This is a genomic window from Winogradskyella undariae (genome assembly GCF_013285155.1).
Lineage (GTDB): Bacteria > Bacteroidota > Bacteroidia > Flavobacteriales > Flavobacteriaceae > Winogradskyella > Winogradskyella undariae.
In genome coordinates this window covers 346,028-403,698 of the sequence record NZ_JABTEL010000001.1, presented here as the reverse complement: position 1 = coordinate 403,698, position 57,671 = coordinate 346,028, and the positions used below count along the sequence as shown (strand labels likewise).

General features: G+C 32.2%; 40 protein-coding genes, 1 tRNA gene and 1 pseudogene (2 of these 42 running past the window's edge). 19 read left to right on the top strand and 23 right to left on the bottom strand.

From position 1 onward, the window contains the following. Both HSX10_RS01610 and HSX10_RS01605 read right to left on the bottom strand, forming a co-directional pair. On the bottom strand, window positions 1-659 hold the 5' portion of the coding sequence (locus HSX10_RS01610; protein ID WP_173586450.1) for an ABC transporter permease. It extends 436 nt beyond the left edge of the window; only the first 659 of its 1,095 coding nucleotides appear in the window; it begins with the start codon at window positions 657-659; its stop codon lies beyond the left edge, outside the window. Window positions 660-738: 79 nt separating this feature from the next. After that, window positions 739-2,898: a carboxy terminal-processing peptidase gene (locus HSX10_RS01605; protein WP_173586449.1), complete on the bottom strand. Its 2,160-nt coding sequence runs from the start codon at window positions 2,896-2,898 to the stop codon at window positions 739-741. A 315-nt stretch (window positions 2,899-3,213) separates the two neighbouring features. Between HSX10_RS01605 and surE the strand changes: the two genes are divergently transcribed. The 4 genes from surE (at window position 3,214) to HSX10_RS01585 (ending at window position 7,846) form a co-directional block, all read left to right on the top strand. Beyond that, on the top strand, window positions 3,214-3,981 hold the full coding sequence (gene surE / locus HSX10_RS01600; RefSeq protein WP_173586448.1) for a 5'/3'-nucleotidase SurE: 768 nt from the start codon (window positions 3,214-3,216) through the stop codon (window positions 3,979-3,981). Between the two features lie 24 nt (window positions 3,982-4,005). Continuing rightward, on the top strand, window positions 4,006-5,127 hold the full coding sequence (gene lpxB, locus HSX10_RS01595; RefSeq protein WP_173586447.1) for a lipid-A-disaccharide synthase: 1,122 nt from the start codon (window positions 4,006-4,008) through the stop codon (window positions 5,125-5,127). A gap of 38 nt (window positions 5,128-5,165) precedes the next feature. Continuing rightward, window positions 5,166-5,675, top strand: coding sequence for a C40 family peptidase (locus HSX10_RS01590; RefSeq protein ID WP_173586446.1), 510 nt, complete (start codon window positions 5,166-5,168; stop codon window positions 5,673-5,675). A gap of 140 nt (window positions 5,676-5,815) precedes the next feature. Continuing rightward, complete coding sequence (locus HSX10_RS01585; protein WP_173586445.1) at window positions 5,816-7,846, top strand: ComEC/Rec2 family competence protein; 2,031 nt, start codon at window positions 5,816-5,818, stop codon at window positions 7,844-7,846. Between the two features lie 7 nt (window positions 7,847-7,853). Here HSX10_RS01585 and HSX10_RS01580 read toward each other — a convergent pair whose 3' ends face one another. From HSX10_RS01580 to HSX10_RS01565, 4 genes are all read right to left on the bottom strand, one after another. Further along, complete coding sequence (locus HSX10_RS01580) at window positions 7,854-8,405, bottom strand: thioredoxin family protein (RefSeq protein WP_173586444.1); 552 nt, start codon at window positions 8,403-8,405, stop codon at window positions 7,854-7,856. Window positions 8,406-8,489: 84 nt separating this feature from the next. Beyond that, window positions 8,490-10,610, bottom strand: a complete 2,121-nt coding sequence (locus tag HSX10_RS01575; protein WP_173586443.1) for a peptide MFS transporter — start codon at window positions 10,608-10,610, stop codon at window positions 8,490-8,492. 68 nt (window positions 10,611-10,678) lie between these two features. Further along, the gene (locus tag HSX10_RS01570; protein WP_173586442.1) at window positions 10,679-12,508 is read right to left on the bottom strand and encodes a peptide MFS transporter; all 1,830 of its coding nucleotides are present in this window, start codon (window positions 12,506-12,508) and stop codon (window positions 10,679-10,681) included. Between the two features lie 47 nt (window positions 12,509-12,555). Next, entirely contained in the window at window positions 12,556-14,757 is a 2,202-nt protein-coding gene (locus HSX10_RS01565; protein WP_173586441.1) for a S9 family peptidase, read from the bottom strand. A 240-nt stretch (window positions 14,758-14,997) separates the two neighbouring features. Between HSX10_RS01565 and HSX10_RS01560 the strand changes: the two genes are divergently transcribed. Together HSX10_RS01560 and HSX10_RS01555 are read left to right on the top strand one after the other, a co-directional pair. Beyond that, the gene (locus tag HSX10_RS01560; RefSeq protein ID WP_173586440.1) at window positions 14,998-16,314 is read left to right on the top strand and encodes a hydroxymethylglutaryl-CoA reductase, degradative; all 1,317 of its coding nucleotides are present in this window, start codon (window positions 14,998-15,000) and stop codon (window positions 16,312-16,314) included. Between the two features lie 70 nt (window positions 16,315-16,384). Continuing rightward, complete coding sequence (locus HSX10_RS01555; protein WP_173586439.1) at window positions 16,385-17,317, top strand: GYDIA family GHMP kinase; 933 nt, start codon at window positions 16,385-16,387, stop codon at window positions 17,315-17,317. A 118-nt stretch (window positions 17,318-17,435) separates the two neighbouring features. Here the strand turns inward: HSX10_RS01555 and HSX10_RS01550 are convergent, their stop codons facing one another. From HSX10_RS01550 to HSX10_RS01520, 7 genes and pseudogenes are all read right to left on the bottom strand, one after another. Next, window positions 17,436-19,583, bottom strand: a complete 2,148-nt coding sequence (locus HSX10_RS01550; RefSeq protein WP_173586438.1) for a peptidylprolyl isomerase — start codon at window positions 19,581-19,583, stop codon at window positions 17,436-17,438. 174 nt (window positions 19,584-19,757) lie between these two features. Next, window positions 19,758-21,047, bottom strand: a complete 1,290-nt coding sequence (locus tag HSX10_RS01545; RefSeq protein WP_173586437.1) for a hemolysin family protein — start codon at window positions 21,045-21,047, stop codon at window positions 19,758-19,760. A 3-nt stretch (window positions 21,048-21,050) separates the two neighbouring features. Beyond that, on the bottom strand, window positions 21,051-21,242 hold the full coding sequence (locus HSX10_RS01540; protein WP_173586436.1) for a hypothetical protein: 192 nt from the start codon (window positions 21,240-21,242) through the stop codon (window positions 21,051-21,053). Between the two features lie 33 nt (window positions 21,243-21,275). Next, entirely contained in the window at window positions 21,276-21,842 is a 567-nt protein-coding gene (lptC, locus tag HSX10_RS01535; protein ID WP_173586435.1) for an LPS export ABC transporter periplasmic protein LptC, read from the bottom strand. Beyond that, a complete protein-coding gene (locus HSX10_RS01530) occupies window positions 21,843-23,216 on the bottom strand; it encodes a hypothetical protein (protein WP_173586434.1) in 1,374 nt (457 codons plus the stop codon). It abuts the gene before it with no gap. 17 nt (window positions 23,217-23,233) lie between these two features. Beyond that, window positions 23,234-23,749: pseudogene (locus HSX10_RS01525) on the bottom strand (BamG-related protein). Further along, window positions 23,749-24,477, bottom strand: a complete 729-nt coding sequence (locus tag HSX10_RS01520) for a type III pantothenate kinase (RefSeq protein WP_173586432.1) — start codon at window positions 24,475-24,477, stop codon at window positions 23,749-23,751. The pseudogene HSX10_RS01525 and the gene HSX10_RS01520 overlap by 1 nt, the downstream one beginning before the upstream one ends. 103 nt (window positions 24,478-24,580) lie before the next feature. Here HSX10_RS01520 and HSX10_RS01515 point away from each other — a divergent pair. Next, window positions 24,581-24,656, top strand: a tRNA-Phe gene (locus tag HSX10_RS01515). 280 nt (window positions 24,657-24,936) lie between these two features. On the opposite strand, the gene HSX10_RS01510 is transcribed toward HSX10_RS01515, so the two are convergent. From HSX10_RS01510 to HSX10_RS01465, 10 genes are all read right to left on the bottom strand, one after another. After that, window positions 24,937-26,313, bottom strand: coding sequence for a sugar porter family MFS transporter (locus HSX10_RS01510; protein ID WP_173586431.1), 1,377 nt, complete (start codon window positions 26,311-26,313; stop codon window positions 24,937-24,939). 308 nt (window positions 26,314-26,621) lie between these two features. Beyond that, window positions 26,622-28,472, bottom strand: coding sequence for a family 43 glycosylhydrolase (locus tag HSX10_RS01505; protein WP_254453184.1), 1,851 nt, complete (start codon window positions 28,470-28,472; stop codon window positions 26,622-26,624). 2 nt (window positions 28,473-28,474) lie between these two features. Next, window positions 28,475-29,425, bottom strand: a complete 951-nt coding sequence (locus HSX10_RS01500) for an alpha/beta hydrolase (protein ID WP_254453183.1) — start codon at window positions 29,423-29,425, stop codon at window positions 28,475-28,477. 132 nt (window positions 29,426-29,557) lie between these two features. Continuing rightward, on the bottom strand, window positions 29,558-31,900 hold the full coding sequence (gene bglX, locus HSX10_RS01495) for a beta-glucosidase BglX (RefSeq protein ID WP_173586430.1): 2,343 nt from the start codon (window positions 31,898-31,900) through the stop codon (window positions 29,558-29,560). Window positions 31,901-31,902: 2 nt separating this feature from the next. Next, on the bottom strand, window positions 31,903-32,706 hold the full coding sequence (locus tag HSX10_RS01490; RefSeq protein WP_173586429.1) for a carboxylesterase family protein: 804 nt from the start codon (window positions 32,704-32,706) through the stop codon (window positions 31,903-31,905). 18 nt (window positions 32,707-32,724) lie between these two features. After that, window positions 32,725-34,092 carry a glucoamylase family protein gene (locus tag HSX10_RS01485; protein ID WP_173586428.1) on the bottom strand — a complete coding sequence of 456 codons (1,368 nt, stop codon included), beginning with the start codon at window positions 34,090-34,092 and terminating at the stop codon, window positions 32,725-32,727. A 178-nt stretch (window positions 34,093-34,270) separates the two neighbouring features. Beyond that, window positions 34,271-35,338: a LamG domain-containing protein gene (locus HSX10_RS01480; RefSeq protein ID WP_173586427.1), complete on the bottom strand. Its 1,068-nt coding sequence runs from the start codon at window positions 35,336-35,338 to the stop codon at window positions 34,271-34,273. Window positions 35,339-35,344: 6 nt separating this feature from the next. Next, on the bottom strand, window positions 35,345-36,880 hold the full coding sequence (locus HSX10_RS01475) for a RagB/SusD family nutrient uptake outer membrane protein (protein WP_173586426.1): 1,536 nt from the start codon (window positions 36,878-36,880) through the stop codon (window positions 35,345-35,347). Between the two features lie 11 nt (window positions 36,881-36,891). After that, on the bottom strand, window positions 36,892-39,918 hold the full coding sequence (locus HSX10_RS01470; protein WP_173586425.1) for a SusC/RagA family TonB-linked outer membrane protein: 3,027 nt from the start codon (window positions 39,916-39,918) through the stop codon (window positions 36,892-36,894). 248 nt (window positions 39,919-40,166) lie between these two features. After that, window positions 40,167-42,959 carry a helix-turn-helix and ligand-binding sensor domain-containing protein gene (locus tag HSX10_RS01465; RefSeq protein ID WP_173586424.1) on the bottom strand — a complete coding sequence of 931 codons (2,793 nt, stop codon included), beginning with the start codon at window positions 42,957-42,959 and terminating at the stop codon, window positions 40,167-40,169. A 518-nt stretch (window positions 42,960-43,477) separates the two neighbouring features. On the opposite strand from HSX10_RS01465, the gene ilvD reads away from it, so the two are divergent. The 12 genes from ilvD to HSX10_RS01405 all read left to right on the top strand — a co-directional run. Next, complete coding sequence (gene ilvD / locus HSX10_RS01460) at window positions 43,478-45,157, top strand: dihydroxy-acid dehydratase (protein ID WP_173586423.1); 1,680 nt, start codon at window positions 43,478-43,480, stop codon at window positions 45,155-45,157. Window positions 45,158-45,230: 73 nt separating this feature from the next. Continuing rightward, entirely contained in the window at window positions 45,231-46,964 is a 1,734-nt protein-coding gene (ilvB, locus tag HSX10_RS01455; RefSeq protein ID WP_173586422.1) for a biosynthetic-type acetolactate synthase large subunit, read from the top strand. Window positions 46,965-46,966: 2 nt separating this feature from the next. Next, window positions 46,967-47,497, top strand: a complete 531-nt coding sequence (ilvN, locus tag HSX10_RS01450) for an acetolactate synthase small subunit (protein ID WP_173586421.1) — start codon at window positions 46,967-46,969, stop codon at window positions 47,495-47,497. 69 nt (window positions 47,498-47,566) lie between these two features. After that, a complete protein-coding gene (ilvC, locus tag HSX10_RS01445; RefSeq protein ID WP_173586420.1) occupies window positions 47,567-49,072 on the top strand; it encodes a ketol-acid reductoisomerase in 1,506 nt (501 codons plus the stop codon). An 81-nt stretch (window positions 49,073-49,153) separates the two neighbouring features. Next, window positions 49,154-50,425 carry a threonine ammonia-lyase IlvA gene (gene ilvA, locus HSX10_RS01440; RefSeq protein ID WP_173586419.1) on the top strand — a complete coding sequence of 424 codons (1,272 nt, stop codon included), beginning with the start codon at window positions 49,154-49,156 and terminating at the stop codon, window positions 50,423-50,425. An 80-nt stretch (window positions 50,426-50,505) separates the two neighbouring features. Beyond that, window positions 50,506-52,098 carry an NADP-dependent glyceraldehyde-3-phosphate dehydrogenase gene (locus tag HSX10_RS01435; protein WP_173586418.1) on the top strand — a complete coding sequence of 531 codons (1,593 nt, stop codon included), beginning with the start codon at window positions 50,506-50,508 and terminating at the stop codon, window positions 52,096-52,098. Window positions 52,099-52,526: 428 nt separating this feature from the next. Further along, window positions 52,527-53,156, top strand: coding sequence for a GNAT family N-acetyltransferase (locus tag HSX10_RS01430; protein WP_173586417.1), 630 nt, complete (start codon window positions 52,527-52,529; stop codon window positions 53,154-53,156). A 4-nt stretch (window positions 53,157-53,160) separates the two neighbouring features. Continuing rightward, window positions 53,161-54,339 (top strand): argininosuccinate synthase, encoded by a 1,179-nt coding sequence (locus HSX10_RS01425; protein WP_173586416.1) that lies wholly within the window; start codon window positions 53,161-53,163, stop codon window positions 54,337-54,339. 83 nt (window positions 54,340-54,422) lie between these two features. After that, on the top strand, window positions 54,423-55,406 hold the full coding sequence (gene argC / locus HSX10_RS01420; protein WP_173586415.1) for an N-acetyl-gamma-glutamyl-phosphate reductase: 984 nt from the start codon (window positions 54,423-54,425) through the stop codon (window positions 55,404-55,406). A gap of 210 nt (window positions 55,407-55,616) precedes the next feature. Beyond that, window positions 55,617-56,417 carry a pyrroline-5-carboxylate reductase gene (proC, locus tag HSX10_RS01415; RefSeq protein ID WP_173586414.1) on the top strand — a complete coding sequence of 267 codons (801 nt, stop codon included), beginning with the start codon at window positions 55,617-55,619 and terminating at the stop codon, window positions 56,415-56,417. After that, window positions 56,414-57,544, top strand: a complete 1,131-nt coding sequence (locus HSX10_RS01410) for an aspartate aminotransferase family protein (RefSeq protein ID WP_173586413.1) — start codon at window positions 56,414-56,416, stop codon at window positions 57,542-57,544. Before proC ends, HSX10_RS01410 begins: the two co-directional genes overlap by 4 nt. A gap of 39 nt (window positions 57,545-57,583) precedes the next feature. Beyond that, on the top strand, window positions 57,584-57,671 hold the beginning of the coding sequence (locus tag HSX10_RS01405) for a Rossmann-fold NAD(P)-binding domain-containing protein (protein ID WP_173586412.1). The gene runs 848 nt beyond the window's last position; 88 of the gene's 936 nt are visible here — the first part of the coding sequence; it begins with the start codon at window positions 57,584-57,586; its stop codon lies beyond the right edge, outside the window.

Sequence of the window (57,671 nt, the reverse complement as noted above, 5' to 3'; positions counted from 1 at the left end):
AAGGTTATTGCTATCACTAATAATAAGGTAGGAATAGACCACGTAATATTAATAATCCACATTATAAAAGCATCAATTTTACCTCCATAGTAACCCGCTAAGCTCCCCATTAAAAGACCTACAATTAGTGAAATAAAAACAGCTACAAAACCGATAAAGAATGAAATACGCGAGCCTATTAAAATTCTACTTAAATAATCTCTACCATATTTATCTGTACCAAAAATAAAACTTCGCGTATCTATATAATCTTTATAGTTTGAGTTAGAAAAACGTGATAGCTCAAGTTGCTTTTCTTGCCCTTGCAATCCATCTGAAGCATACTCTATATAATGCAATACATCACCTTTTACTTTATATGATGAAATTGGAATTTCGGTATCCGTATTATTTTCTCCAAAAGATAGTTTTGAAAAAATATTTTGTCCCGACTCAATACCAGAAGGAATCGTTAGCATTTCAACTTTAAAACCAGGAGATTTAGAATGAATGGACAAATGCATCTGATTCGCATTTATTGAAGCATCTGGCGCAAAAACATAAGCAAACACAGAAAGCAAGCCAATACAGGCAATTATACTCAAACTAAAAACGCCCCAAAAGTTTTTTTTAAACTTTTGAAGCGCCAGTTTTGATAATGAATTATTTTTATTAGACATCCATCTCTTAATTAGAAATCTCTAAATAAAACGTTTAAAACACGTTTCATTATATAAAATTTCTTTTAATTAAATAGTATTAGTTCTTTACTGAATTAGCTACACCACCTTTAATGGTATAAGACATTTTCATGTCGTTAAGCACATTAATAGCTTCTTCAACATATACATCTTTAGATAAACTTTTATGCCATCTATCTCGTTTCTCCATCAATATAGAATCAGCATCCATTAACTTCACCTCATATGGTAGAGACGTAAATGTTAAGTTTGTTTCATACTCTGAAAGTTTAGAAAAACGCTTAGCCTCTTCTTCATTAACTTCCATTTCCTTTTTATAGGTCTCATAGTTTAATGAATAAGATTCGCGATCTCTAATTTTCTTTACCCATTGCGCGTTAGCATCAATAAGTTTTAATTGTTGATTATCTGCCATACGAGCTTTACTTTTATTTACAGTATTATCGTAATCAAAGTAATTAGTCCAAACATCATAATCAGCAGCATCAATTTTATCCCATGGTAAAGGATTTTCTTGATCTTTTTCTCCTATATCAATATAACTGTAACGGTCCGGAACAACAACATCACTCTTTACACCTTCTAATTGTGTTGACCCTCCATTAATTCTATAAAATTTCTGTGTCGTAAATTTTAAAGCTCCAAGATCTCCATTGGTATTATTTTTCACCATACCATTTAAATCCATAACTGATTGCACAGTACCTTTTCCGTAAGTTTGTTTACTTCCTATAACAATACCTCTTTTATAATCTTGCATAGCAGCTGCTAGAATCTCTGACGCAGATGCCGAAAGTTCATTAACTAATATAACCAAAGGACCATCCCAAACAATAGCTTTATCTCTATCTTTTAGAACCTCTTTTGCTTCTCCAGTAGTTTTCACTTGCACCACAGGACCTTCTTCTATAAATAAACCTGCAATATCTACTACGGTCTGTAGAGATCCACCTCCATTATTTCTTAAATCCATTACTAAACCTTCAACACCTTCTTTTTTTAATCTGATGATTTCTTGTTTAATATCTGAAGCAGCATTTCGTTCGTTATAATCTTCAAAACTGATATAAAATTTAGGTAAATTAATAACCCCGAAAGTTTTACCATCTTTTTTTACTATTGAAGATTTAGCATAAGTTTCTTCTAACTCAACGATATCTCTTTTAATAGAAATATCTTGAATAGTACCATCTACTTTTTTTAAGGTTAAGATTACAACAGTTCCTTTAGGTCCTTTTATAAATTTAATAGCATCATCTAAACGCATACCAACAATATTAACCGCTTCTTTTTCATCTCCTTGTCTCACCTTAAGAATTTGATCACCAACTTCTAATTCATCTGCTCTCCAAGCTGGACCACCACTAATAATTTCGTTAACAACAATTCCGTCTACTTTTTTCTGTAAACGTGCACCAATGCCTTCAAATTTACCAGAGATATCTGTATCAAAACGCTCTTTGTCTTCTGGTGCAAAATAAAAAGTATGTGGATCAAATTCCTCTACAATAGCGTTGATATAAACAGCAAACCAATCGTTACGTACTCTATCATCAATATAATCATAAAGTTCATCAAGCGATTTTTTAGTTGATAATCTTGCTTCAGACTCTAGTTCCTTTTCAGATTTCTTAGACTCAACTTTCTTTGGTTTTGTTTCTTCATTAGATTCAGAATCGTTATCTACATCTTTACTAGAAATAACCTCGTCATAATTTGCAATGGTAGAAAACTTTAATTGTTTTCTCCAACGCTCTTTCATTTCACGTTTGCTAGAAACATAAGTAAGGCTTTTATAATCTGAATTATATGATTCTTCTTTAGAAAAATCAAAAGGCTTATCTAAAAGTGATTTATAAATCTCCTTAGATTCAGCAATACGCTTTAATAATCTTTCGTGTGTTAGATTAAAGAAAGATACATCGTAAGCTCTAATTTGATCATCGATTTTCTCTTTGTAAGCTTCAAATTCTTTGATATCAGATTCATAAAAATAACGTTTAAACGGATCTAAATTATTCAAATAATTTTCAAAAACATGTGCTGAAAAATCATCATTAATATCTTTTGGTTCAAAATGACCTTGATCTAGAAGATAAGTAATAAGTTGAATTAACAATTTATCTTTATCTGGATCTTCAAATTTCTTAGTTGTAAAACTGCAAGAGGCAAATGCTATTAACAGTGCCAATAATAAAAATTTATATTTCCCTTTCATTCTCTTTTTTTTGTTTTTACAAAAAAAGTCTTCATCAGCATTTAAGTCTTTTTTTCTAAAAACTTAAAATATGATTGTACTTATTTTTCTTTTTTAATTAAAGTAGGCTCTCAATTTTTCACTAAAATAGATGAAAAAACCATGCCATAAAAAATAGATACCCTATTTTTTTGTTAAAGCCAATATTACACCATTTCTAATTCAACATTAATAATTATAATTCTCACTACAGTTAAGCTAAAACAACACGTATCAATTACTATTAAACCGAAGCCTTTTTTATTACTTTTACAATTCATTAAATTTTAATACAAAATGTCTACACGTCCTTTAATTTTAGTCACAAATGATGATGGTATAACTGCTCCAGGAATAAGAACTTTGATTTCTGTAATGAATCAAATTGGAGATGTCGTAGTCGTAGCACCAGACAGTCCGCAAAGTGCCACAGGACATTCCATCACAATCAATTCTACCTTACACATAGAAAAAGTTAATATCGATGGAAAACAACCTGAATATAGTTGTTCTGGAACACCTGTAGATTGTGTAAAACTTGCGGTTAACGAAATATTAGAAAGACGACCAGATATTTGTGTTTCTGGAATAAACCACGGCTCAAACTCTTCTATAAATGTTATTTATTCAGGAACAATGAGTGCTGCTGTTGAAGCTGGTATTGAAGGAATCCCTGCCATAGGATTTTCACTTTTAGATTATAATTGGAGTGCTAATTTTGAACACTGTAAAACCTTTGTAGAAACTATTACAAGACAAGTTTTAGAACATGGTTTACCTGAAGGTGTTGTATTAAATGTGAATTTACCAAATCTAAAAAAAGAAGAAATAAAAGGCATCAAAATTTGCAGACAGGCAAAAGCTAACTGGAAAGAAGAATTTGATAAACGTACCAACCCAATGGGTCGCGATTATTATTGGTTAACTGGTAAATTTGTAAATATGGATGAAGGTGAAGATACTGATGAATGGGCTTTAGAAAACGGATATGTATCTGTTGTACCAGTTCATTTTGACTTAACTGCACACCATGCGATACAAAGTTTGAATACTTGGGAATTATAATCAACTTTTGAATAAAAAATTAAAATGAAATACTACATCATTTCTGGAGAAGCTTCAGGCGATTTGCATGGTTCTAACCTAATGAAAGCATTGTTTAAACAAGACAAAGAAGCTAACATAAGATTTTGGGGAGGAGACCTTATGCAAAATGTTGGCGGAGAATTGGTGATGCATTATAAGGAACGCCAATTTATGGGGTTTGCTGAAGTGATTTTTAATCTTAGAAAAATTTTAGGCCTTATTAAATTTTGTAAATCTGATATTGAAAAATTTCAACCTGATGTCATTATTTTTATTGATAATTCTGGGTTTAACCTAAGAATTGCAAAGTGGGCAAAAGAGCTTAATTACAAAACTCATTATTATATCTCTCCACAAGTTTGGGCCTCTAGAGCAAGCCGAGTAGAAAAGATAAAACAGAATGTAGATGCCATGTACTGCATACTACCTTTTGAAAAAGCATTCTACAAAAAGTATGATTATGATGTGAATTTTGTTGGTCACCCACTCATTGATGCCATAGCAGATAGACCTCAAGTTAATGATAGTGTTTTTAGAAAAGAAAACAATTTAAGCGATCTTCCTATTATTGCTTTATTGCCAGGAAGTAGAAAACAAGAAATCACTAAAATGCTTAGCGTAATGTTAAGCTTGGTTGATGATTTTAAAGACTATCAGTTTGTTATTGCAGGAGCACCTAGCCAAGATTATGAATTTTATAAACCTTTTATAAAACATGATAACATCAATTTTATTTCGAATAAAACTTATGATTTGCTAAGTATTTCTACAGCTGCATTAGTTACATCTGGTACAGCAACATTAGAAACGGCTTTATTTAAAGTTCCGCAAGTCGTTTGCTACAAGGCAAATGCTATTTCTTATCAAATTGCAAAACGCATTATTACTTTAAAATACATTTCTCTTGTTAATCTTATTATGGATCGCGAAGTGGTTACAGAATTAATTCAAGGTGATTTAAATAAAAAGCGACTTAAAAAAGAATTAATTGCTATTTTAGATTCTAAAAAACGAGAACAACTCTTTTTAGATTATTATGAATTAGAAAAAATATTAGGAGGAACAGGAGCTAGTGAGAATACTGCTAAATTGATTGTTTCACAAATTCAGAATCACGATAACTAAATTTCTAATCACGAAAAAGAAATTCCCAAAAACTACATATGAAAAAATTATTCCCAATCCTTTTCCTACTCATATTTGCAAGTAGCTGTAAGTCTAAAAAAACAGCTTCGAGCTCATCAAGACAAAGTCATACGATTGATGTAAACACAAACTCAAAAGCGACTTCTGAGGCAAAAACCATTGTAAAATATGCACAAACTTTTGATGGTACACGTTATAAATATGGTGGTACAACAAAAAAAGGAATGGATTGCTCTGGTTTAATTTATACAAGCTTTAAAAAATATGATGTTAGTTTACCAAGAAGTACTTCTGGACTTAAAAGTACCGGAGATTGGGTAGATGTAAAAGAAGTTAATGTTGGTGATTTATTATTCTTTGCTACGAGTAAGAATAGCAGAAAAGTAAACCATGTTGGTATAGTTACTAATGTTAGAACTGGAAATGTTGAATTTATTCACGCATCAACAAGTAGAGGTGTAATGACCTCTTCTCTAGCAGAAAAATATTGGTATTTTGCTTTTGTGCAGGCTAGACGTGTTCTTTAAATTTCAAATCTTTTATTACTAGATAATAGTATTGAAAACACCCTATGATTTCAGTATTAACTCATCTAAAGCTCTAGTTATCTTCACACTACAAACCACAACAAATAACATAAGTTGAAGATTTTTAGTAACTTACATTAATGAAGTTACTGAATTTCACTATAATACAATTAACTATTTGTCTAGTTGCAGGAATTCTTGCAGCACATTATTTTGTGCTAAATTTCTATGTTTTCTTATATCTTTCTATTGGATTAACTGTATGTATTGGCTTTTATGCTTTTCTAATAAGACATAAAATTAATCACTCTGCGCTTTTTACTATTCTCACTTATCTATGTATAATTTGTATCGGAATCACTACCTATAACTTACAAAATGATAAGCTAAGACCAAGACATTATACACATCACAATTTTAACAATAGTGTATCTAATATTACCTTTCAAATTAAAGAGCGTTTAAAACCGGACCTTTATAACGACAAGTATATTGTATCAATAAAAACAGTTAATGACAAGAAAACCATAGGTCTTTTACTGATAAATATAAAACGAGACAGTATTATAAAACCATATAATGTTGATGATCTTTTCTATACTTCAACAACATTAAAGACTATTCAGAAACCTTTAAATCCATATCAATTTGATTACAACAAATATTTAGAATTTCAACAAGTATATCATCAACTCTATCTAAATTCAACTAATATTTTACAACTTTCAAATTCTAAACATACTATTTATGGATATGCAGATTTATTACGAACTAAAATAAACTCGAAACTCATAGAGGCTGGTTTTAAAGATGATGCATTAAGTATTATGAATGCTCTTTTACTCGGGCAGCGGCAAACAATTGACAAAACGATTTACAGCAATTATGTTAACTCTGGTACAGTTCATATTTTAGCTGTTTCTGGATTGCATATTGGGATTATCTTAATAATCCTTAATTACTTATTTAAACCTTTGCTCTACCTTAAATATGGTTATTATATAAGACCTTTTATCTTGATTATCATTATGTGTAGTTTTGCTATCATAGCTGGATTAAAACCTTCTGTAACACGAGCCGTATTAATGTTTAGTATTATCACTATTGCAAGACACTTCGAACGTGGCACAAACATTTATAATACTTTAGTAATTTCTGCTTTTCTAATCCTTTTATTTAAACCTAATTTTTTGTTTTCAGTTGGTTTTCAAATGAGTTATTTGGCCGTTTTAGGTATTGTTAGCATTCAACCAAAAATCTACAACTTATGGAGACCCAAATATAAATTAACAAATAAAATATGGCAGATTTTCACTGTAACATTAGCTGCCCAAGCTGGAGTTGTGCCCATAAGCTTATTTTACTTTCACCAATTCCCTGGTTTATTTTTTATTTCGAATTTGGTCGTTATTCCATTTTTAGGCTTTATTCTAGGCTTAGGCATGATAATTATCGCCTTAGCCTTACTAAATATTACACATCATTATATTGTTGTTATTTATAGCTTTATAATAGATTGCTTAAATAACTTTATTGCTTGGGTGGCTCAGTTTGAAAGCTTTCTTTTAAGAGACATCTCTTTTACTATATCTCAAGTTATTGTAAGTTATCTGATCATTACAGCTTTAGTACAAGTATATAAATATCGAAATTTTAAATGGACAACAATTAGTCTTATTCTAATCATTGGGCTTCAAAGTATTTGTTTCTTCAACCATTATAAAACTCAAAATAATGCATTCATAATTTTTAATAAAAGCAGATACACAATTCTAGGCCAAAAACAGAATAGAACATTAAATATAAATCATAATTTAGATTCAATTCAGTACAATAATAATCAAGCTATAACCTACTATAAGGTTGGCGAATCTATAACTATTATTAACAATGATAGCTTACAAAACCTTTATCAATATAATAAGAAAACTATATTGGTGATAGATAGTCTCGCCGTGTATAAAGGCATTACATTTCAACCTGATTATATATTATTACGAAATTCTCCAAGGCTAAATTTGAACCGTGCATCAGACAGTTTAAAGCCAAAATACATCATTGCTGACGCTAGTAATTATAAATCGTATGTAAAACGATGGAAAGAAACATGTAGGCATAAAAAAATCCCTTTCCATCAAACAAATGAAAAGGGAGCTTTTATATTAAAATAATTATTTATTACTCTTTAAAAGTTGGAGTAAAAGCACTAGCATACTCATTAAACTGTTCTTGAGAAGTCATATCCTTATATTTATCACTTTCAAAAAGTTTTAAATACAACTCTAACTGTTGCGGTTTTAAGTATCCTGTAATTGGAGAAATAACACCACCTTCTTCATCAAAAAACATCATTGTTGGGTAGGCTCTAACTCGTAAAAAACTAGCAAACTCATGAGCACTATTACGTCTATTCGCTTTTGAAGGATCGTAATTAGGATTACTAAAAGTTTCGCCTTTATAAGTTACATCCTCATTTCCTTCTCCATTAAATTTAACAGCATAATAATGTTCATTAATATAAGCAGCCACATCCTCAGTTTGAAATGTATTTTTATCTAACATTTTACAAGGACCACACCAACTGGTATAAACGTCCATGAATATTTTTTTAGGTGCTTTCTCCTGAAGCTCTAACGCCTCATCCATTGTTACCCAATTAATCTCTTGGGCTATTGCTGAAAATGAAAAAGCAAAAACAGCAATCAGTCCTATAGTTATCTTTTTTATCATATTATCTTTTGTTGCAAACATTAAGCCGAACTTACAAAAAATGCTCCTAAACAGGAGCATTTTAGATATTTTTAACGGTTTTACTTATCGTACACCATGCATTAATTTCTTTAACACAGGATTTAAAAAGAAAATTAATAATCCTGCAAGAACTGGTACAATAGTAAATATTAAGAAGAATGTTGACAAGCTATATTCTTTCGTAATATTTTCAATTTGCCCTCCTAATACCGCTGCTAATTTATTACCTATAGCAATGGCCAAATACCACATACCAAACATTAGTGCAATCATTCGTCCTGGTACTAATTTACTAACATAAGATAAACCAACAGGAGATAAACAAAGTTCACCAAGTGTATGGAATAAGTAAGCTAATATCAACCAAATCATACTCACTTTTACGCCATCGACTATTCCTGCTGCACCAAAAGCAAGTAAACCGAATCCTAGTCCCATAATACTTAAACCAAGCGCATATTTAGTAGCTGCACTAGGGTTATATTTACTTTCCCACCATTTAGAGAAGAAAGATGCAAATACTATAATAAAGAATGAATTTAGAATACTAAACCATGATACTGTAATTTCAACTTCGTTTTCTCTTACTTTAGTAACCGTTGCTGCTACAATACCATTATCCCTACTTAATTCGTCTGCTTTTTTCTTGGTAGCCTCTAAACGCTCTCCATCTAAGAAACCAAACTCAGTAGCTTCATTATTTTTAGGTGCAATATTTAATTTGTCACCTACATTAAATGTTAGTGGTTCTGCTATAGAAGTAGTACGTTTTACAACTTTATGGGTAGCATCTGACTTTGTGTTTTCTGATACTGGAACATATAAAAATTGCATTTTACCATCCTTATCTACTTTTTGTATTCCATTATCATCTAAGTCTGGTTTTTCTAGAGCAGAATAAGTAACATCATAAGCAATAGTATTGTAATCTCTATTTAACATCCAACCTACAATCCCCCACATGAATAAGAAACAAATCACTAATACAATATTAGAACCTGGTATCTTACTGAATGTTTTCTTCCATAAAATGAAAAGTACATATGAAATTATAATTAATGGGATAACAGTAAGTAATGTGTTAATGACATTAAACATTGTTGCCGCTCCACCACTTAACATTCTATCTACGTTATCTCTTGCAAAAATCACTAAAGAAGATGCACCTTGCTCAAAAGACATCCAGAAGAATACCGTAAAGAATGCAAAAATGATAAATGCAATCATTCTATCTCTAACCACAGAAGTATAACGTAAAATACGTCCGATAACTAAAATTAAAAATAGCGCTAATGCAAAAAGAACTGCTGTATATTGACCTTCAAAATCTCCTATCTGTAAGAAAGAAAACATATCTACACCCGCAATTTTAGACATTGGATCATTAATAGCATAAGCAAGACCAATAATAGAAGATATTACAATTAATGCTTTATCTAAAGTTGTAAAAGGATTTGGACGTTCTTCAACTTCCGTATCATCTTCACCAACTTCTACACTTTCTTCATTTATATTCTGAGGTAATTCTACTTCATGCTCTTTAGATGGCTTAGCTCCTATTTTCCCAAATAAAGGACCAGATAACCAAAATTGAATTGTTCCAAGAAGCATAAAGACACCAGCTAATCCAAAACCATAAGACCAACCTACTTTCTCAGCTAAATACCCACAAAGCATCATTCCGAAAAAAGCTCCTGCATTTACACCCATATAATATATAGTGTATGCACCATCTTTTTTCTCCGGGTTTTTCTTGTACATATCCGAAATAATAGACGTCATAGTTGGTTTAAAGAAACCTGTACCAACTACTAATAAAAATAACCCAAAGTATAAAGAAAACTCTGTTTCTATAGCCATCGAAGCATGACCCGCTGTCATAATTAATGAACCAATAATAACAGCTGTACGATAACCTGTGTATTTATCCGCAAGCCAACCACCAATAATTGGTGTGATATAAAGTAACATAGCATAAGTACCAAAAAGTGCACCTGCATTTTCTACTGTCCATTCCCAACCTGGATTATAACCAATGGCTGCCATGGTAAGAAAATTAACCAGCAATACACGCATTCCGTAGAACGAAAAACGCTCCCACATTTCAGTAAAAAATAATACAAAAAGCCCAGCAGGATGCCCAAGGACTTTGTCTTTAAACAGATTCTCTATATCAGTATTCATAAAATAATTAATTTAGTTAGGTAAACCAAAACCCTTATGTTAGAAAAGTTACATAAGGGCAGTAGTATTTAGTCGTTTAGTTCCGGGTTAGCAAGTTCATATTGCTCTTGCTCTAAGATTTCGTGTTCATTATCTTCAGCTCCATGAGTTAATTTTTTCAATTTCTTCAAGAATAAAAGTAATAATAAACCAAATGCAACAGTAAATATTGTTAACCACATAAAGGTTGCATATTCTTGTTCACTTTGCTCTTCTTCTAAAACAAAAGAAACACCGTAATCTTTACCATCTCCTTTGTTTTCAATAATCTGAGCTTTATCCTTATCTTTTTCAAACACTATTCTTGCATGATATGGATTAGATTCTGAAACGTTATTTTCTTTTAGTGCTTCTAAAAGTTGATGTGTATTTGAATCTTCACCTTTAGATAATTCAAATAAACTATTTAAGTTCTTACCTGTTTCAAAATCCTTAAATACAACCTGACCATTTTCTGGATATACAGTAGATTTTATAATGAAATTTTTATCCTCATTAATTGGATAATCATTTGTATCTACAACCTTATTATTATCATCCTTAATTTTAAATGTTTCTTTTGAAATAAACGGTAAAACGCCCTGTTTACTCACGACCATTGTTCCACTAAACGATTCTAATTGAGAAGACTCTCCAATAGTACCAGCTAATTTGTTTCCAAAACCAGTAGCTGCAAAATAAACTCCCATCATTATAGAAGCATATTTTAAAGGTGCTAATTTTGTAATGAAAGATAAAGAAACTGGTGATGTACATAACTCACCAATAGTATGAAATAAATACGCTAAGAAAATCCACATCATAGCTGCTTTACCAAAAGTTTCAGAACTTGCTTCTTGAGAAGCAAACATCATAAATACATATCCTAGACCCATAATAATGGTACCGATTGCCATTTTAAATAATGAAGAAGATTCTCTTCCACTTTTCTTCCACCAAATCCAGAATCCACCAATAATAGTTCCGAAGATTATAATGTAACCTGCATTTAAAGATTGAAATACTGCTGCAGGAATTTCTTGCAACCAGCTTAATCCTATATTTCTATCTACTTTAGCATCTGTATAAAGATTCATTAATCCTCCAGCTTGCTCAAAAGCTCCCCAAAACACTACTACGATTAAGAAAGAGATCAATAAGACAATAACTCTATCTTTTTCAATTTTACTTAAAGGACGTTTTGAAGCTAAACGTTCTGCTTCTGTAGCTTCACTTCCACCTGTAAATTCACCAACTCCTTTTAAGAATTTTTGACCCCAAATAAATACAACTTGACCAAATAACATTCCGATACCAGCTAAACCAAACCCATAATGCCACCCGTAATAATAAGCAACTAAACCAACTGTAATACTCGCTAAAAAGGCACCTACATTAATACCGATATAAAAAATAGTAAACCCACTATCTCGTCTAATATCTCCTTCTTTATATAGACCACCAACCATTGTAGAAATATTTGGCTTAAGTCCACCAACTCCTAAAATAATTAATGCTAAACCTGTAAAAAAGGCCCAACTTTGGGGAATTGCCAAAACACCATGACCAACACAAAGTAGTAAACCACCAAACATTACGGTTTTCTTTTGTCCTAGAAATTTATCTGCAATCCATCCTCCTGGAATTGAAGCTACATATACTAACATCGTATACCAACCGTATAACCAAATAGCATCTTTATTAGACCACCCTAAACCTGGATCTATTGCTGTTGCTGAAGTTGCCATGTACAACACTAAAATTCCACGCATTCCGTAGTAAGAAAAGCGCTCCCACATTTCTGTAAAAAACAGGATAAATAAACCTATTGGGTGCCCTAATAATTCATTGTGATGCACTTCTTTAGTTGCTCTTGACATAATATTAATCTTAGTTAGTTATTTTGTTTAGTTACAAAAAGTGGTTTCTATTTTTTTGACACTTCAAGTTTATCACCTAAAGTCTCATGAATAAAGTTAGTCATCTTTTTGTATAAATGTAATCTTGTATTTCCTCCGTAAATGCCGTGATTTTTATCAGGGTAGATCATCCATTCAAACTGTTTGTCTGCCTGAACTAAAGCTTCTACCATACGCATGGTGTTTTGCACATGCACATTATCATCGCCAGAACCATGAATTAATAGAAAATCACCTTTTAATTTATCGACGTGATTAATTGGTGAATTCTCATCATAACCACTTGGGTTTTCTTGAGGCGTAGTCATATAACGCTCTGTATAAATAGTATCATAAAATCTCCAACTAGTAACAGGTGCTACAGCAATTGCCATTTTAAAAACATCATTACCTTTAAAAAGTGCGTTACTACTCATAAAACCACCGTAACTCCAACCCCATATTCCTATCCTAGAAGCATCAATATAATCTAATTGCCCTAATTGTTTAGCTGCTGCTATTTGGTCTTCAACTTCGTATTTACCTAATTCGTTTTGCGTCACCTTTTTAAAATCTGCGCCTTTAAACCCCGTTCCTCTACCATCAATACAAACCACAATGTAACCTTCTTGCGCTAGCATTTGGTACCAATAATCATTAGAACCATTCCAATGGTTAGCCACTTGCTGAGAACCTGGACCAGAATATTGATACATAAATAATGGATATTCTTTATTAGCATCAAAATCCTTTGGTTTTATAGTCCACATATTTAAATCGTTCCCATTGATAGAAATAGTACTAAATTCTTTTTCAGACATTACATAACCCTCTAATTGTTCTGTAAGATTCTTATTATCCTTAATATTCTTAATTAGCTTACCCGATTTAGATTGGTGTAAAGTGTACTCATAAGGTGTTGTTGCACTTGAAAACGTATTGATAAAATAAGTGAAATCCGCACTAAAAGACGCACTATTTGTTCCTGTTTTCTCAGTAAGACGCTTTTTACTTTTACCATTTAATTTTATAGAATACACATCTCTATTTATAGAACCGTTCTCCGTAGATTGGAAATAGATTGTATTTTCCTTCTCATTAAAACCATAATAATCGGTGACTTCCCAATCGCCTTTAGTAACTTGATTGATTAACTTTCCGTCTTTAGCATAATGATAAATATGATTAAAACCATCTAATTCGCTTGTCCAGATAAAACTATTATCCTTTAGGAATGTTAAGTTGAAAGTCACATCAATATAAGCCTTGTCTTTTTCTGCTAATACATTATTTGAAGACATTGTATTAGTATCAATCATCCAAAGGTCTAATTCATTTTGATGACGATTCATAAATTGAACGCTTAAAACATTAGCTTCATTGGTCCATTCTAATCTTGGGATATAAAAATCCTTATAAACCTTATCTACTTTAAGTTCTTTTACATTTTTAGAGTTTAAATCATATAAATGTAAAGACACTTTAGAATTCGCTTCACCTGCTTTTGGATATTTAAAAACATGTTGTGTTTGGTATAAATCAGAACCATAAAAATCCATTGAAAACTCAGGCACATCAGACTCATCAAAACGGATAAATGCAATTTGATTACTATCTGCGTTCCAATCAAAAGCTCTTACAAAAGCAAATTCTTCTTCGTAAACCCAATCCGTAATACCATTTATAATTTTATTCTTTTCTCCATCGGTAGTAATCACTTCAATCGCACCTGACTTTAAATCTTTCACGAATAAATCATTATTAAATCCATAAGCTACTTTATTACCATCGGGAGATAATGTTGGCTCTTGCACTAAGTTATCAGAAACTTTAGTTACTTTTTTTGAAGCGATATCATAAATATAATACTCACCTAAAGTCGAATGTCTAAAAACAGGCTCTGATTTTGTGGTCAGAATTATTTTAGATTCATCCGCATTAAATTTATAATCAAAAAAACCTTGAATCTCGGCTATATCAGTAGAAGAGATTAAGGTTTTAACTTTTTTTAAAGTAACGTAATCGTAAATATCTATAGTAGACGTTCGGCTTTGTCTATCAAAATTCAAAACAGAATATTGATTTCCATTCGACATTGAATGCAAAGCTTGCATCCCTTCTGTTCTAAATTCACCTGTCCAAATATCTTGAAGTGTAATTTGTTTTTCTTGAGCAAAAACTAGAGAAGTTATTAAAAGGGCAAAAATAGCAGGAAGGTGTTTCAATCTCATGTGTTAATCGTTATTATTATCCAAAGATCACACGCTTTTTACTATTAACAAACCTCATATTTAAAAGGATTTTTAGCATGCTCTTTTTCTAAAATTTAAATTTTAATAAAGCAATGCCAAGTTTACTAAAAATTATGGAAAAAACCACTATTATTAACAGTAAATCGGCTTTTGTAATTGATTATTAAAGCATTTTACACCAATCCTAGTATCTTTGTTTTTTTTAAACACAAAACCAATATGCACAACATCATTTCAGGCTTTTCAAAGCTTTCTAAATCCGAAAAAATCGATTGGCTTTTAGACACCTATTTCACAGATCAAGATAGCGCTAAGACACTTGTGCAACAGTATTGGAATTCAGACGATAAATTACAAAAGTTACACGATGAGTTTATAGAAAATACCATTACCAACTATTATTTACCATTAGGTGTTGCGCCCAACTTTCTAATAAATGATACGCTTTATGCTATTCCTATGGCAATTGAAGAAAGTTCTGTGGTAGCTGCTGCTAGTAAAGCTGCTAAATTTTGGTTAGAACGCGGTGGTTTTAAAGCTGAAGTCATTTCGACTGAAAAAATTGGTCAAGTTCATTTTATATACGAAGGTGATACCGCTAAACTTGAAGCATTTTTTAAAGCCGTTAAACCTAAATTAATTGAAGATACTGCTTCCATCACAAAAAATATGGAACGTAGAGGTGGTGGAATTTTAGATATTGAATTACGTAATAAAACTAAAGATTTGCCCAACTATTATCAACTTCATGCTACGTTTGAAACCTTAGATGCGATGGGGGCAAATTTCATCAACTCATGTTTAGAGCAATTTGCTACAAGTTTTAAAACAGAAGCGTTACAATTTAAAGATTTTACAGAAGACGAAAAGGATATTACTATTGTAATGAGTATTCTTTCTAATTACGTACCAGAATGTTTAGTGCGTGCAGAAGTCTCTTGTAATATTGAAGATTTAAAAAGTAAAGACATTCCGAATCCGCAACAATTTGCTCAAAAATTTAAACAAGCGGTTAGCATAGCAGAAATAGAACCTTACCGAGCTGTTACGCATAATAAAGGAATAATGAATGGGATTGATGCCGTTGTTTTAGCAACAGGTAATGATTTTAGAGCCGTTGAAGCAGGTGTGCATGCCTATGCTGCAAAAGACGGTAAATATTCAAGTTTAACACATTGCTCTATCGATAATGGTGTCTTTAAATTCTGGATTGAAATTCCATTAGCTTTAGGAACCGTTGGTGGTTTAACAAGTTTACATCCTTTAGTGAAATTTGCAATGGAAATGCTTCAAAAACCCAATGCGAAAGATTTAATGCAGATTGTTGCTATTGCAGGATTAGCTCAGAATTTTGGTGCTGTAAAATCATTGACAACCACAGGAATTCAAGAAGGGCATATGAAAATGCATTTAATGAATATTCTAAATCAGTTTGAAGCTACTGAAGTAGAAAAAGTAAAATTAGTGGAGCATTTTAAAACACATACAGTAACGCATAGTGCCGTTGTAGATGCTATTGAAGCTTTGCGGAAATAGTTTTTTAAAGTAACAAAGGCTAGAAGCTACATAGTTTCATAGTAAAATAAAATCATATATCTCATTCATTTTGAACTCTCACTCTCACACCTACCGAAGTAACGGAAAATTACTACTCACAGCAGAATATGCTGTTTTAGATGGCGCTAAAGCTTTAGCAATACCTACAAAATACGGTCAGAGTTTAACGGTTGAAAACAACACTACAAACATCATCTATTGGAAAAGTTATAATGAGCTTAATGAGGTTTGGTTTGAAGATGAGTTTTTAATCGAAAATGATTCAGACATACTTTGCATAATAGCTAAAGTTAATAACGATGTAAGTGAGCGTTTAATTCAAATACTGAAAGCTATCAGAGATATGAATCCTGATTTTTTAGCTTCAGGAGAAGGTTATAATATTACAACACATCAAGATTTTAACAGGGCTTGGGGTTTAGGTACTTCCTCAACCTTAATTAATAATATGGCAGATTGGGCCAATGTAAATGCTTACCAATTATTACAAAAAACATTTGGCGGGAGTGGTTATGATATTGCCTGTGCACAAAACGATACACCTATAACTTTTAAATTAAAATCTAAAACAAACCCGGTAGTTGATGTTGTGAAATTTCAACCGAAATTTATAGATCAACTCTATTTTGTATACCTCAATCAAAAGCAAAATAGTAGAGATGGTATTTCGACCTATAAGAAACTTGGAAAAGTTAATACTGATATCATAAATGATATTAACGCTATAACCGAAACAATGATTTCTTGTACTTCCCTTACAGAATTTGAAAGCTTAATTGAAAATCATGAAACTATAATTTCAAAATTAATTCAACACGAATCTATTAAATCACGCTTGTTTTCTGACTTTAAAGGCGCCGTAAAGAGTTTAGGGGCTTGGGGTGGAGATTTTGTTATGGTAACATCAGAAGAAAACCCTACATCGTACTTTAATGATCGTGGTTATGATACTGTAATTTCATACAAAGAGATGGTATTATAAAGCGTTTTAGCTCTTAATAGAAGTAATTCAACACACACACTTTAGACAAAACTATTGACATAAAAAAAAGGCTTTACAGAAATGTAAAGCCTTTTTTAATACTATTAATTCTATACGGTTAGTATACCGTTTTTGCTCTATTATCTTCAATTTCAGCAGCATTTTCTAAAGCTTTAAATACTTCAGTCTGTACTGTATTTCTACGTTCAGAGTTTAATCTGTTCATAATAGCAGTATAGTTTTCTAATTTTGTTGCTTCAGTAACTTTAGTAACTTCAATTACATAAACACCTTTTTCACCATCAATAGGTTTAGAAGTAGCACCTTGAGCTAAACCAAATGCAGCTCCAATAACTTTAGGCTCAACACCTGCTCCTGATAAAGTTGTATTATTAATAGTAAGCGCAGCAGCTGTTCTTGGACTCTGTCCTTGATTTTTTGCTATATCAACAACAGTAGTTGCACTTAATTTTTCACGAATTAACTTCGCTTTCTTTTCTTTTCTAATTTCAGGTAAAGCAGTTATAGAAGCATCTTCTGTACTCATTAAACCAGCCTCTCTTTTTTCTACTACTTTAGCTACAATAAATCCAAAGTTAGAGATTGGGAAATTTTTATAATCACCAGCTTCTGTATCATCTTCAAAAGACCAACGTACCACTTCTCTTTGACTTCCTAATCCAGGAATATTTTCATCCAATGCATTAAAAGTAATAGGCTTCACAGTTAAGTTACCTTCTTTAGCAAGAGCATTAAAATCACCATCTTTTATAGCTATTTCAAATTTAGACATTGTATTAAACACATTTTGTAGTGTTTCATCTGAAGGCTCAATCTTACTAGCTATAGTTGCTACTTTAATCGCTTTATTAAAACTTTTTTGTTCTAATATCTCTATAATATGGTATCCAAAAGATGTTTGAACAACAGCTATATCTCCTTCTTTATTATCAAAAGCATAAGCTTTAAATTCTGGTGCCATTCCTGCTAAATAATCAAACTCAATTTCACCATCTTGCTCATTACTTACTTTATCAGAAGATAGATCTAATAAATCCATAAATTTAGTTCCTCCTTTAATTGCAGCATAAATACTATCTGCTGTAGCTTTAGCTTGCTCTGGAGTCTTAGTAACAGAAGCATCTGCTCTTTGTCCTCCAACATGTGGAATTAAAATATGACGAACATTAACTGAATCTGGTAATTGTTTAACATCAACAATTTTAGATAATTTATAGAATTCACCGTCTTTATAAGGTCCGTAATATTGACCAATAGCTAAATTCATTAAAGTATCTTTAGCTACGGTTGGTAATTGTGCTGCTCTTAAAAAGGCATCATTATATTTTACTTCAGAATAAGAATTTACAAATTCTTCAATATCTGTAGCTGAATCAAAACCAGGAATAGTTTCACTATTCTTACTATTCTCATTATATTCTGTTCTATCAGATTTTAAAGCTAACAAATCAGCTTTTATTTTATCTTCATCAGCTTTAGAAGCTTCTTCTTTAAACTCTACATAAACAACTTCAGTAGTTGCATCAGTTTTGTAAGTTGCTTCATGATTTTTCATGTAAGCAGTAATATCGCTTTTAGAAACTTCAACCGTACTATCATCTATAGTAGTGTAAGGTATTTGTACATATTTAATATCTACAGTTTTTGCATCTCCAAAATATTCTTCTTCAGCTTCAGAGATCGTAGCACTAAGACCTGCTTTCACTAAATTATAATATGTTTGTTGTTTAGCACTAACTGCAATAGTTTGCTCATTATTTGTCCAACTATCATAGTTTACTAAAAAGTTACCTAAAGGAGCAGTTTCTCCATTTAAATCTTTCAAGTTTGCAATAAATGCATTTAAACGATTAACATCAAAGTTACCGTTTGCATCTTGAAATTCTGGATATGAAGAAAAACTAAGCTTCAACAAATCTCTCATTTCGTCTTTTTCAACAGACAATCCTAATTCTTCAAACTCAGACTCTAGAACAATTCTACGAAGTTCTTGACTGTAAATAGCATTCATAGACTGTGTAGAAGTTTGTCTTCCTCCAGATCTATCTTGATAGTTTTTTACTTTTTGTTGAAATTCTACTCTATTGATGTCTGTTCCATTAATTGTAGCAACAACATCTTGCGAACCACCTGTTAAGGCATCAGAATTCTTGAATAAATCTCCAATTACGAATGAAAATAACGCTAATGCGATTACTAATATTAATATCAGTGAGCGCTGTCTAATTTTATTTAAAACTGCCATAGTCTTTTTGTATCCTCTTTAATTTGGTATAAATAAGTGTGCGAAAATAACATATTCTAGCAAATAATAAAAGGAGAAGTTTAGTTTTTATAGACCTTTAAAAAATTACTGAAATAGATTGAAATTTCTAGCGGTTATAGAGCGCTAATAATTTAAAAAATAATGACATAATCACTAATCGACATCGAAGACTTTTAAGATGACTTCGTCAATTTTCGTAGAGGAAACTTCAGTTACTGTAAACTTAAAATTTTCTATTTGTACATCATCATTTTCTTCCGGAATGCCTTCGGTCTCATGTACAATTAATCCTCCTAAAGTTTCATAATTTTCATTTTTGGGAAGATTCAACTTATAGGTTTCATTAACGTAGTCAACTTCTAATCTCGCAGAAAACTTATACGTATTTTCACTTAATTGCTCTTCTACCATTTCTACAGTATCATGCTCATCTTCAATCTCACCAACTAACTCTTCAATAATATCTTCAACAGTCATTATTCCAGAAGTCCCACCATACTCATCAATAACTACGGCCATACTACGACGTTTCTTAATTAAAATGCTCAAGACATCTTTAACAAGAATTGTTTCTGGTACAAAACCGACAGGCATAATTACAGAACTGATTGTTTTAGGTTTTTTAAACAATTCAAATGAATGTACATAACCTAATATATCATCTATATTATCTTTATAAATAATAACTTTAGTCCGACCTGTTTCAATAAAAAGTCGTCTTAGATTCTCTATACTATCTGAAACATCTACACATGTAATTTCGGTACGAGGCACCATCACCTCTCTTGCTTTTACACCTGAAAATTCTAATGCATTCTGAAATATTTGAATTTCACTATCTACATCATCACCATCATCAACAGATTCCATTTGCTCTGTAATATAATTACCAAGTTCTACTTTGGTCATTGCAAGTACAACATCTTCACCTTCTGCTCTAAATATGTATTTTAAAACAGCTTCTGAAATCCAAATTATAAAATCTGAAATCCATGAAAATATAACATAAAAAATATAGGTAGGAAAAGCTAAAACCTTTAATAAGGTGTTGGCATAAATCTGAAAAAATACTTTTGGTAAGAATTCTGCTGTAACTAAAATAACTAATGTAGAAATTACGGTTTGAGATAGCAACTGAAGATCTACAAACAAATAACTTAAAATAGGACTGTCTGAAGGCAGCATGGAATTAAACCAATTTACCAAGACTTCACCCATTTTAAGACCATAAATAACCAATGCTATATTATTACCAATAAGCATGGTTGCAATATATTTGGAAGGTTTAGCCGTAAGTTTATCTAATATTTTCCCTAAGAAATCACCTTGTTTTTTCTCTAACTCGATATGAATTTTATTGGAAGAAACATATGCAATTTCCATCCCTGAGAAAAAAGCAGATAATATGAGTGTAGTTATAATAATGACTAAGTCAGCAGTCATAAATTATTTATTGTTATTGTCTTCCATCTTTTTACTAAAACGCTTCCTAAAGAAAAACATAAAGGTTGCTAAGGCTGCAAAAAGTAATAACATGTAAGCTTTGTTTCTATCGTCTGACCATTTTGTAATGGCATCGTAAACAAATAGTGCTGCAAAAATAATATAAGCGTAATGAAAAATCTTTTGTATTTTCATGTGTTAATTAAAATAATTATTGAACAAAGATAGTTATTTCTTAACTTGAAAATCACCACCAGGTTCTACCACTTGTTTTTCTTTTAAGTTTTTATCAGAATCAAATCCAATACCATATAGATTACCCGATAAACTCTTAAGTAAAAAGGACTCATTAGTAAAAGCCCATTCTAACTTTTGGTTATAATATAATTGCTCTGTAAACAAAGTATCTTTTTGGTATGTTGCAATTTTAACATTGCCACGTAAATCTATCATATCCGTTTCAGAATAAACAATAGCATAATCAGAAGTAATAGTTGTCTTATTACCTTGTTCATCAAAAATATTAAGCTCTACACCTTCTGGAAATTCGTTAAAAGCAAAACTTCGATTAGAATAATCCAACATTTTAGGACTCCGCAAATTAGACAGTAATCTTACCGTATCTTCTTTAAACTCTGTGTAATCGAGATCTAAATCTACGGCTTCACCAATAGGTTGATTTTGCAATAACCCGACCTTTTGAACTTCATTAAAGTCGTTCTCACAAGAAAAAAACAAAGTCACAACGATTGCTGTGACTAAGTTTTTGATGATATGTAATTTATTTTTTTTCAATTAATTACTTGGTACAGTTACTGAACGTCCTATCCAACATCCGATACTAATAGTTTCACCTGCACAAGTACAGTTAAAAATCTCTGTTTTAGATGGCGCACTACCTCTGTAACTTGCTGCTGTTTTAGCTGCGTGAGATTTTAATCTTCCATCTACTCTACCTGCTTTTTCTGCTTCTAATGCAGCTAACCAAAATACAGCTCTTTTGTTAAAGTTAGTATCTCCACAGCTATTTGCACTGCTAGCATACATTGCTGCAATTGACAAATGAGGTGAACCATCAGAAGGATTAAGTTTTAAAACTTCCATATAGTATTGTCTTGCTTTAGAGTAACTTCCTTTATTTTTAAACTCTTGGGCTAATTTTTTATAAAGCTTAGCTTTCTTTAATGGATCTGTTTCTAATTTTATAGTTTGATCGAAATATTTTTGTTCGTCAGTTAATAAGTATAAGTAGAATGATGTATCTGCACTAGGCTCAATAGCATTCTTTTGTTGCACTAATTTTAAGAACAATGGATCAGACTTACACTCTTTTGCATACATTCTGTTCATAGCACGTTGCAACCACTCACCATTATTTTTGTTAGCTTCAAAATCTTTTTCATATAAAGGAACTAATACTTCACAGTTGGCTCTCTGACCAAGTTTTGTATCCATACTTCCTAATATCTTTGTTTCAAAAACTTCGATATTAGATTCGTAACTCCCTTTACGGCTTAACTCTGTTTTAGTTAAAGTACCTCCAGCTTCTTCTTTTTCTGCATACTTATTTAAGTTTATAGTATAACCATCAATTAAACCTTCAATTATTTCACTAACATCATCATACTTATCAAATAAATATTGTGCATCTTCTTGAGTTTTAGCACCTGCATCATATAAATCTACAGCAAGAGAGAAATAAGTATAAAGACCTATTGCACTATCAAAGTTATCAACATCCTTAGTATAAGCTTCATCGAACATATCATAAACTTCTTGATCTGTCTTATTTAAAACTTTTCTATACTTATATGTTAAATTAGCTTTGTCTTCTAAAATTTCACCAAGTGAATATCTAGATTCGAAATTTTCTCTACCTTGATCATATAACAAAATTAAATCATTAATAAATGCTATCTGCTCATCTCCTGTAGAATTCTCTATTTTATGCTTTAGTATTTTTTCACCATGCACATAAATAGCTCTATTGAACTTAGGACACTTTTCTCTTACAATTTGCCAAGGGCCATAAGCGTCATCATATTTTTTACTCTTCACATAACTATCAAAAATTGATAGATTATTCATACACTCTTCATCTTGCTGAGCAAATCCAAGGTTAACACTCATAAAAAGCGAAAGAAACAGTATGGTAAATTTAGTCTTCATCTGTAATTAATTTTTTTTTAATTATATTTTTTTTGTTCAAACCATCTAGAGTTCAAATATAAACTTAGATTAAAGTTTACAAAGTTCTCTTGTATTAAGTTTTCGTTAGTTGTTCCTCTTTAGCCAAATTCTAAACCTAAATTAGCATAAGAAAATAAATTTCGATTCCCAACTGGTAAACCTACTCCAAAAGATATGCCAAACTCTTTTATTGATTCGTCTTTTATTACTAAACCAGCATTGGCAAAGTTAAAACCTGCTCTATAAACAACACGTTTTAAGTATCCTGAAAATGCATTATAATCTGGTATATAAAAACCACCAACTGCAATTTTAGATGCATTTTCGAAAGTCGAAACATCATTTGAAAAAACAGGGTTAGAAAAATCACTTGTACTTTGATAAGTATACTCAGCACCTTTAGACATAAGGCTTCCAATACCGTAAAAAGAATATGGAGAACCTGTACCTTGTTGTGCAAAGGCTGTAGAACTTATAATTGTAATACAAATTACAATGAATCGTTTTATCATTATTTTGAATTATATTCTAGAATGTAATTCAAACCCTCTAAAAGAAAATTTGAATTCGCAAAGATGGTATTTTTTAATTGGTTTGACAAAAATCTGGTATCTCCTCCTGTTAAAATAACTGTTAAATCTGGGTATTGGTCGATATAATCTCCTATTACGCCATCAATTTCCTTGATTGTACCATAAACAACCCCAGAGTGAATTGATGATTCCGTTGTATCTCCAATTATCTTATTAGGCAACTTAAGCTCTAATAACGGAAGATTTGCTGTTAAATTATTCAAAGCTTTATAACGCAATCTTAATCCAGGTGAAATTGCGCCACCAAGATAGTGATTATCTTTTGTAATAAAGTCATAAGTAATACAAGTTCCTGCATCAATTATTAAAATATTTTTATTTGGAAATTGATTTACAGAAGCACAAACTAGAGCCACACGATCAACACCTAATGTTTTTGGGGTTTGATAATCATTTTTAAAAGGAAAACTTAAATCCGAAGATAATTCTATCGCATTTAAATCTTTTGCAATAAGCGCTACTTGGTCTTTTGACAAATGCCCAACAGAAGAAATAATAGCTTTTTCTAATTTTGGGTACTTTTTTTTGAGTAATACGTATTGTTTTTCAAACGCATTTAGCTCAAAAGACGTTTTATATATTAAATCTGCAAAATTAAATACCGCAAACTTTACATACGTATTCCCCACATCTACAACAAGATTCATACTGAAATTATATTTTTACAAAAATATAAAATCAAATTTTATTAAAAACTGTTTGGAGATATAAAATAAGTTCTTATATTTGCACCCGCTTAACAAAGCAATTGGTGCCTTAGCTCAGTTGGTAGAGCAAAGGACTGAAAATCCTTGTGTCCCTGGTTCGATTCCTGGAGGCACCACCACCAAAACCCGATTCATCTGAATCGGGTTTTTTGGTTTTATAAAGTATCTATAAAAGTAATTTAGATTTAAAACTCAGTAATATTCTTTTTTAGTCATTCTAATACTTCGTATTTCCCAAAGTATATTAAACCATCACAACAAAATAACCTTAGCTGTTTTTAATTCTTAATACTTGCTTTAAAAAGCATAGCCTCATAATTCATTTCGTTTATAAACAAAAAAATCAAGGTGTTAGCACCTTGATTTTTTCAATTAAATAAATATGATCTAATCTATAACTTATTTCCAAAACCCTTCAATCTCTTCAAGAGACTTCCCTTTGGTTTCTGGTATAAACTTATAGGTTACAAATACAATGATTAAAATAAAAGCTATAAAGATGTAATATGGTAACGACCCATTCCATGGTTCACTATTATTCATTTCGCTTCCCATAACGACTGGAAACGATTGAGACACCACATAATTAGCGGCCCATTGTGCTGCAACAGCTACAGACATAGCAACACTTCTTATTTTATTAGGAAACATCTCAGCTAATAAAACCCAAACAACAGGCCCCATAGATAAAGCAAAAGATGCTATAAACATTAATACTCCAATTAATGACAATACACCAACATTTCCTTGTTGTAATGTTATACCTAGAAGCAAAAATCCAACAATCATACCTACAGACCCAATATACAATAAAGGTTTTCTACCAAATTTATCTACAGTAAACATGGCTACAAATGTGAATATTAAATTAACAAATGCTAATAGTATTTGTTGTGCGAGCACATCTTCTTTTCCAAAACCAAGTGCTTTTTCAAAAATATCAGCCCCATAATACAAAACAGCATTAATTCCTGTAAACTGTTGCAACATAGAAAGTACAGTGCCAATAGCTATAATAACTAATATTCCTTTAGAGAAATAGCTCACCTTTACACCATCATTAGTTTCATTTAGAGATTTCTTAATCTGAAGCATTTCTTTTTCTGCTACATCGTCACCGTTTATTTGACGTAAAACTGCTAAAGCTGCTTTTTCATTGCCTTTTAAGGCTAACCATCTCGGACTTTTAGGCACAATAAATAGTAAAATTAAAAATAGTAGACTCGGAATTAACTCTGACCAAAACATTCTTCTCCAGCCAAATTCAATATTCTCTGCTACCGTTAAATCATTACCAATAAAATAAGTCGCTAGGAATACCACAAAAAATCCAATAACAATTGCTAATTGATAATACGTTACCATACGCCCTCTAATATCTGAAGGTGCTATTTCTGCAATATACATTGGAGCATTCATTGACGCTACACCAATACCTAAACCTCCTATGATTCTAAACACAACCAACATACTTACGGTTTGTGGAAATAAGTCTGGCAAACCAGAACCATAAGCTGAAATTGTAAAGAATATAGCCGAAATTATTAAAGACCACTTTCTTCCTATTTTAATACTTAAAGGTCCAGCAACAATAGCACCCACAAAACAACCAATAAGTGCACTACCAACAACCCAACCTTTTAATGCATCACTTAAATCAAAATACTCTGTAAGGTAAAATTGAGCTCCATTGATAACGCCTGTATCATAACCAAAAAGCAAGCCTCCTAAAGCGGAAACCGCAGCGATTAATAGTAAGAAAACACCTTTTTTCATTTTAATTATATTTAATATTATTTAGAGACTTAGTTTATTTAAAATTTACAACTGCAATTTAACTAAAATTGGCAAATCTTCCGCTAGTTATTTGATGTTCTATCACCGCTTAAAGCTATATTTTTAAGCACTTAAAAAGTGATTTTTCAACATTAAAACCTATCTCTCTGACAACCGGTTTATTAAAGAAAAACCCTTTAAACTTACCTTATAAATCAAAGGTAAGTTTAGATGTTTATTTTGAATCGCTTATCACTAAAAAACAAATAGCAAAACATAACAGAAATAAACACTTTGTATTTTAAAATCTATTCAACATAGACAACAGAACTCTTTTCAGAAATTCCGTTTTCACTATATGCTTCAATTGTAAAATAATATGGCGTATCTCGATCTAAACAACGCATAAAATGTTCATTTGTATCGTAAACTTGCCAAGACTGATATAATTTATCTTTTGCAATTCCCCAACGAATATTATAGCCCTGAGCATCTTCTACAGCATTCCAAGAAAATGATACATCTCTACGATCTTCTTCTCTTTTTACTTTAAACCCTGTAACATCTGCTGGCTTATCCTCAAGTCCTAATCCGAAGACTCTAAACTCTGACATCGCAAAGTTTGCACCAGGCACTTTTATATTGTTGTAACGCACATACTTTGCCTTTACAGGGTCATCTAAAACAATATAAGCATTTGGTGTGTCTTTTTCACTTTCACTTCTATCTACAACTGTTCCCCAATTAATGCCATCTTCTGAAGCTTGAATAGTAAATTGATGTTTTAATCCTTCGGTACGTGTGTAGATTCCTGATTCATGATCATGGAAATTCAATTGAAAAGCATTGATGTTTCCTGGCTTCAGCATCTCAATCGTTATCCATTGTTTATCATCGTTGGCACCTGCAACCCAAAATGTTTTAGGGTTTTCATCGGTTAATACTTTAGAGATTATTTCACCTTCATTATTTTTTTCTGAAGGTAATTCTGTGACTTCTACAGCATCATCATCAGACGTAAATTTCTTTACCTGCATTAACGAAGAAGATACTGTAACACTTCCTTTATACGACAATAACATCCAACCATTATGCTCTCCTGCTTTTGTAGGATGATTAGATCCAAAACGCGGATAATCTCCATAAGCGGTGTTGGTATACATTAATCCTTCGTCATCAAAATAAGTAGGAAACATACACAAACGACGTTCCCATTGCGAATTAGAGGCAAGCGCCATCGTTGCAAAGTGCCAATATTGTCCATTGGTTTGCTTCACCGTTATTCCGTGTCCTGCACCATTTGTAAATCCACCGGGTTTAAAACTCATCGGATTGTTTTTCATATATGAAAAAGGACCTAGCGGTGTATCTCCGATATAAACACCATCTGCATACACATTAAATTGTGTACCTGGTGCGGCATATTGTAAATAATATTTTCCGTTGTATTTGGTCATAGAAGCGCCTTCCATATAACCTTCCTTTAAAGTTGGATGAAAGTTATTTTCACCAAAACGTTCCCATCCGTGTTTTTCTTCATCAAGATTAAACAATTCTTCACGAACACCTGCTTCTAAAAAACGATCGTCTTTATTCAACATTTTTACATGAAGCGGGTTCACATTAGAAGATCCCCAATACAAATAGGTTTCGCCATTATCATCTATAAATAATTCAGAATCTTGAATGTCCGTAGATATAGATGCTGTCGGTTCCCATTTTCCACTTTTTGGATCGTCGGTATAAAGAATACTTCCGTAACCAGCTGGGTTACCAGCAAAGTAAACTAAAGAATCTTTGTAATTAAAAGCTGTTGGAGCGTTACTACCTTCAAAAAACCATTGTTGTGGCTTAATAAAATTCCAATTAACCAAGTCTGTAGAATGCCAATAACCAAAAGAACGTGTAACGAACATGTAGTATTCGCCTTTAAATTCTATAACAGCTGGATCTGCACCTGAACGGTAGGATTTATTTTGAGTTGAATTATAAACCATATAGGTATAATCAATATCTAATGGATTAATATAGGTATCAAACCCTTTTTTTATCTCTGCTTTTTCTTTTGAATTAGAAGGTTGATTGACATCAGAATTAGCCTCTTTTTTACAAGATTGAAACACAAAAAAAAGCATTAATAAAGTAGAAAAATATCTCATGTTTATTTTGTTTGAATCACTTTAGTTTGAATCACTTCGTTATTTAAAACCGTGCGTTTAAAGAAGTTGAATATTTTACCGAAATCTTCTGAAGGAATTCTAGCAATTTCATGACCTGCTCCTTTTACGATATGGAAATAATAAGATTTCTCTAACTCCTGTAATTTAGCTGCTATAATTTTAGAACCATCAAGCCTTAAATAACCTGGCTGTTTAGAGTTACATAACCGATGTGATTCATTTGCAAAAGGCACATAATTATCATCCGTTCCATGATACAACACTGCAGGAATAGCATTCTCTTTTAAAATATAACTAGCATCAACAACAGCACCTGCACAAGAAAACACACCTGCAAATTTTACGTTAGCATAAGCTTCTTTATTTTCCACAAAATAATCTTTCATAAAAACAGCATTAAGACTACCTTCTGCTCCCGCGCTACTGCCACCTGCTATAATTTTAGTAATATCTATTTGTAGTTGATCAGCTTGAGCAATGAGATATTTTGTTGCATCTAGGTAATCAATAGCTGCTTGTTTAAACGTTTCTAACTTTTCGTCTTTAGGACAATCACAGCCAAAACCCGTTGCTTTATTTTGGCGTAATAATCGATAATCGATAGAAACACCTATATAATTCTGCTCTTGGGCGACATACTTAACTAACCTATTATCATCTGTAAAAGCACGATTACTACCAGAAAAACCACCACCATGCATCCAAAGTAAAACAGGTAATTTATCTCCCTCTTTAATATTTTTTGGAGTAAAGACATCCATTTTTAGAGTATCTTTTCCTTTTATAGCATAAGTGTAAGTTTTGAAAATAATGTTATCATCTGAAGAATTCACTCCTAAATTACTCACCTGAGATTGTGACGTAATTTGGCATGTAAAAGCCACATAAAATAATAAGAATAGGGATTTGAACTTAAAAATCATATGTGGCATAAAAAAATTATATTAATCAATTAGGGTGATTTATTTTTTAATTTAATAATGAAAAAAACTGCTTTAATCACCTCATACATCTTGAGGTTTTCAACTTAAATATCTGCACAAGCATTAAATAGTGTACTATTATTATTTTTTCAATTCAAATTCTTTCATCATTTTAGTGTCTGAATTTGTACCAACGAACACTTGAAACTGCCCAGGTTCTGCTACAAAATCTAATTCTGAATTATAGAACTTTAAATCTTCTACAGTTAACGTAAAACTAACTGTTTTAGTTTCTCCTTTTTTAATTTCAACTTTTTGAAAACCTTTTAATTCTTTAACCGGTCTTGTGACTGTACCAACAAGATCTCTAACATAGAGTTGCACTACTTCTTTACCGTCGTAATCACCCGAATTAGTAACATCTACAGAAACCTCAACAGAACCATTCATGTCAATTGTAGCTGTATTAATTGCTAAGTTAGAATAATCGAATTTTGTATAACTTAAACCATAACCAAAAGGATATAAAGGCTCGTTACGAACATCGATGTAATTACTTTTAAACTTCTCAAATTTACCTTGGTCGTTACCTAAAGGTCTTCCTGTATTTTTATGATTATAAAAAATTGGCACCTGCCCTACATTTCTCGGGAAGGTTGCTGTTAATTTCCCAGAAGGGTTAACATCACCAAATAATACATCTGAAATAGCTAAACCTGCTTCACTACCAGGAAACCAAACATTAAGTATTGCTGGCACATTTTCGTTTTCTTCTACTAAAACCAAAGGTCTCCCCGTAAACAGAACTAAAACTACAGGCTTTCCTGTTTTTAACAAGGCATTTAATAAATCCTTTTGTACTTGCGGAATACCCAAATCGGTTCTACTACTACTCTCTCCACTTAACTCTGCTGACTCACCAATAGTCGCTACAATAACATCAGATCTGGCAGCGACTTGAAGCGCCTCGTCTAACAATTGTTTATCCGTACGACCATCTCTTGGAATATCTTTACCAAACATAGTTGCTCTTTGTTCTAATCCTAAATCATAATCTATATTACTTCCTTTAGCATATAACAAAGTCGCTTTATCACCAACAACTTCTGTTAATCCATCGAAAACAGAATTAGATTTCTCTTGATCTGTAGCCACACTCCAAGTACCAGCCATATTATTTGTCGCTTTAGCTAATGGCCCAATTAAACCAATAGTTCCCGATTTTTTAATAGGTAATAATTGATCTTCATTTTTAAGTAAAACCATAGATTCGGCAGCTACCTTACGTGCAAATGCTTTGTTTTCTGGTGTAAAAATTTCTGTTTTTGCTCTATTAACATCACAATATTTGTATGGATCATCAAATAAACCTAACTGAAACTTAGCCGTTAGCATTCGTCTCACAGCGGTATCAATATCATTCATAGAAACCTTACCATTCTCATAAGATTCCTTTAATGTTTTTACAAAAGCAACAGGTATTGAAGGAGAATCCCCTGCCATATCCATATCTACTCCTGCTTTTAAAGCTTGCTCAGACACTTGGTATTTATCTCCAATTCCGTGTTCTGTCATTTCGTAAATCCCAGTATAATCCGTTACAACAAAACCATTAAAACCCCAATCATCACGTAACAAATCTGTAAGTAACCATTTATTTCCTGTTGCTGGCACACCATCTATTTCGTTAAATGATGCCATTACAGAACCAACACCTGCATCAATAGCTGCTTTATAAGGTTCTAAATATTCATTATACATTCTAATTCGGCTCATATCTACCGTATTATAATCTCTCCCAGCTTCTGGCGCTCCATATAATGCAAAATGTTTTACACATGCCATTAAAGTATTATTCTCACTTAGATCATCTTGTTGGTATCCTTTTACCATTGCTTCTGCAATTCTACTTCCTAGAAAAGGATCTTCACCATTTCCTTCAGAAACGCGCCCCCAACGTGGATCTCTAGAGATATCTACCATAGGTGAAAACGTCCAGTTTATACCATCTGCACTTGCTTCTATCGCAGCTACTCTTGCTGTTTTTTCTATCATTTCCATATCCCATGAACTAGACAAACCTAGAGGAATTGGAAACGTTGTTTTATAACCATGAATAACATCCATACCGAAAATTAAAGGAATACCTAATCGGCTTTGTTCTACAGCAATCTTTTGAACTTCATAAATCTTTTCTGCTGTTTTAATATTGAATAAACCACCTACTTTACCTTGTTTTATACGTTCTCCTACATCAGAACCTTTAGCAGCTCCTGTTGTAATATCACCTGAAGTTGGCAGATTAAGTTGCCCTATTTTTTCATCAATAGTCATTAATTCTAAAATAGAATCTACTTTTGAAGCAAAAGGATTTTCTGTATCTGATGTCGATTTAATCTCTGTAGTCGTATTAGAATTACAGTTTGCTAGGGTCATTGCCATAACGGCAATTGCGATAGTTTTTATGCTAATTAATCTCTTCATTATTATAATTTAGTATTTGAAAAAAGCCATTTTAAAAGTTCTGGTTCTGCAAAAGCTGGATCCCAACTATTATGATTTGCAAAATCGTATAAAGTAAGTTTAGGAAATCCGCCTGCACTTATTATTGCTGATGCCATGCTTAGTGATAATTTTGGATCTACAACATCATCTTTAGCTCCGTGAAAAATCCAAAGTGGAATCATTTTCGCATAAGCTGTTACATATTCTGGATCTCCACCACCACAAATAGGAATTGCAGCTGCAAACATTTCAGGATTACGGTAGATAATCTCAAAAGTTCCCATACCTCCCATAGATAATCCCATGGCGTAAACCTGATTAGTTTTCACGTACGGTTTAGCGACCATCTCTGTCATTAAATCTGTTACCAAAGCCATAGCTTTAGTTGGTGCCTCATTGTATTTATAATTAAATGTAATTGGCTTTGTAGAGCGATCGGCATCTAGTTTAGACCAATAATCATTTTGTGGACATTGTGGAAAAATCACAATTGCAGGAAAAGAATCTCGGTGTTTTTTATTCAGAAACAAGCTAGCGCCATTATTCAGTTGCTTTTTATTATCGCTACCACGTTCTCCAGCTCCATGAAGCATCAATACTAATGGATACTTTTTAGAGGCATCAAAATCTTTTGGCAGAAGCATTCTATAATTTAGCGTATCGCCATTAACCATATGATGTTCATACGAGAACAAATCTTTTGACGATTCGGTTTTCTGTGCGATTACACTAACTGAATTCAAAAATGTGACACCAAAAATTAAGACTAAAAATAAATGTTTCATGATTCTTTTATTTGAAATTTAATAGGAGAAGCCTAATGCATTTAAACCATTTTGAACATCTTCATTTTGCATAAAATAATTCCACAAAAGTCCGGTTCTATAATTCTCTATCATAATAATTTCTGGCCCTTGATCTATTGCTAAATATCTTTCTGTAACCCAATCATTATATTGCGGACTAAAGGCATCATAAAATCCTGCAGGTCCTAATAATATATCTTTCTTACTATAAAAATAATGTAAAGCTGCAAGTGATTTCTCTGGTGTGTAAGGCATAGAACTAATTGCTGCCGTAGGTGAAATAACACCTAAATCATTTTCAGGACTATGAGCAGAATACCCTATAGAACCATCTGAATTTCTAGAATAACTTGCTGTTAAACCCCAACAATCTGAACCATAATCCACATAGTTATTTGGGTTATTAACACAATGCTGATAATTGATATTGGTATGATTCACATTTAAATCCCAGTAATTCGCATACTGATCCGTTAAGTTGGTTGGGTTTAACCCTAAATATGAATAATGCGCCCAAAATAAAGGACCTGATCCCGAGCCTGCATGATCTAAAATCAACGGAATATTGTATTGACTTTCCGAAGAAACAATACTTCCATTACTAGCCCAACCTTCGTTATATACCTCTGGTGCAATAGCGTAATCTGTTGATGCTGCTCCTAAAACAAAAGCGATTAATGTTTCGTTGTAACCTTTTAATTCTAGATTCATTGTAAATCCATTATCTGGACTCCAATGCCAATACAAAGCATTTTGGTTTTGAGTATACCAATTCCATTCTACACCTTTCCATAACACATCTGCTTGAGTCGCTAAAATGGCTTCTTCTTCAGATCCGTCCTTAAAATATTCTTTTACACAAATTAATCCTTGTGCAAAAAGTGCAGTTTCAACTAAATCACCACCATTATCTTGATCGCTGAAAGGAATAACGTTACCATTTACTCCATTAATCCAATGTGGCCAAGCGCCATGAAAACGATCTGCGTTTTCAAAGAAATTTAAAATCTGACTTAATCTATCATAACCTTCACTTCTTGAAATATAACCTCTTTCAACACCTACTAAAATTGCCATAAGACCAAAACCACTACCTCCTGTTGTGACTACATTTTCACTATCTGAAGGATCATTTACATGGTAACGTTCTCTAGCTGCACCAGAGTTAGACTCTGCATAATCCCAGAAATATTTAAAAGTCGTTTCTTGGGTTAGATCTAATAATTCTTCGTCTGTTAAGTCTTCAACTATAGGATCATCACCACCTGGATTATATGGCTCCTGATAACCAGGCCCATTGTCTGAACCACAGCTTAAACACAGTAAAGTGATTATTAATAATTTAATTTTTTTTATGTTACTCATTTTCTAATATTCTAAACAAAGAATTGCGTTGACATTCTTACATTTTATTGTACTTCTTACTAAATCAAAAAAAACATTTAATTTCTATTTTCAAACTAAAAGACAGGTAAGAATAAGCGGCATTTCAATAATTAAAAATGCCGCTAAAAAAAACTAGGGGTAATTATTAGACTAAACTTTATTCTTCTTGTGGCTGCATAGAACTTATTTCTACCTGAGACAAAGCTTTATTATATAATTTTAATTCATCTATTAAACTTAAATCAGATAAATGTCCCCAGTAACTAAAAGTTTCTCCACCAGCACCAATTGTTATATCTGTACAATCTGTCCAATCAATACTAGAATCTAGAACAGTCGTATTTTGTAAATTACCGTTTAAGTAGATTTTACTTTCTGTTGCAGAAACAGTTAAAGCTACATGAACCCATTCGCCTGCAGTAACATCAATCATCCCACCATCATTCCAACTTTCTGCTGCACCAACACCTATGTTTGCTTTAATAGTTTGTTCCGTTTCATTGCCTTCTCTAAACAATCTAAAACCTTGATTTCTATTTTCTGGAGTATCATTTCCTACAACTAAAATCCCTGCACGATCCGGCGTACTATTTACCTTATACCAGAATGTTGCACTAAAAGCGTCTTCACCAAACAAACCATCAATTGGAAATGTTAAATATGAATCTGTAGTTCCTTCATAAGTACTACCAGAATAACCACCAGAAACGATATTTGGTGTTCCAACCTCTATAGGATCCGATTCACTAATTAACTCAGTATACAACCCTTCAAAAAATGGCATATAAAAAGTTTCTCCCTCCACACTAGGTAGGTAAGAGTTATCAAGATTAAAAGTTAAGCTATCGGATGCTGTTTTGCCACTCATATCCGTTGCCTCCACAACAATAGTATGACTTCCTAATTGCAAGTTTTCATATTGAAATGAATCCATGAATATTCGGTAATCTAAAAAACTATCAAAGGTTCTAATGGTATTACCGTCTAAAATGACAGTTACATTGCTAATTTCTATATCATCTTCGACTAAAACCTCGATATCTAAATTTATTTCCGTATCTGTAAATGGAATTAACACATTTCCATTAGGACTCACAATTTGAGCTGTTGGATCTTCTAGATCTGGTCCTGAATTAACTTGAGTTATTGGATCTATACCGTCATCACATGATGCTAAGAAAAGCACCGTAAAAACTACTGCTATTTTTAATACTATATTTTTCATAATTTCTTAGTCGTTTTGGTTTTGATTATAAGCATTAAGAATATAACTCTGATCTAATTGCGCTTGTGGATAAGGCAAAAAGGCTTTTTCCATGGTGAAATTTCTTCCATCGTAGCTCAACTCTTCAGTTTCTCCAAGTCTAACCATGTCATAGAATCTAATTCCCCATTCCATTCCTAATTCTGCAAATTTCTCGTCCATAACTTGATCACTAGTAACACCACTTAAATTATCTAATCCTGCACGGTTTCTAATTAAGTTAACAGCACTATCTGCAGTACCCGCTGAACCAGAAGCACCTCTTGTTAATGCCTCTGCATACATTAGTAACACTTCAGAATAACGAATAACTGTATAGTTTTTATTAGTTCCGTAAGTAGTTCTACCAGGAGTTAACTCTATAGAAGGTAAATAATGTTTACCACTAGAAAAATACGCTCTTGTGAAATCGTTAATAACATCTCCATCTCTTGTTGTATTAGATATCCAACTTGGTAACGTTGCGTAATTAGGGTCAGTTTGCAATTCTGCAATACCTCTATCTGTAAATAACACACTAGTTTCTAAACGAACTGTTTCTCCTCTATCTAACATGAATTTAACAAACTTGAAACTTGGCTCATAAAATCCCCAACCGCTACCAGCTTCTGGCACAGCAGCTGTCCAATTTTCTGGTCCATAAAATTCAAACAAATGACTTACATTTTCTCCTGATGCCTGACCAAAATCTGAATATTGAATTTCCATAATATTTTCATTAGCTAATTTCCCATCTGTTTTAAATAGGTGGTAATAATCATCAAAAAGCTGAAAACGATTAGAATTAATAATTTCACCTGTTGCATCTGCAACGTTTTGGTAATTACCAACTTCTAAATTAGCCATTGCCTTAACTGTTAAACCGGTGTATTTAGTAATCCCTCCTGGTAAATCTACTCTTTGATTTGGAGCTGTATCTAATAAATATGGAATTGACTGATCCATTTCATCTGAAATCCAAACCATTAATTCATCTTTAGGAAGCACTTCTATTTGTGTCTGATCTGTAGTCTCAATTTTATATACATCTCCAAACATTCTAGAAAGCTCTAGAGTTACAAAACCTCTTAACACTCTACATTCTGCAACGTATTGATCTATTAAATCTGAATCTACACCTGCTGCTCTAAATTTCTCTAATTGTTCTATTTGAGCTGTAATTTGAAGTATATCTTGTGCCCAGTTTTCAAAAAACACATTATACATCCAGAAATTATTATCGTAAACATAATTATCCGTATCTGCAAAACCCTGCTGATCTCCAAGACCTCCTGCATTTACATCATCTCCCCTTACAGATAATAAAGGTATTTGCTCCCACCCTATGTCATTAAATTTTTGATAGGCACCAACTAATGCACCTAAGGCACCGTCTTCACTAGTGTAATCAATATCATCTACAACAACGACTAGTTCTTGTTGTTCATCTAACTGATCATCACATGTAAACATGAAAACAGGTAGTATGAATAAAATCAATCTTATATTAAATATTTTTTTCATCTTTTAATTTTTTAAAGTTTTACTGTTACACCAAATGTATAAACTGAAGGTGTTGGATATGTTTGAGTATCTCTACCATCAAACCCCACTTCTGGATTAAAACCGTCATAACTTTTAGTTGAAAGAAAAGGTCTATCTGCAGTTAAAGTAAAACGCATTTCAGGTAAATTCTCTTCTCTCAAAGTGTATGCTAATTGAATGTTTTGAATTCTGAAGAAATCACCTTCTTGTAAAAAGAATTTAGATAATCTCTGATTCCAAACATTTCTATAACCTTCTGATGATGGAAATTCATTTGTAGTCCCCTCACCATGCCAGCGATTAACTGCTAATTGTGCATCTATATTACGTCCCTGAGTTCGAATAACTTCCATACGGTTTGTATTTAAAATTACGTTTCCTCCTTGGCCGTAAAAAGCAACATTTAATTCGAAATTCTTATAATTAAGACCTAAGCTACCTCCGTAATAATAATCTGGAACTGGTGATCCTAAGTACTCTCTATCTTCACTATCTAAAGTACCACTTGAATTGTTGTCTTTATACTTAAAATAACCTGGTTTAATATCCGTACCATCTGCAATTGCTGCTTGAGCTACTGGATCTGCATCAATCTCTGCTTGATTTTGGTATACTCCTTCTATTTCCCAACCATAAAACACATTTATTGGCTGACCAACAACTAAACGCTGACGTGCTTCTGCTGTTCCTGTATCAATATATGGCTGACCTTCAAGACTTGTAATTTCATTATCTAGAGTACTAAAGTTTCCTGAGATAGAATAACTCCAGTCATCTGATATTCTACCATTCCAAGTCGCCGCTAATTCTAGTCCTTTATTTCTAAGTGACCCAACATTTTGGTAACTAACATCTGTACCTATTAATGGTAAAACTGGGATTGCTAAATTCTCTGTATCTTTTATAAAATAATCAGCTTCTAGAGACAAACGATTATTAAAGAAGTTAGAAGACAAACCTAAATTTAACTCTTCTGTATATTCCCAATCTAAATCATCAGATGATGTAGAGAATTGAAATCCATTTACTAAAGTATCATCAAAAACTGTAGAAATAGTTGAAGCACTTTGAGGAATACTAGCTGGCACAGCATCATTTGCTAATCTACCCCAACCCGCTCTAAGTTTTAAATAATCTATAAATCCTACATTTTCCATGAAAGATTCTTTAGATAATTCCCAACCTAAACCAAATGCAGGTAAATACACATAAGTTTCATCGTACTTATTACTTCCTTCTGCACGAAATGTTGCATAAGCTAAGTACTTATCATTAAATTTATATTGTGCTCTAGTAAAATAAGAGAAGCCATAAGAACGACTTCCGCCATCATATGCTGTTCTACTATCTTCAGAAGTATTTGTTAAATACCAAGTTTTATCGTTATTTCTAATAAAAGCACCATTAGGATCAAAATTACCAGAAGCTCCAAAGTTACTAGCATAATCATCCCTAAAAGACATACCTGCTAAAACGGTAATATCATGCTCTCCAAAGGTATTTGTATATGTCAATGTATTATCCCAAATGTAGTTTTCTGTAACGGCATTGTTTCGAGTTATTGAAGACTGATTAACACTTCTTTGATAATCATCCGTAACATAATATGGAAGAGAAACAATACGCTCATTTACACCTAAATAGTTATAAGACAAACTACTTTTAAAACTTAATTGTTCAGGAATCAATTTAAAATCCGCATAAAAATTAGCTACAGTTCTTCTTCTTTCTCCTCTTCTATCAGAATTATCTAATAATGTAAATGGATTTTGAGAATTTCTATATCCTATTTCTCTTGCATCTGAGTATGGTAAAGGATCTGCATCAGTAAAATTACTATCATATACTGGTAAAATTGGCACTGCAAAATAAGTTTCTTGCCATGCAGAAGCTTCATCGTCATATTTTACAGCATTACTGTATAACATATTTCCACCAACTTTAAGCCAATCATTAACTTTTGCATCTACTTTGGCTCTAACATTAAAACGTTCGTAACTATTTTTCATATCAAGAATACCATCTTGAGCAAAAAAGTTACCACCAACAGAATAAGAAATATCTGCTCCTCCTCCATTAACTTGAAAATCATGATTCTCAATAGAAGCAACTCTAAGAACCTCATCATACCAATCTGTATTTACATCAGGTATATTAGGATTTACTCTACTACGACCAAATCTTTGCATCGCTTGATTAACACTTGAAATTTCTGCTGCAGAACCAGATTCTTGTGCAAAAGTTACAAACTGTTCTGTGTTTGCCATTTTTAAAACATTCTGAGCTATTTGCATACCATAATAAGTAGAAAATGTAATCTCTGCTTTCTTATTAAGTCTACCTCCTTTAGTTGTTATTAAAACAACACCATTTGCAGCTCTTACACCGTATATAGCAGAAGCTGAAGCATCTTTTAATATTGATACACTTTCAATCTCACTAGAGTTTAAGAAATCTACGTTATCAAAAAAAGCACCATCAACAACAAACAATGGCGAAGAGTTACCATATAATGAATTGGTACCTCTAATAATAATTTCTGGTGTTTCTCCAGGAGATCCCATACTACTTACCTGTACACCTGCAACTTTACCCTGAAAACTCTGAGCAACTTGAGCAGAAGGTGTTTTTTGTAATTCCTCTGGTTTAATCGTTGAAATAGCACTCGTTAAATCAGCTTTTTTCTGAGTACCATAACCAACGACAACCACTTCATTTAGAGAAGCAACATCGTCAATTAAAGTAATATTCAATTGATTTTCATAACCTACAGTAATTACTTGAGGCACAAAACCAATATAGCTGAACTCTAATTGCTCACCTACTTCTGCCATAATCATGTACTTCCCATCAAAATCTGTAGTGACTCCCCTATCTGTTCCTTTAATAATGACGCTAGTCCCTGGCAAAGGCATACCGTCACTCTCACTTGTTACCGTTCCATTAATTTCTATCTGTTGTGCAAAAGAACAGATTGAAAAAAACAACATCAACAATAGACTAATTTTTGTTTTCATATAGATTGTTTAATATTAAATTATAGAGTTAGTTTATTTAATACGAAGTTATAATCTAATGTTAAACTATGTTAATCTCTTTTTACATTTTAAATACGTCATGCATGATGAAGAAGAGCCGTTTCTACTAAAAAAACTATACGTGACGTAGCATAAACCAATTAGAAAAACGTTGTAGTAGAATAATAAAACCTAAAATGACGTAGTATTGACGTATCAAATCGCTGTGATAAAACAGATATTGAAGCTTAATTTTTAATATTTAATAAATAATCCACCAAAGAAATATCATTTTCTAAATCTAACTTCTTTTTTAATCGATATCTATGTGTTTCGACCCCTCTAACCGAGATATTCATAAGTGGAGCTATTTCTTTAGACGAAAGATTCATTTTGATGTAGGCACACATTTTTAAATCTTTTGGTTTAAGACTAGAATGTTTTGCTTTTAGTATTTCAAAAAACTCATCATGAACTTGACTAAAGTTATTTTCAAAAACCTCCCATTCATCTTTTAAAACAATTGAGTTATCAAGTTTCTTTACTAACTTTTTATAAGAATAATAATTACTAAAACCATCTTTATTAACTTGTAGTTCATTTTTAATATCTTGTAATGTCTCATTCTTTTTTACTAAAGCCATTGCATTATTAGCTAATTGCTTGCTTTTAAGTTTAATTTCGTTTTGTAACGATTCATTTTTAAGCTGAACCATTTGTTTCTCATTCTCTAAGGTTTGCTCTCTTAATAATTTTTCCTGCTCCTTTTGATATTTAATTTTAATAAGATGTTGCTCTTTAGCTACTTTTCTATTATGCATCGTATAGAAGATTACAACAATCATAGCTGCCAAAAGATTATAAAGCACAAAACCTATTGTATCTCTATACCAAGGAGGAAGAACATCTATTTTTATACTTGTAACAGGTGAGACTTTACCTGAATTATCATTTATTCTAAAAGCAAATGTATATTCACCATCTATTAGATTTGAAAACTCTACTGTACTACCTTCAATTTTATACCATATATCATCCGTTTCAGGAATATTATATTCTAAAAAATAATTTGTAGATTTCGATGACGTTAATTCAATTGCAATATTCTCATTAAAATTAAAACGCACACCTTCTTTATAAATATTAGAAAGACTTATTGATACTCCATTAACAGCTATACTCTCTATATTAGGCCGATATAAATTTGTAGTATTGGCAGAAGTATTATTAATCATCATAAATCCATTATCTAAACTCAAAGCATAAACAGAATCTCTAATTGTAGACATATTTTCGTAACCAATAATATATCTATTCTTTAAAGATCTATCGTTTAAAAATAACCTGTCTTCATCATCAGAAAAGGACTTAAATTTAATATATCCACTTTTATCTTTTAAAGCAAACAGATCTTTACTTACTCCTGAAATGATATAACTGCCCTTTCCTAATTTATCATTAAGCAGATTGTAAGGCGTAATAGAATCTATAATAGGTTCATATTTCTGCCATCCTTCATTCGTCTTAAAACAAATAGCATTTTTAATATTATACAACCTAACATTATAATCTGAATGTATCCCTTTTTCACGATAATCGATTATAGAAGTTACGGAATCATAATTTTTATCAAATATTACTCTATAAATTCCTTTTGTAGCATGTGCAACCCAAGCGGTATTAGCATTTTCGAAAACTAGAGACTTAGAAGGAATAGTCGTTTTTCCTAAATGTTTAACTTCCCATTTACCATCTATTTTCTCAAACTTAACTAAGCCAGAGTATGTTCCTTGTATATAAGTATTTTCTTTTTCAGGTACTTTTCTTATGGTGTATCCACCTGTATATCTAGAAATAAAATTAATAGTTTTTTTATTCACTAAAAAAGTACCTTCATTATGTCCACAAAAAAGTTCATCATCAATAATCTTTAAATCCCAAACTTGCCCCTGAGAACCTTCTACAAATTGTAATTTATCAAATTCGTCTAACAAAAACAATCCTGTATTAGTCCCTATATAAATTGTATCCTTAAACTCCACAATATCATAAACAGCACCTAACTTACCTGAAACATCATTAAAAAAATAATTACTACTACTAAGCTGTATATGCGCTATTCCATTATCTAAACCTAACCAAAGGTTATCTGTAGAATCTATAGATTGAGCTAAAACAGTATTATTGAGTAACCCATTTTCTTTACTTATATGATATTTTAAATTTCCACTCTTATCACTTAAAAAAACACCGTCTTTTATTGTTCCAAATACCATATCTCCATTGCTTAAAACAGAAAAATGGTTTAGTTGATGTAATTTTATTTGTTCATTAATTTCAAAATTAGTTGGTTTTAAATTGTGCTCATCTAAAAAGAAACTTCCTTTAAGTGAAGTCATTAATAAAAGTTTCCCTCCATAATTACTAACCGAAATAATCTTAGTGTCTTTTAATAGCTCATTAAAATAAAAAAGCTCTAAATCTTTATCTTTCAACAAAAACACACCTTCATTTAATGTACTGATATACAAATTATCATTTATAACATTACACGATATAATAACTGAATTTGTGTGCAATTGCCTGACTGTCTCAAAATCGTAAACATATATATTAGAGAAAGATCTAAAGATAATCTTATCATCAAAATTCACTATTTCCCATATTTCTTCATTAGGAGAAATAATATCAAGTATAGTATCACTTAAAGAATAGTATTTTAGAAATCCAAACTCATTACGCTTCCAGTAACCAAATTCCTCATAAGAGCCAGTATAAACAATATTATTTACCGACAATACAGACCGCACAATTGTTTTATTAGGTAATTGATGAAATTTCCATACTAGACCATCATACTCCAACAAGCCACTATTATTAGCAACATACACCTTACCGTCATTTGCCCTAGTAATATCCCAATTTTGATTACCAGCCTTATACTCTGCTAAAGTATAATTATGTATGCTTGGTGTAAATTGACTATAACAGTGCGTAGAGAATAAAAAAAAGAAAATAAAAAAAAAAGATAGCTTATTCATTTTATTAAAATACCAAAAATTTATGATAGAAGCTATGACTTACTAATGTAAAATTAACCTCCGTTACATCTAACACAAATATAAAATATAAGAATTACAAAAAAATCATTAAATAATAAGGTTAAAAATAGGCCGCATATAAAAAAACAAAAAATTAAGTTCTATAAATTTTTATTTCAAAAAATAATTCACAATATTTGACAACACTTATGAAAAAACAAGTCATTAATATCATTTCTATTATTCGCATTGAGATTATTTCTCAAAGCCAAGGAATGCTATAATCAAAATAAAACATATATTTATTTTAAAGCCTTCCTTTTAAACGGAAGGCTTTTTTTATGCAAAAAAAATAAATATTTGAACATCATAATTAAAAACGCCTAAATAATTGATTAACAATAATTTAAACCAAGTGTAGAACAATTGAATTTAGCTAAAAAATAAGAACTCTTTCACTAAAACAGCACATATAAAGTAATTTAGATTCATTAAATAAATTTTGCCTTTAATAAACTATGAGCGAATTAAATAAATACAGTAAAACAGTTACTCAAGACGCAACACAACCGGCTGCTCAAGCTATGTTGCACGCTATTGGATTAACAAAAGAAGATTTCCTCAAACCAATCGTTGGAATCGCTAGTACAGGTTACGAAGGTAACCCTTGTAATATGCATCTAAACGATTTAGCAAAACATGTAAAAGAAGGAACGAAGAACGAAGATGTTGTAGGATTAATATTCAACACCATTGGTGTTAGTGACGGTATTTCTATGGGAACACCAGGAATGCGTTACTCATTACCTTCTAGAGATATTATTGCAGATTCTATGGAAACTGTAGTGCAAGCTATGAGTTATGACGGATTAATTACCGTAGTAGGATGTGATAAAAATATGCCAGGTGCATTAATGGCAATGATTCGTTTAGACCGACCAAGTATTTTGGTTTATGGAGGAACGATTGATTCAGGTTGCCATAATGGTAAAAAACTAGATGTCGTTTCTGCTTTTGAAGCATGGGGAAGTAAAGTTGCCGGAACCATGGACGAAACAGAATATCAAAATATTGTTGAAAAAGCTTGTCCAGGTGCTGGTGCTTGCGGCGGAATGTACACTGCAAACACAATGGCTTCTGCAATTGAAGCCTTAGGAATGACTTTGCCTTTTAACTCTTCTAACCCAGCATTAAGTGATGCTAAAAAAGAAGAATCTGTAAGAGCTGGTGAAGCCCTACGTTTATTATTAGAAAAAGATATTAAACCGTCTGATATAATTACTAGAAAATCTTTAGAAAACGCAGTAAGACTCGTTACAATATTAGGTGGTTCTACCAATGCTGTATTACACTTTTTAGCCATTGCAAGAGCTGCTCAAATTGATTTCACCTTAAAAGATTTTCAAGATATTAGTGACAATACACCATTTTTGGCCGACTTAAAACCAAGTGGAAAATATTTAATGGAAGACATACATGCTGTTGGCGGAATACCTGCAGTATTAAAATATTTACTTAAAAAAGGATTAATTCATGGTGATTGTTTAACTGTTACAGGAAAAACAATTGCAGAGAATTTATTAGATGTTCCTGACTTAAAAGAAGGTCAAGATGTTATACACCCTATTGAAAAACCTATTAAAATTTCAGGACATTTAAGAATGCTTTACGGAAATTTAGCTACAGAAGGAAGTGTTGCAAAAATCACAGGAAAAGAAGGCTTATGCTTTAGAGGAAAAGCTAAAGTTTTTGAAGGAGAATATGCAGCAAATGATGGTATTAGAGATGGTAAAGTTGAAAAAGGCGATGTTATTGTCATTAGATACGAAGGACCAAAAGGCGGACCAGGTATGCCAGAAATGTTAAAGCCTACAGCTGCTATTATGGGAGCTGGTTTAGGAAAAGATGTGGCTTTAATTACCGACGGAAGATTCTCTGGAGGAACACATGGTTTTGTTGTAGGACACATTACACCTGAAGCACAAGAAGGAGGAACTATTGCCGTTGTAAAAGACGGAGATATTATTACTATTGATGCTGAAACAAATTCTATATCACTTGAAGTCTCTGAAGTAGAACTTCAAAAAAGACGTCAAAAATGGAAAGCACCAGAATTAAAGTTTGAACGTGGTGTTTTATATAAATATGCAAAAACAGTATCATCCGCATCTAAAGGATGTGTAACGGATGAATTTTAAAAAGAAAGAGTCAAGAGAAAACGAATAAAACCATAATAGTTTTTAATCTATTCTCAATAATCCATTTTATACTATGGAAGTAAAAACAGAACAAAACAACCCAAAAAAGACATCAACTACAGAACGTATTTCTGGTAGTGAAGCTATAATAAAATGTTTATTAGCTGAAGGTGTCGACATACTTTACGGATATCCAGGTGGTGCAATTATGCCTGTTTATGATGAATTATACAAGTATCAAGATAAAATTCATCATGTTTTAACACGCCACGAACAAGGAGCAACGCATTCTGCACAAGGTTACGCTCGTATTTCCGGTAAAGTTGGTGTTTGTATCGCGACTTCAGGTCCTGGTGCTACCAATCTTGTTACCGGGATTGCAGATGCACAAATAGACTCTACACCAATGGTTTGTATTACGGGCCAGGTGGGATCTCATTTATTAGGAAGTGATGCCTTTCAGGAAACTGATATCGTAGGTATTTCTACACCAGTAACAAAATGGAATTGTCAAATCACTAAAGCTTCACAGATTCCTGAAATGTTAGCAAAAGCATTTTATATCGCAAAAAGCGGTAGACCAGGACCTGTATTAGTAGACATCACTAAAGATGCTCAATTTGAAGAATTTGATTTTGAATACAAAAAGTGTAAAGGTGTAAGAAGTTACAAACCTGTACCTGATACGGATGAAAATTCTCTTAAAGCAGCAGCAGAACTCATTAATAACGCAAAACAACCTTTAATCGTTTGGGGACAAGGTGTTATTTTAGGTAAAGCAGAAGAAGAATTTAAAGCCGTTATTGAAAAAGCAGGAATTCCTTCTGCTTGGACTATTTTAGGAGCTTCTGCAATACCAACTTCACACCCTTTAAATGTAGGAATGGTTGGTATGCATGGTAATTATGCACCAAATGTTTTAACCAACCAATGCGATGTTTTAATTGCTATTGGTATGCGTTTTGACGATCGTGTTACAGGAAATTTAGCTTCATATGCAAAACAAGCTAAGGTGATTCACTTCGATATTGATCCTGCTGAAATTGATAAAAATGTAAAAACAGATGTCGCGGTTCTTGGAGATTCTAAAGCAAGCTTAAAAAACTTATTGCCTTTATTAAACCCGAATTCACATAAAGAATGGCATCAAAAATTCAAAGATTTATACAAAATAGAGTACGAAAAAGTTATTAAAAATGATTTACATCCCACAAAAGAAGGGATAACAATGGCAGAAGTGTTGAAAGAAATCAACATACAAACCAAAGGTGATGCTGCTATTGTTAGTGATGTTGGCCAACATCAAATGATTGCATGTCGTTATGCTGAATTCAATAAATCAAAAAGTAATATTACCTCTGGAGGCTTAGGAACTATGGGTTTTGCATTACCTGCTGCTATTGGAGCTAAAATGGCTGCACCAAACAGAGAAGTTGTAATGATTGCAGGAGATGGAGGTTATCAAATGACGATTCAAGAATTAGGTACTATTTTTCAACAAAAAGTACCCGTAAAAATTGTGGTTTTAAATAACGAGTTCCTTGGGATGGTAAGGCAATGGCAACAACTATTTTTCGATAAACGTTATGCGTCAACAGAAATGACAAATCCCGATTTTGTAGCGATTGCAAAAGGTTATCATATTGAAGCTCAAAAAGTAACCGAAAGAAAAGATTTAAAAGCAGCTGTAAAAGAAATGATCGATTGTGAAGGTCCATATTTCTTGGAAGTTAGAGTAGAAAAGGAAGGTAATGTATTTCCTATGATACCTACAGGTGCAAGTGTTTCAGATATAAGATTAGAGTAATTATGGAAAACGAAAACAGACAATTTACCGTTTCTATTTATACGGAAAACAATATAGGATTGTTGAATAGGATTTCAGCAATATTCCAAAGAAGACATATGAATATTGAGAGTCTTAACACATCACCTTCAGAAATTGAAGGAGTTTCTAGATTCACAATTGTTGTAAATATTACAGAGGCTCAAATGAAAAAAATTCAAGGGCAGATAGAAAAACAAGTCGAAGTTATAAAAGCTTACTATCACACCGAAGATGAAATCATTTACCAAGAGTCTTGTTTATTCAAAATTAAATCTGAATTATTATTCGATGAACGTCAAATTCAAAATATAATCAGAGAAAGCAATGCCAGAATTGTAACGGTAAACAAAGAATTCTTCGTGTTAGAAAAATCAGGCAGAAAAGAAGAAATAGATTTATTATATAGAGAATTAAATGTCTTTGGCATTATGCAATTTACACGCTCTGGTCGTGTTGCGGTAACCAAAGATAAAATGAAAATATCAACATTACTTGAAGCATTTCAAGATTAAAAAAATAAAGAAAAAAGAAACTATAAATTAAAATCCTGTTTCTCTTTTCTGAACTAAAAACAAAAAACAATGTCAAATTATTTCAACACATTAGCATTAAGAAATCAATTAGATCAATTAGGAAAATGTCGTTTTATGGATGCTTCAGAATTTGAAGATGGTGTAAACGCATTAAAAGGAAAGAAAATCGTTATTGTGGGATGTGGAGCGCAAGGTCTTAACCAAGGTTTAAACATGAGAGACTCTGGGTTAGATATCTCATACACTTTACGTCAGGTTGCTATTGACCAAAAACGTGAATCTTATAAAAATGCAACTTCTAACGGGTTTACTGTTGGGACTTATGATGAGTTAATTCCTACTGCTGATTTAGTGTTAAACTTAACACCAGACAAGCAACACACCAATGTTGTAAAAGCAATTATGCCTCTTATGAAGAAAGGGGCAACTTTAAGTTATTCTCATGGTTTTAATATTGTAGAAGAAGGTACTGTTGTTCGTGAAGATATTACTGTAATTATGGTGGCACCAAAATGCCCTGGTACAGAAGTAAGAGAAGAATATAAACGTGGTTTTGGTGTACCTACTTTAATTGCGGTACATCCAGAAAATGATCCAGAAGGAAAAGGTTGGGCGCAAGCCAAAGCTTATGCTGCTGCTACAGGTGGAGATAAAGCTGGTGTTTTACAATCGTCTTTTATTGCGGAAGTAAAATCTGATTTAATGGGAGAACAAACCATACTTTGTGGTTTATTACAAACAGGAGCTATTTTATCTTTTGATAAAATGGTTGAAGAAGGCATTGAACCAGGTTATGCTGCTAAATTAATTCAATATGGATGGGAAACTATCACAGAAGCTTTAAAACATGGTGGAATCACCAACATGATGGATAGACTTTCTAATCCTGCTAAAATAAAAGCTTTTCAATTATCTGAAGAATTAAAAGGTATTATGCGTCCATTATTTGAAAAACATATGGATGATATTATCTCTGGTCATTTTTCTAAAACTATGATGGAAGATTGGGAAAATGATGATGTAAATCTATTAACTTGGAGAGCGCAAACTGGTGAAACTGCTTTTGAAAAAACAGCATTAACTTCTGATCCTATTACAGAACAAGAATATTTTGATCATGGTGTATTATTAATTGCATTTGTGAAATCTGGTGTTGAACTCGCATTTGAAACTATGGTAAGCGCAGGTATTATTGAAGATTCTGCTTATTATGAATCTTTACATGAATTACCATTAATAGCTAACACTATTGCTAGAAAGAAATTATTTGAAATGAACCGTGTCATTTCTGATACAGCAGAATATGGTTGTTATTTATTCGATCACGCATGTAAACCATTATTAACCGATTTCATGAAAACGGTAGATACTTCTATCATCGGAAAATCATTCTCTAAAACAACAGGTGTTGATAATAAAGAATTAATTGCGGTTAACGATGCTATTAGAAATCACCCTATAGAATCTGTTGGTCAACGTTTACGTGCTGCTATGACGGCAATGAAAGTTATAAAAACTGAAGATGTAAAAGCTGAAGAATCTGTCTTAGCTTAACTATTATAATCCTGTCAGGTTTTAAAAATCTGATAGGTATTTTTTTAATTAAAGAGGTTCCTGCCTTCGCAGGAAGCAAACATGGAAGAAACCACAACAAACATATACAAGCCTACACTTAAAGCTGTTGAAGCTGCAGCCGAAAGACTTAGAGGCATTGCTCACGTTACACCATTAATAAAAAATGCGCAGTACTCAAAACTGTTTGATGCTAATGTGTATTTTAAAAGAGAAGATTTACAAGAAGTTCGCTCTTATAAAATCCGTGGAGCTTATAATAAAATTTCATCTTTAAGCCCTATTCAAACTGAAAACGAAATTGTATGTGCAAGTGCAGGAAACCATGCGCAAGGTGTTGCTATTTCATGTAAATTATTAAAAATAAAAGGTACTATTTTTATGCCTTCACCAACACCTAATCAAAAAATTGAGCAGGTAAAAATGTTTGGTGAAGATTACGTCACCGTGGTTTTAGTTGGTGACACTTTTGATGACGCAAGTCATGCCGCCATGGAAGAATGCCAACGTTCAAACAAAACATTTATCCATCCTTTTAATGACGAAAAAGTTATTGAAGGTCAAGCAACGGTAGGTTTAGAAATTATAGACCAAGCCAAAGTGCACCCTATACATTATGTATTTGTACCAATTGGAGGTGGCGGATTATCTTCAGGATTATCGTCTGTTTTTAAAATTCTATCACCACAAACAAAAATTATTGGTGTAGAACCTAAAGGTGCGCCATCGATGCTTACTTCAATAAAAAACAATAAAAACACAACGTTAGAAACCATAGAAAGTTTTGTAGATGGAGCTGCTGTAAAACGTGTAGGTGACTTAAACTTTGCAATTTGTAAAGAAAACTTATCTAATGTCATTACGGTAGACGAAGGCAAAATATGCCAAACTATTTTAGACCTTTATAACAAAGACGCTATCGTTGTTGAACCTGCTGGAGCTTTAAGCATTTCGGCTTTAGATCAATATGCAGACGAAATAAAAGGTAAAAATGTTGTTTGTGTTATTAGCGGAAGTAACAACGATATTACAAGAATGGCAGAAATAAAAGAACGCGCTTTAGTTTATGCCAATCTTAAACATTACTTTATTATAAAATTCCCGCAACGTGCAGGAGCTTTAAGAGATTTTGTAGTAGATATATTAGGCCCAACTGATGATATTACACATTTTGAATACACCAAGAAAGCCAATAGAGAAAATGATGTTGCCATTGTAGGATTGCAACTAAAATCACCATCAGACCTAGAACCTTTAATCTCTAAAATGAAACTTCATAATTTCTTCGGAGACTACTTAAATGATAAGCAAGATTTATTTCAATTCTTAGTATAGCTTAACATAGATTTAACCGTATTAAAAGTTGCTTTTTTCGTACCTTTATTAACTGTATTAATAGTTAAAAATAGGTGATTATGAAATCAACATATCAAGATATACCTGAACAATTTAAAATCAACAATTTAGTCCAGCAAGACACGTATTTAGTCGGCGGAAAATTACTGCCATGGACAGGAGAAACTTCGGAAGTATATTCCACTATTTCTTCAACAAAAGATTATAAACCTACACTTCTAGGAACCATACCAACATTAGGAGAAACAGAAGCTTTAAGCGCACTCGACGCTGCATGTACAGCTTACAATAAAGGACAAGGATTATGGCCAACAATGAAAGTTGAAAACCGTATTGCTTGTATGGAGAAGTTTGTAGAGCAAATGAAAACCAAGCGAGAAGAAATCGTTAAACTTTTAATGTGGGAAATTGGTAAAAGCTTACCTGATTCTCAAAAAGAGTTTGATAGAACTGTAGAATACATATACGATACTATTGAAGATTACAAACAAATGGATCGTGATAGCGCTAAATTTGAAAAAAACTCTGGCGTTAATGCACATATAAGAAGAGGACCATTAGGCGTTGTACTTTGTTTAGGCCCTTACAACTATCCTTTAAATGAAACTTTCGCATTGTTAATCCCTGCCATAATTATGGGAAATACAACGATTTTTAAACCTGCTAAACATGGTGTTTTATTAATCACACCTTTATTAGAAGCTTTTAGAAATAGTTTTCCAGAAGGTGTTGTAAATATTATTTATGGAAGAGGAAGAACTGTTGCTGCACCAATTATGCAAACAGGCAAAGTAGATGTATTAGCCTTAATAGGAAATAGTAAATCTGCAAACGCTTTACAAAATCAACACCCAAAAAGTAACAGATTACGTTTAGTACTTGGCTTAGAAGCTAAAAACCCAGCTATTGTATTACCAGATGCCGATTTAGATTTGGCCATAGACGAATGCATTGCAGGCTCTACTTCTTTTAACGGACAACGTTGTACAGCATTGAAAGTATTATACGTACATGAAACCATTGTAGACGAATTTAATAAACGTTTTTCTGCAAAAGTAGATGCTTTAAAATTTGGTAATCCTTGGGAAGATGGTTCTAAATTAACACCATTACCAGAACCTGAAAAACCGACGTATATTCAAGAGTTAATTGATGATGCTACATCTAAAGGTGCTAAAGTGATTAATAAAAAAGGAGGAGAAACTACAGAAAATTATATTTTCCCTGCCGTTTTATTTCCGGTTTCAAAAGATATGCGTGTTTTTCAAGAAGAACAATTTGGACCTGTTATTCCAATCGTCCCATTTAGTGATATCGAAGAACCTTTAGATGACATGGCCGAATCTAATTACGGACAACAAGTAAGTCTTTTTGGTAAAGATGTAAAAACATTAGCACCACTAATTGATACGCTTGTAAATTTAGTTTGTCGTGTAAACTTAAACAGTTCTTGTCAACGTGGACCAGATGTTTATCCTTTTACAGGTCGAAAAGATTCTGCTGTTTCTACTTTAAGTGTGCATGATGCTTTACGTTCTTTTTCAATTAGAACCTTTGTTGCATCAAAAGACAACGACTATAACAATGCGATACTGAAGGACTTAATGGATTCTAAAGCTTCAAATTTTGTAAGCACAGATTACATTCTTTAAACAAAAGACCCTAATAATATGATATTTATAATTTGAGAGTGAATTATTTCGAATTTCACATTAATTCATTAATTCACTTTCAAATTAATTGTCATATAAAATATAATATGTAAATTAGACCTATGTTTACACTAAGACACAAATATAGAACTCCCAGACCAACAGGTCTAGACCTAACAAAACGCTGTCGCTAATTCTTCTAATTAGCAACAAATTCTATAGTCATTTTATTCATCATACTTGTGTACTACTCAAATATCAAATTATATTTTCAGTCTTTAACTATCTTATTAGATAGTCATAGTATTGTACGCCGCTTTTTTATTCGCCGCCCGTAAGGGTACATTTCTATTTTACAGAACTTAGGTGAGTCCGGTTCTACTTTCAAAACAAAAATCAAACATTTTTATAATTAAATATCAATTACAATGGAAATTGTTATTGCTGATAAATCACATAGTGTTTACGCCGAAATTATTTGTAAAACTATTGCTGAAGCTGCTAAAGTAAGAGGAACAGGAATTGCCAAACGAGAGCCTGAATACATTATAACTAAACTACAAAATGGCAATGCTGTTATCGCTTTAGAAGGGGATAAATTTGCTGGTTTCTGTTATATTGAACAATGGGGTCATGGTAAGTTTGTAGCTAACTCTGGTCTAATTGTGCATCCAGATTTCAGAAATATTGGGCTAGCCAAACAAATCAAAAAAGTAGTTTTTAACCATTCAAGAACCAAATTTCCTAATGCTAAAATCTTTAGTATTACTACAGGGTTGGCGGTTTTAAAAATGAATAGTGAATTAGGCTATAAACCAGTTACATTTTCAGAATTAACAGATGACCAATCCTTTTGGAAAGGTTGCCAAACCTGTAAAAACTTTGATGTCTTAACAAGAACAGAGCAAAAAATGTGCTTATGTACTGGTATGCTTTATGATCCTGCTAAAACCGAAACTCCAAAACATGAAAAGCGGAATTACGATAAAAAAGTTTGGACAAGATTAAAACTCATAAAACACAACATGTTTCTTAAAAAGGACAAAAAACAAGATTAAGCATATGAAAAAGTTAGTTATAGCATATAGTGGCGGATTAGACACGTCTTACTGCGCAGTAAGTTTAAGCAAAGCAGGATACGATGTTCATGCCGTAAGCGTAAATACAGGTGGTTTCACACCTGAAGAAATTAAAAGCATAGAAAGTAACGCTTATAAAATGGGTGTTTCTACTTATAAAAATATTGATGCTGTTGCATCTTATTATGATAAAGTGATTAAGTTCTTAATCTTTGGAAATGTACTTAAAAACAATACCTACCCTCTATCTGTAAGTGCAGAACGTATTATTCAAGCTATTGAAATTGTACAATACGCCAAAAGTATTGACGCAAAATATATTGCACACGGAAGTACTGGAGCAGGAAATGACCAAGTTCGTTTTGATATGATTTTTCAAACATTAGCTCCAGAAATTGAAATTATTACACCTATAAGAGACCAAAAATTAACAAGACAACACGAAATTGATTACTTAATTGAAAACGGAATCGATATGTCTTGGAACAAAGCCAAATACTCTGTTAACAAAGGCCTTTGGGGAACGAGTGTTGGAGGAGAAGAAACGTTAACTTCAGAAAAACCGCTACCGGAATCTGCTTATCCTTCACAATTAAAACATACGGAACCAGAAAAGGTAGCCTTAACATTTTTTGAAGGAGAATTAGTTGCCGTAAATGGTGTTAAAAACAATCCTGAAGTAAATATAGAAGTCTTAAATACACTTGCATCGGGTTATGCAATCGGTAGAGATATTCATGTTGGAGATACCATTATTGGCATCAAAGGACGTGTTGGTTTTGAAGCCGCAGCAGCTTTAATCATTATAAAAGCGCACCATTTGTTAGAAAAACACACCTTAACGAAATGGCAATTACAACATAAAGATTACCTGTCTAACTTCTACGGTATGCATTTACATGAAGGGCAATATTTAGATCCTGTAATGAGAAACATGGAAGCTTTTTTACAAAGTAGTCAAGAAAACGTAACAGGCGATGTATTTGTAACCTTAAGACCTTATCATTTTTCACTAGATGGTATTGCTTCCAAACACGATTTAATGAGTGCAAAATTCGGAAGTTATGGTGAAGAAAATAAAGGTTGGACCGCTGATGAAGCTAAAGGATTTATCAAAATTTTTGGGAATCAGAATAAGATTTATCAACAAGTAAACAATTAATCTAAACCTGTCTGATTTTAAAAACTGACAGGTCTCAACATAAAGTTGAAATAAAAACATTCCCACATTCGGAGGAAATAGATATGAAAAAAATAAAAGCAGGAATCATTGGAGGTGCAGGTTATACGGCTGGTGAATTAATACGTTTATTAATGCATCATGCTCATGTAGATATCGATTTCATTTTCAGCACCTCAAATGCTGGAAATAAAATAAGTAAAGTACATCAAGATTTATTAGGAACCACAGAATTAGTATTTTCAGACACTATAAATCCAGATATTGATATTTTATTTTTATGCTTAGGTCATGGAAATTCAAAAGCTTTTTTAGAAAAAAACACCTTTTCTAAAACGATTAAAATTATTGATTTAAGTAATGATTTCAGACTCGAAGCTGATGCTAATTTTAACGGTAAAGCATTTATTTATGGTTTACCTGAACTAAATAAAGGCGACATTAAAAAAGCGAGTTTCATTGCGAACCCTGGTTGTTTTGCTACTGCAATTCAGCTAGCTTTATTACCACTTGCTAAAGCGGGAGTTATAACTAACGATATTCATATTAATGCCGTAACAGGTGCCACAGGCGCAGGAACTTCACTATCAGCAACCACACATTTTACGTGGAGAGATAATAATTTCTCGCATTACAAAGCATTTACACATCAGCATTTAGGCGAAATAAATCAAACAGTTAATATATTACAGTCAGATTTTAATTCAGAAATCAACTTTATGCCAAATCGCGGCGATTTTTCAAGAGGAATTTTCGCAACACTTTACACAAAATTTGAAGGGACACTTGAAGAAGCAAAAACATTGTATTCTGAATTTTATAAAGATGCTGCTTATACCTTTATTTCGGATGAAGACATTCATTTAAAACAAGTGGTTAACACTAATAAATGTATTCTTCATTTACATAAACATGAAAATAAATTATTAGTTACTAGCATTATAGACAACTTATTAAAAGGAGCTTCCGGACAAGCTGTTCAGAATATGAATCTAATGTATGGTTTTGAAGAAACTGAAGGTTTACAATTGAAAGCTAATTATTTTTAACAAACATATTAAGACCTAGCAGGTTTTATAAACCTAGTAGGTCTAAAACCAAATTGAAAATCGCCTAAACTGTCACCTTGAGCGCAGTCGAAAGGTTTAGATAAAATAAAGTTTAACTTAAAGAGATAACCGCTTTCGCGGTCATTAACATGAACCGAGCATTTTTTAATGCGAACACATTTTACCATTAAAAAACAATAGAAAAGCAAAATGAAAATAGCAATCATAGGAACAGGAAATTTAGGAAAATCCATAGCCAAAGGATTAATCACTAACAATGCTATCACCACATTATATTTAACAAAACGAAACCTCGATGATATTCAAGATTTAGAGGGTTATAAAAATGTGACTTTAACAACCGATAATATTGAAGCTGTAAAGCAATCTGATATTTTAATATTTGCTATACAACCCACTCATTTTGAAAAAATCTTAAATGACATAAAACCTCATTTAACAGAAAAACATGTTTTAATTTCAACTATAACAGGTTTTTTAATTCCAAAGATTGAAAGTATTGTCGGCGAAGATCAATTTATAATAAGAGCTATGCCAAATACAGCTATTGCTGTTGGAAAATCAATGACCTGTTTATGTAGTAATGAAAAAGGACAAAAGCGCATTAAAATTGCTGAAGCTATTTTTAATCGATTAGGACATTCATTAGCAATACCAGAATCTCAAATGCAAGCTGCAACAGTCGTTTGTGCAAGCGGAGTTGCTTTCTGGATGCGATTAATTAGAGCAACCACTCAAGCAGCTATTCAATTAGGTTTTGATGCCAAAGAAGCACAAGAATTAGCTATGTACACAAGCGAAGGTGCAGCGAGTTTATTAATTACTAACGGACATCATCCTGAAGAAGAAATAGACAGAGTAACAACACCAAAAGGCTGTACTATTGAAGGTTTAAACGAAATGGAGCACAAAGGTTTGAGTTCATCTTTAATACAAGGTATGATCGCTTCATACAATAAAATTAGCAACATTAAAAAAGAGCAAATATGAGTTTATTTAATGTATATCCATTATTCGACATCACACCTGTAAGCGCAAAAGACGTTTATGTTTATGATGATAAAAACGTGGAATATTTAGACCTTTACGGAGGACACGCTGTGATTTCTATTGGGCATTCACACCCAAAGTATGTATCTGCAATCACTAATCAAGTTGAAAAACTAGGTTTTTACAGTAATGCTATTCAAAATCCATTGCAAGTAGAATTAGCCGATAAACTTGAAGCCTTATCTAACTGTAAAGATTATCAGCTGTTTTTATGTAATTCTGGTGCTGAGGCCAATGAAAACGCTTTAAAACTAGCTTCTTTTCACAATGGAAAAAAGAAAATTTTAGCATTTAAAAATTCCTTTCACGGAAGAACATCTGCAGCAGTTGCAGCAACTGACAACCCCAAAATTGTTGCCCCAATAAACGCACAACAACAAGTCGATTTTGTTGAATTAGGAGATTTAGATGCCGTTGAAAATATTTTAAAACAAAATGAAACTTGTGCGGTTATTGTAGAGTTTATTCAAGGTGTTGGAGGATTAGACCAAAGCACTACTGAATTCTATCAAGGATTAGAAAAACTATGTAAACATTACAACACAACTTTAATTGCAGACGAAGTTCAATCTGGTTTTGGTAGAACTGGTGACTTTTTTGCTTTTCAGAAACATAATATCACACCAGATATTATTTCATTAGCTAAAGGGATGGGAAATGGATTTCCAATCGGAGGTATATTAATTCACCCTTCAATTAAAGCCTCTTTTGGTTTATTAGGAACCACTTTTGGTGGTAACCATTTGGCTTGTGCTGCTTCACTTTCTGTTTTAGAAGTGATAGAAGCACAGAATTTAATGCAAAATGCAAAAGAAATGGAAGCCTATTTCTTAGACAAAGCAAAAGCGCTTCCAAATTTAAAAACCATTAAAGGCCGTGGATTGATGCTTGGTTTAGAGTTCAATTTTCCAATTGCTGATTTACGAAAAAAGTTAATTTTCAATCATCACATATTTACAGGAAGTGCAAAAAACCCTAACCTAATCAGAATACTTCCACCGTTAACTATTCAGAAAAAACACATCGATGTCTTTTTTAAAGCCTTAGAAAAAGAATTAAAAGCATAACAAAACGCCTATTTTGATAGCTATCAAGATTTATTATACATGAGAAATTACACCAAAATTAAAGACATTCAAAACTTATCAGAAACAATAAAGGAAGCCATTTTATTAAAAATGAACCCTTTTGAAT

Coding starts and splice junctions, on each gene's coding strand:
- HSX10_RS01540 (WP_173586436.1), bottom strand. CDS start 21,242: ATGAAAATACAAAAGATTTTTCATTACGCTTATATTATTTTTGCAGCA.
- HSX10_RS01545 (WP_173586437.1), bottom strand. CDS start 21,047: ATGACTGCTGACTTAGTCATTATTATAACTACACTCATATTATCTGCT.
- HSX10_RS01575 (WP_173586443.1), bottom strand. CDS start 10,610: ATGAATACTGATATAGAGAATCTGTTTAAAGACAAAGTCCTTGGGCAT.
- HSX10_RS01410 (WP_173586413.1), top strand. CDS start 56,414: ATGAGTTTATTTAATGTATATCCATTATTCGACATCACACCTGTAAGC.
- argC (WP_173586415.1), top strand. CDS start 54,423: ATGAAAAAAATAAAAGCAGGAATCATTGGAGGTGCAGGTTATACGGCT.
- ilvC (WP_173586420.1), top strand. CDS start 47,567: ATGTCAAATTATTTCAACACATTAGCATTAAGAAATCAATTAGATCAA.
- HSX10_RS01590 (WP_173586446.1), top strand. CDS start 5,166: ATGAAAAAATTATTCCCAATCCTTTTCCTACTCATATTTGCAAGTAGC.
- HSX10_RS01560 (WP_173586440.1), top strand. CDS start 14,998: ATGCACAACATCATTTCAGGCTTTTCAAAGCTTTCTAAATCCGAAAAA.
- HSX10_RS01580 (WP_173586444.1), bottom strand. CDS start 8,405: ATGATAAAAAAGATAACTATAGGACTGATTGCTGTTTTTGCTTTTTCA.
- HSX10_RS01485 (WP_173586428.1), bottom strand. CDS start 34,092: ATGAGTAACATAAAAAAAATTAAATTATTAATAATCACTTTACTGTGT.
- ilvN (WP_173586421.1), top strand. CDS start 46,967: ATGGAAAACGAAAACAGACAATTTACCGTTTCTATTTATACGGAAAAC.
- bglX (WP_173586430.1), bottom strand. CDS start 31,900: ATGAAGAGATTAATTAGCATAAAAACTATCGCAATTGCCGTTATGGCA.
- HSX10_RS01550 (WP_173586438.1), bottom strand. CDS start 19,583: ATGGCAGTTTTAAATAAAATTAGACAGCGCTCACTGATATTAATATTA.
- HSX10_RS01520 (WP_173586432.1), bottom strand. CDS start 24,477: ATGAATCTTGTTGTAGATGTGGGGAATACGTATGTAAAGTTTGCGGTA.
- HSX10_RS01510 (WP_173586431.1), bottom strand. CDS start 26,313: ATGAAAAAAGGTGTTTTCTTACTATTAATCGCTGCGGTTTCCGCTTTA.
- HSX10_RS01605 (WP_173586449.1), bottom strand. CDS start 2,898: ATGAAAGGGAAATATAAATTTTTATTATTGGCACTGTTAATAGCATTT.
- proC (WP_173586414.1), top strand. CDS start 55,617: ATGAAAATAGCAATCATAGGAACAGGAAATTTAGGAAAATCCATAGCC.
- HSX10_RS01585 (WP_173586445.1), top strand. CDS start 5,816: ATGAAGTTACTGAATTTCACTATAATACAATTAACTATTTGTCTAGTT.
- HSX10_RS01500 (WP_254453183.1), bottom strand. CDS start 29,425: ATGCCACATATGATTTTTAAGTTCAAATCCCTATTCTTATTATTTTAT.
- HSX10_RS01465 (WP_173586424.1), bottom strand. CDS start 42,959: ATGAATAAGCTATCTTTTTTTTTTATTTTCTTTTTTTTATTCTCTACG.
- HSX10_RS01480 (WP_173586427.1), bottom strand. CDS start 35,338: ATGAAAAATATAGTATTAAAAATAGCAGTAGTTTTTACGGTGCTTTTC.
- lpxB (WP_173586447.1), top strand. CDS start 4,006: ATGAAATACTACATCATTTCTGGAGAAGCTTCAGGCGATTTGCATGGT.
- HSX10_RS01425 (WP_173586416.1), top strand. CDS start 53,161: ATGAAAAAGTTAGTTATAGCATATAGTGGCGGATTAGACACGTCTTAC.
- HSX10_RS01430 (WP_173586417.1), top strand. CDS start 52,527: ATGGAAATTGTTATTGCTGATAAATCACATAGTGTTTACGCCGAAATT.
- HSX10_RS01530 (WP_173586434.1), bottom strand. CDS start 23,216: ATGAAGACTAAATTTACCATACTGTTTCTTTCGCTTTTTATGAGTGTT.
- ilvB (WP_173586422.1), top strand. CDS start 45,231: ATGGAAGTAAAAACAGAACAAAACAACCCAAAAAAGACATCAACTACA.
- surE (WP_173586448.1), top strand. CDS start 3,214: ATGTCTACACGTCCTTTAATTTTAGTCACAAATGATGATGGTATAACT.
- HSX10_RS01475 (WP_173586426.1), bottom strand. CDS start 36,880: ATGAAAAAAATATTTAATATAAGATTGATTTTATTCATACTACCTGTT.
- HSX10_RS01490 (WP_173586429.1), bottom strand. CDS start 32,706: ATGAAACATTTATTTTTAGTCTTAATTTTTGGTGTCACATTTTTGAAT.
- HSX10_RS01505 (WP_254453184.1), bottom strand. CDS start 28,472: ATGAGATATTTTTCTACTTTATTAATGCTTTTTTTTGTGTTTCAATCT.
- ilvD (WP_173586423.1), top strand. CDS start 43,478: ATGAGCGAATTAAATAAATACAGTAAAACAGTTACTCAAGACGCAACA.
- HSX10_RS01570 (WP_173586442.1), bottom strand. CDS start 12,508: ATGTCAAGAGCAACTAAAGAAGTGCATCACAATGAATTATTAGGGCAC.
- HSX10_RS01565 (WP_173586441.1), bottom strand. CDS start 14,757: ATGAGATTGAAACACCTTCCTGCTATTTTTGCCCTTTTAATAACTTCT.
- HSX10_RS01435 (WP_173586418.1), top strand. CDS start 50,506: ATGAAATCAACATATCAAGATATACCTGAACAATTTAAAATCAACAAT.
- ilvA (WP_173586419.1), top strand. CDS start 49,154: ATGGAAGAAACCACAACAAACATATACAAGCCTACACTTAAAGCTGTT.
- HSX10_RS01470 (WP_173586425.1), bottom strand. CDS start 39,918: ATGAAAACAAAAATTAGTCTATTGTTGATGTTGTTTTTTTCAATCTGT.